Raw genomic sequence first — 57,671 nt, forward strand, 5'->3', positions numbered from 1 at the left:
CAGCTGCCATCATCGTGATATTTTCATTATGAATTCTCTTTTTAAATTCTTTCACATTATGTTTAATAGCATCTAAATTGACTTCAACAATTGTATTTCTTCCATATCTCGAACTCATTGGTCTAAACTCCTAACTCAATAATTGCTTTCGATTCTATTTCTCGTTTCATACGACCTTTTACAATATAATACTTTTCATTTTCCTAGTCAAACTACTAGAATCTTCAGAATTTTAAGTATGATATAATACTCTCAGAAAACTATTATATACGGAGATGAGAAGAATTACAATGTTTGTTCAAGCTGCTTTACATCAATTAAAAATTGCGATTCATACATCTATCAAAATGCTGAATCCACTCACTGAATCGGATTTAAACATAAAACCAATTCAACATAAGCGATCGTTATTTGAAATGTACGCTCACCTTTCTCTTATTTGTCATGCAGATTTACTCATTTTAAATGAGACTCCACAAGAGGAATTACATACTTTTTATCGTAAACATACACCAAAAACCATTCATGAAATACAGCAAACGATGCTTCAGGGATATGATCTTCTTTCTGAAACGTTTCTATCTTATTCACACGAAGAGTTGGCTCATATAACAACTGCATATTGGGGTGTTTCTTATTCTCGATTCGAATGGTTACTTGAAATCATTGCACACGTTTATCATCATCGGGCTCAAATTCACATGTTAGTAACCGAGCATATTCAAGATTCTTCAGTTGCTTTGTTCGAGTAAATTTCCTACTCGTATAAAGCAACTATAGAATCTTTTTCCTATTCTTATCAAGCTCTTATTTCTAGATGACTTGTATCATTCATAAAGTGAACCATTCTTTGCTTTCCTGTCAATTCAAGCAAACTGATTCCCGTATCCCCCATTTTAAAGTAATACTCTTTATTTATTGGCATTTGAAAAAAAGCACTCAATATACAAGTGATTACTCCACCATGGGCTACAATCGCAATTCTTTCATGGTTATTTTCCGTTATAATCTTTGAAAATATCGCCTCAATTCTCATGCGAAACTCTATAAAAGATTCTCCATTTTCAAAGCGATCATAAAGATATTTTGGCTCTGGATATTTTTTTGCTTCTTCAAAAGACATACCAGCCTGTCCACCGTTATTAAACTCCATTAATTCTTCTTCAAATTTCACTGGACATCCAACTGCTTCTGCCAAAGTTTCCGCGGTTTCCTTAGCTCTTTTCAATGTACTAGCCCATATGTAATCTGGAGGAAATTCACTTTTTACTTTTTGGACTAACTTTGCAACTTGCTCTCTTCCTTTCTCCGTTAGTTCAAAGTCTGCTCGTCCCTCATGTACATGTAAAATATCTGCTTCTGATTCCCCATGCCGTATTAATAGTATTTGCATCATGATCCCATCCTTTTTTCAATATTTCCAAAATAAAACTCTACCATGTTTACTCTTTCACTTCAAACCAAAAAAGAGAAATGGAAATCCATTTCTCTTTCTTCTTATTATTGCTCTTTTGGCGCGTCAGAAGAAGGCAATGTCTTTGCTTGTTTTTCTTTAAAGATTTCTCCGATTGCCCCAAGAGTTCCAAGTGTTTCAATTGCATTTGAAGGGATAAATACTTTATTAGCTGGTCCTTTTGCTACTTCAGCTAATGATTCAAACGATTTATACGCAAGGATACGTTCATCTAGATTAGCTTCTCGTATGAATTGAATTCGATTTTGTTCCGCTTTTGCGATGATTTCAATCGCTTTCGCTTCCCCTTGCGCCTCTAGTTCTTTCGCTTCTCTTACGCCTTCCGCTTCTCGAATCCGCGCTTCCTTATCCCCTTCAGCCATTAATATTTTACTTTGTTTTTCCCCTTCTGCTCGAAGTACTTTATCTTGTCTCGCAGCTTCTGCTTCTAAAATAATAGCACGCTTATTACGCTCTGCTTTCATTTGTTTTTCCATTGCTGCTTGCACATCTTTTGGAGGGTTAATATCAACTACCTCTACACGTTCGATACGGACGCCCCATTTTTCTGTTGCTTCATCAAGAGCTAGGCGAATTTCTGTTGAAATTTTCTCACGTCCTGATAAGGTTTCATCCAGTTCCATTTTCCCAATGATTTGACGCATTGTTGCAGATGTAATATTGCGAACACCGTATTCATAATTTGAAATACCATATGTTGCAAGTTCTGGTTCAACAATTTGATAAAAGATAATCGTATCGATTTCTACTTGTACGTTATCACGTGTAATTACTTTTTGCGGCGGTACATTCGTTTGTTGAATACGTAAATCATGATAAACACGAACACGATCAACAATTGGAATGATAAGGTTTAATCCAGGATTTAGAACACACCGGAATTTACCAAATCTTTCAACGACTCCAACCTTTTGCTGCGGAATAATTTTAATTGTTAACGCGATAAATATAATGACAATTAATGCAAAAATAATCGTTAATGTTAATGCTACCATTCTTATTCACTCTCCTTTTTCACATGTAAAACTGTACTATTCCTCTTTATAACAATGACTTTCTCCCCAATTGAAATAGGCACATCAGAAATAGCAGTCCAAGTGTCTCCATCTACTTTCACAATTCCATTCTCTTCATTTGTAATCGCCTTCGTAATAATCCCCTTTTTCCCCTCAAGTTTATCAACAGTATCAGTAAATCCTTTTGCTTCTCGAAAATTTTTAGAAATTCTCTTTGTAAAGAAAGTCAATGTCAAACTTACCATTGCCCCTACAACAACTTGTAGAAATAATGCTTCTGGAGCAAACAGTGCAATAAGACCTCCAACAACCGCTCCTATCCCAATCCAAAGCATATAAAAAGTAATGGATAACATCTCAGCGATAAATAAAATTCCAGCTATAATAAACCAAACAACCCATGCGGCCATATACAACCCTCGCCTTCTATTCTATTTTCTATATGTATATGAAAAAAAGAATGGTTTATCCTCTATTCACAGGCAGTAATTCTCATTCCTAAATATTCAAGAAAAATAAATCATTTCTTCCATTCATAATGCTCCATACTGAATATAAACAACCATTAGCTGATAGCTATTATACTATTCACTGTTACAATAAGTTATCATTAAAATGTTATATTAATATATTCTTCATTATACATGAAAAATCCTTGTATAAAAGTTACAAAAAATATAATTCTTTCGAAATTTTCGTTTACAAATTAAAATGAATATAAAAATAATTATTTATAGGAGGTTACCCCATTGTGTAAGCAGCCATCGCCCTTTTATTGGATATCTAAAATGTGCATGACCCTGGCTGATGTTGTTTATATTATGATTCTAACTACTCATTTGTATATAACAACAAAATCTGCTACTATCACAGCCCTATTTCCATTACTACAAGTTATTGTAAACTTGATTGCAAATGCTTCTGCACCACTTCTCATCAATCGTTTCTCATCTTACTCTCTGCTCTTTAGATTCCAATGGATAAAAACGGTCTTTCTCATTCTCTTAACACTTCTATTCCCAATTATATCATCAAATATTATTGCTCTTTTGGCATTTATTACTTTTATTTCGTTTTGTACAGGATGGAGTTCTCCTCTGCTATACACTGTTATTCCACGATTAACACAGCAAGAAAGACTAGTAAAAGTAAATAGTATCTTTTCTTTTTCAACACAAATTGTACAAGCAGCAGCTTATTCTTTTACAAGTATGATTGTCCTTATCATCGGAGCAACGCCTACACTAATAATTAACAATATGTTCATGATTTGTGGATGTATTACACTGTATTTTTCTTTGCACTCTATACAAATTGAAAAAACTGCTAAAAATTCCAGCGCTCATTCTATCTCTGCATTACTTGAAGGATGGAAACTTTTATTTCAACATCCATCTCTTCGCACAATTACATATATGGATTTAATCGAAACATTGGCTGGAACCGTTTGGATGGGAGCTATTACAATGGCCTATGTAACAACTGTTCTTCATAAAGGCGAAGAATGGTGGGGATATATTAATACAAGCTATTATATTGGAACATTATTAGGCGGCCTCTTAGCATGGCGAATCAGTTCCTATATTCAGCTTCATTTAATACGCTCAATGGCTATTGGATCTCTTATATTCAGTGTACTTACTTTCTTATATGGCATAACAAGCCATGGATTTATCGCACTAGCTCTCTGCCTTCTCATGGGACCTGCCTATCAAATTCGCGATATTTCTCAAATGACCGTTCTACAATCAAGTGTACCTTCAGCCTTATTATCCAAAATTTATACAGCTCATGGCACACTCATTTCTAGTGCTTCTGGACTTTCCATACTAAGTGTCGGAATCATTACGGATATGTTTGGGGTTCGGACAATCTATATCCTAGCGGCTTTCCTTATTTTATGTTCTGCTTGCCTTTCTTTTATATTATTAAAGTATATAAAAATACGTGAAAAGGATCTTTCTTTTCAATCCGACCTTTAAACTTTTCAAAATAAATAAAAAACCGCCTTAGATGAATACACTTCACCTAAGGCGGTTTTCATTTTACATACATCCCTTCAAGCAAGCGATAAATAAATTCATCTTGCTTTCCTATTAATGCAGGACATCTTCCGATATCAACCCATTCATAGCAAAATGTTATGTTTTCGTTTTCTTTAATTACTATATGTTCCCATATATCCTTCACTCCCGTTAACAATGACATATGAAAAAAGTGATGTTTTTCGTACTCCTGGTTTTCCTTCACATAGATCATATAGTCATCGATAAAACGCTCAATATACAAATGACGTAGTCCTGTTTCTTCCATTACTTTACGTAATATAGCAGCTTCCAAACTTTCTTCCGGCCTTACTATACCACCAGGAATTTGTATCCTCTCTTTTGGCATATCACGATGTTTAGAAACAAGCAACTGCATAACTCCTTCTTTTTCCCTTGTAATATATGCATATACTTTCTTCTTATATAGCATGGCCATTTCATCTTCTCCCCTCACTATATTACTTCATCGCTTCTTCTAAGGTGAGGTTATTTTCATATAAATATGTAGCTTGCGGGTTTCCTACATACCGTACATGCCAAGGTTCATAACGATACCCTGTAATTCCTTCTTTTTCTTTTGTATATCTAATAACAAACCCAAATTTATGGGCATTTTTAGCGAGCCATTTCCCCTCTTTTGTTTCTCCGAAGACAGATTCTAACTGAAATTTTGCAGATTGCGATGTAATATCCATTGCAAGACCTGTTTGGTGCTCACTCGTTCCTGGAACTGCACTAGACATCGCCGTTTTCGCTTCTCCATCTTGTATTTTATACATTGTATTTAACGCCTTTTGTCGATCAAACGATCTAAATCCAGAAGCTGCAAATAGAAATATCCGCTCCTTGTCTCCTTGCTGAAACATTTTCTCCAGCGCTACAGCTGCTTCTTTCCGCATCTTTTTTTTCTCTTGATTTCCTTCACTTAAGAAACGTACTTTCGGAATAACTAAATCTTGCGGCTTATAGTGATCTGGTAACCGCCTACTCTTATTTACAAGTACAAGGATAGAATTCGCATTATTGACAACTGCGATATTTCCTTCCACCTTTGAAATTGTTTCTTCAGATTTCGGAAACATTACAGTCGCATTAACTTCTTGCGCTTGCCTTTTTTTATACATTTTGTAATTGATACCCGATACTCCAACGATAACTACAACTACTATAACACCTAGTAGGATCCATCTTTTTTTCATAAAACGACCTCTTATTTTAATAATTTAGCCATGCAATACTCATCGACACACTTTCCATTAATAATAAGAGAAGCTTTTTTTAATCCTTCCTGTTCAAATCCTACTTTCTTATAAAGTGCCTTTGCTCTTGTATTGTGGGCCATTACTGTTAGCTCTAAACGCCATACATCATGTAATCTTGCCCATTTTTCTATCTCTTTAAACAAAGCTGTTCCTATACCGCCATAAAATCCCACTGACAATTGTTGCGACATGCTTTTTTCGTTGGACATCCATACCATTCACTACAATGAAGCCTATTATTTATTCTTCATGCGTCGCTACAAGTATTGTAGAATTGTTATTGTTTATAAATCGTTCGATCATTTTTTGTTGCTGCATTATTGTCATCTTCCGTTCTCCTGGTTCAAATAGCATAAAAGCAGTTTCTTCATCTAACTTCTTCCCCAACTGTAAAAACGATGCTGCATCTTCTACTCGGATTTCTCGAATCATCTCTATCATCCCGTTCATTTTATTCTGCAAAAAAAAACGTTTATAGAGAAAATTTCGATATTTCATAAAGAAATTCCTGTCTGTTTCCTTTTGAAGAAAGAGACAAATTTCGATATTAATATAGTGAAATTTACGTCGATTTGATGAACTTCTTATTTATTTCTAAAAGAAAAAAGACGCGAGACTGTATGCTCCCGTCTATCCATTTACCTTCTCTGCTTGCCAAAAATATTCGCTAAATGCCTTCGCAAGCGCATCAATAGAACGATTTAATTCGTCAGCTGTATTATCTACACCACCTACTTCAATTAAAAGCGCCTGTCCCGATAAATCTTGATTGTAGACACCATTCCCTGTTTGAAATCCTTTTTGAATAACGCCTCGACTTACTCCTGGATATTTTTTATTAATGGCCTCATGCAGTGCAGTCGCTAATTGTAAATTTTTTGCGTAATTTTTATTTCCTTTTCCGATAACAAAAGCAAGCTTTGCATACGATTTATCTCCAATCGCCTTTGTCGTTACGTTTTTCCGAGCACTGTCTCGGTGCAAGTCAAAAAAGTATTGCAATTCTTTATTACGTGCCATCGCTTCCTGTACAATTTCACGTGATTCTTTATATGAACTATTGCTATTTAGACCTTTACTAATTAGTCTTTTCCCGACATCTGTTTTATCCTCAATTGCTCCTATTCCCTCGTTTTCTAATTGCTCACGAAGCCGTTCACCTAGTATTGAAATATTTGTAACCGAACTTGTCGCCTTATCTGGATTTGGATCATTTGTTAAATTTAGTAACGGTAAAAATGATTCCCAGCTATGCGTATGATATATAAAAGCAACCTTTCGTTCTCCCGTTGTTTGATCCGGTTGTTTCTTTTCTGCATTTGAATCTTTCTTCTGAACTTGTCCTGCTTCACCAGTCCGTTCTTTCACAACTTCTTCAAGCGGAACACTCGACTCGATTGGAAGATTAGAATAGTTTGTTCCTTCCCCTGCAATAACAATTTCTGTATCATACTTTCCAAAACCCGGAAGTTCTTTCCCAACAAAGCTTCGGACATCGTCGAATCGAATATTGGTGGCTACAGAAAATAAAAATGATGAAATAGAAAAATCTTGATTTAAATTACGATACTCCTGTGTAAAGTAATGATTTTCCTTTCCAATTACATACATATATCCGTTCATTGACAGCTCATTTAACCAATTATATAAATAGGTTGACTTTGTTTCTTTCAACAAAGTAACTACCATTCCGATTAGAAAAAAAGTCGCCAACAGTGTACTAATCGTAAATAAAATTAGCTTTCGAACACTTGTGAAATTCACATAAAAAAAGCCTCGATTCATAATATCACCCTCTCTATTTCAACTTATGTACAAGCTTTATAGAATAGACCGCCTAAATTTGGGCAATATTGTATGAGAGGTGAAATGAATTGAAGTTAATTATCGGTATAGTTCCCATTGTTTTGTCAGGTGTGTTTTTATTATTTGCAGCACACCCTAAAGTCCGTGTTTTCTTAGATATTTGTGCATACCTTTCATTATATATACTTGGTATACTAACCGCTTTTAACATTTATGATGTTGTACTGCACGACTTAGTATTTATGACAACCATTCACGGGATCTTGTTGAATCCACTCTTTCTCATCACCGGAGCTTATATTGGAGTGTATTCTTTATATCTCCTTATTTATAAACTAGTAACCAATTTAAGAAGGACATAATACTTATGTTTAATGGAGTGTAAAAAAAGCGACCAACTTTTATATGTCATAAATGCCCGAAAAAAATCGTCAGAAAGCAAGATCTTCTTACCACAATGCTCTACGTACGCATCTACTTCTTTCACAATACTTGTTTTAGCCAACAATTTTTCTTTTCTCGTTTTATCCCTATAAATACGGTATTAGGATTATATTTCACTTGGTATACCCTCGCTGTAGGGATTATTTTAACCATAACTGAGCCATCAGTTATTTGGATCTTCTTTTTAGTACCTACTCTATCCCGTTTCATGTCTTACTATTATATTGAACGTCACTTTTTGAGATAACGATTAGACTGTTTCTTTGGAATACTTAAACACTCCCACTCTTTTTCTTTCAGCAATTTTCCAACATAAATCATTTGTCCGATATGTGATGAATAATGAACAATCTGTCTCTCAATCGCTTGCATAACACTATGCGCTTCCCCCCGAATATGCACAACCTTTAAAAGGTCTTGCGGAGTTAATAATTGCAGCGCTTGAAAAACATACTCCCATCCTACTTTCCACGCTATTAGTGCTTCTGCTTTTGAAGCATAGCCCCCTTCGAATTCACCATCACGATTTCGATCTAACTTTTCACCATCTGTCGTTAAAAAATCTGTCCATCTTGAGCGCATATTTCCATGTAAATGTTTGATTATAGTCGCAATACTATTTGCCTCTTCATGAGGTTTCCAACTTATTTGTTCATATGATAACTGTGAGAGCGTCTGGTCTCCTTGCTTTTGCATTGCCTTAAAGTTTTGAATTGCACATTTTAAATAGCCTTTTCCAACATCCATTCTTAGTCCTCTCCCCTATTAACGAATTGGTGTTCCATTAGGGATGTCTATATCTGGCTACAGTAAGGTTCTATCTCCTTGCTCTAGTACTCCAGCACAAGCACTTCTGCTTTTTTTATCGTTCCCACACGTACATTTCATTGTAAAAAATCCAAAACCAACTGTTTTTTCACTTCTTCCAACCTAATATTTAGACAAAATATATGAATTTCCTCTAAAAAAAGAAAGATGCCTAGGCACCTTTCTTTTGTAACTTATTTGATTCGTTTGGTCTATATAAAAAGTAACCAATAATTCCACCAATACATGATGGCAGTAACCAACCAATTCCTTCCTTATATAAAGGGAGCATTTCTAGCACATTTGTTACGGCCTCAAACTTAATATTTGCACTTTCTAAACCGTTAAATAGACTAATAACGAGTGCCCCTAAAATTGCACCGATATATATTGTATTTCGCTGTCCAATCCATTTATGAAAATAAGACAGTACAATTAGTACGATTGCGACAGGATAAATAATCATCAATACTGGTAATGTTACAGCAATAAGCTGTGTTAGCCCTAAATTTGATACAACTAAACTAAACACACATACCATTGTTACAATCATTCTATGTGATAATTTTGGGAATAATTTTGTAAAAAATCCCGCACACGCTGATGTAAGTCCAACTGAAGTTGTTAAACAAGCCAGTGTAATAACAAGGCCTAATAGTATTTTGCCACTCGTTCCATATAACTCATTTACAACTTTCGTTAAAATAAGACCTCCATTATCAGAAACGCCAAGTGATGTACTTGTCGAACCAAGATAAGCAAGAGATAAATAAATTAACGTTAAACCGAATACAGCAATAATTCCAGAAGTAATCGTTGTTTTTGCAATTTGATTACTTTCTGTTACCCCTTTTGAACGTATAACTTGCACCACAACAATTCCAAATACAAGTGCACTAATAGCATCCATCGTTAAATAACCTTGAATAAATCCACCAAAAAATGCATGATCTTTATATACATCTAATGGTGCAGTGAGTTCCCCAATCGGATCAATAATCGCTTTACCAACAATAACAGCAACAATAAGCACCAATAGTGGCGTAAGAAATCTTCCAAACCAATCAATCAATTTCGATGGATTCAAAGATAAATACCAAGTTGCCCCAAAGAAAACGGCTGTATAAAGAAATAAAATATACCACTCTGATACAAGACCTTCTGTTAGAAAGGGCTTCATTCCCATTTCAAAGGAAACGGCCCCTGTGCGAGGAATTGCAAAAAATGGCCCAATTGCCAAATAACTAACTAGCGGAAAAATAAAAGCAAATATAGGGTGCACTCTAGAGGATAACGCTTTCAAGTCCCCCCCTACAAAAGCTACAGCGGTTACTGCTAATAGAGGAAGGCCGACTCCTGTCACTAGGAATCCAATTGTAGCAACCCAAACATTTTCTCCAGCTTGTTGACCTAACACGGGTGGAAAAATTAAATTTCCTGCTCCTAAAAATAATGCGAATAGCATTAAACCAATCGCTACTGTATCTCCTGACCTTAATCTTCCCTTCATCTCTTTCATTTGCATAGCATCTTTTATTGTTTTTTTCTCTTTCACAAATATGCTACGCATCCTCCTCTCTGCTCGTGATGATAATAAACTTTACCTCTTTATAGAACAATGTCTTTCTGTAATTTCCCCACTTTTCCTTTTTATTACTCCCATTAATAAAGTGAGACTTTAATCAGTGAGTTTTTTTCATCCCCACTAATTATGAACTCTCACCAATCGGACTGTTACTGCTCTAAAACAGCGGTATAATTTTGATTTTTTAGAATTTTTTAACCATTATGACGTTATAAAAAAAGAAATAAGTCAGACCTCTTTATATTTACCACACATATAGTAACATATTTAGTCGAAAAATAGAAATATATTTTTATAAAGAATTTTAAAAATAAAAAAATAATATATACAACTTTTTTATTCATTCTTCCACAAAAGGATTTAGCAAACGAGGTCCCTTTTCCACTTATTTCATAAAACAATTATGCAAAATAAATATATACTCTCCAAAATATTTTTCCATCAAAAAGAAAAGTTGAGAAAGCTCCACCTTCCCTTCGTTTAGAGGAGAGACCTTCTCAGTTAAGGTAATCAAACAACTATCTGTAGTACTATTCAATGATCTCGACTTCATGTGGATTATTCATTTTCTCTACATATACAACACGAAATCCGTAATCTTCTAGGTCCTTTAATAAAGGATTTAGTTCTTCTGCCTGAAATTCTTCACCAAGTGTAAACATAATTCTACGGACTAATAACGCATTATTATCAAATGTCATTAAACTTTGAATGCCACTATATTTTTTTAAGACGGTAGATAGTTTCTGAATTGCACCGTTATAGTCTTGTGTTCCTATCATGATAGAATATTTGCTAGAATGAATTCCCCAAGCATCTTCTAACAGTTCAAATACTTTTTTATGCGTTAAAATTCCTAGGAATGTCCCTTTTTCATCAATCACTGATAAGAATGGCAGCTTCTTAATTGAAAAAAATACTTGAAAGAAAGAAGAATCTTCTTTTACGTATCCATCTTTGTCGTTTAATAATTCTGATAATTTATTTTCTAACGATCCTTTGTATTCTAAAATATCGACTTTATATATATTTCCTAAAAATTTTTCCTTCTTTTCATCTAAAACCGGGACACAACGATAGCCCGTTTTATTTAAGTGATCTAACGCTTCACCTATTGTAAATGAAATCGTACAATATAAAACCTCTTTTTTCGGTACATAATTTCCTTTTATTCTCATAAAAAGCCTCCTTATGCTAAAATACTTTCTGTGTCATAACTATATTATATTTTTAGAAAAAAAGAAATTATTTATTTTATTTTTCTGAAAATTATTCACATTTCTGTCATAATTTCTTCATAAAATCAATTATCAATCTTTTACATGTTGCTCCTACCTCCTTTATTTCTCTCTGAATCTTACTGCCTAAAAATAGCAGGATAAACTTATAGATTATACCCATATGTAAAGAAAAAGATATTGTAACTTCTTCAAAAAAGCGCTAAAATAACAATAAGAATTTTCTGAATTTTCAAAGAGTAGGTGAATTTTATGACTTCTTTAGTCCGATCTTACATGTTTCGCTTTTTGATTGGATTTCTTATCGTTCTTATGATAAGTCCGCTCCCCACGTTATTATTAACTCATGAAAGTTCTTATTTTAAAAGCTTATTTATGATTTTTTATCATTTTGTCCATTTCCCTTCGATTTCTATCCCTATGATTGACTGGATGCATGAATCCATTCTTTTTTCACCTCAGCTAATTATGAATGCAGAAACTACATTGTATACTTCAGAGCACTCTACACCTTTGTTTCCTTACATATGGAAAGTGTATTTTTTCTCACTGACGCACTTTATATTTACGTTAGCAATCGGTTTTTCAATTAGTTTCATAATAGGTTGTATCTTTTTAAAAATTCCAAAATCGATTAAAAAATATGCCTCATTATTATACTGGATACCTTATTCGTTGAGCGTTGTTATATTACAATGTATAGTGATTTTATTTTCACTCTACATGGCAAAATATATAACAATCCCTTTCTTCTCTTCTATACTAATTGTTCTTAGTACAGCTATGATTATTGTTATGCAAGCAATAAAAAAATGGATTCCTTTTTTAAGTCATGCAGAAACACATGAAATTCACACCTCTTCCTTTCTTATGAATACATTATTTACCGCTCTTATTTCTAATCATAAATCAATTTTAAGCTCTATTATTGTTTCATTTTGTTTCATGGAGTGTATTTTTCATACAAATGGTTTATTACAATTTATGATTCAATTTGGAGGAGCTTCACCAACTATAGTTGCAATTTGTCTGCTCCTTCTTTATATTCCGTATATTATTCTTTCTTTTCTCCAATCTCTTTGGAGAACAAAGGATACAAAACATACAACATCCCCTGTAACTAGAACAATGTTAAAATAATGTGAAGCTTTAATCAGCGGGGATTTTCTTCATCACCTACTGATTATGTCCCCTCACCAATCGGACTGTTATTGCCCTAAAATAGCGGAATAAAATGAAACAATCAGGTTTCATCTACAAACAGCGAAAACAGCTCCTTTCTCCTTCCATTTTCAAACATGCAAATGGAAGGTTATTCTCTATAAATTAGGATAAAATAACAAAAAATGATTAACGATTAGCAAAACATGTCAATTTTTGCGTATTTTCTTTGACTATTATTTTCGTTTCGATTTATTATAAAAGTATAACATACTTGCAGGAGGTGACATCTTTATTCCATTTCGGAGTAAGGAACACACTTGGACATATTAAATATTTTTCTCGTTATTTTACTTATTCTCATCTCAGGCTTTTTCGTTGCCTCTGAATTCGCAGTTGTAAAAGTACGAAAAAGCCGAATTGATCAACTTGCAAACGAAGGAAATAAACAAGCCTTAGCTGCTAGAAGCGTTGTTTCAAATTTAGATGTATATTTATCAGCCTGTCAGCTTGGCATCACGATCACTTCTTTAGGACTTGGTTGGCTTGGTGAACCAACTGTAGAGCATTTACTGCATCCTGTATTTGAAAAAATAAATATTACTGGTCCAATGGCTAATACACTATCTTTTATTATGGCCTTTAGTATTATCACCTTTTTTCATGTTGTATTGGGTGAACTTGTACCAAAATCTTTCGCTATTCAAAAAGCCGAAACAATTACTTTAATGTTTGCTAAACCACTTATTTGGTTTGACAAAATTATGTACCCTTTCATTTGGCTATTAAATCGTACAGCCTTATTTTTCACAAAACTATTTGGCTTACAACCGGCAAAAGAAAATGAGCTTGCTCATTCTGAAGAAGAATTACGACTTATTTTAGGCGAAAGCTTTAAAAGTGGAGAAATTAATCAAACGGAATATAAATATGTAAATAATATTTTTGAATTTGATGATCGTGTTGCAAAAGAAATCATGGTTCCACGAACAGAAATGGTTTGTCTCTCTACTGAAAATACATTAGAAGAAAATATGGAGACTGTTGCCTCCGAGAAGTATACACGCTATCCAATTATTGAAAAAGATAAAGATGATATCATCGGAATGATTAATACAAAAGAAATTTTCCATGATCAAACAAAGGGGATTCATAAGCCTTTAGAATCCTATATCCATCCTGTGTTAACAGTCTTTGAAACGGTTCCAATCCGCAAAACATTAATTCATCTTCAAAAAAATCGTGTGCAAATGGCCATTGTAATGGATGAATATGGTGGAACAGCTGGATTGTTAACAATGGAAGATATTATTGAAGAGATTATTGGAGAAATACAAGATGAATTTGATGATGATGAATCACCAATGATTGAGAAAAGAACCCCTAAACTCACTGTTTTAGATGGAAAAGTTCTCATTTCTGAAGTGAATGACATGTTTGGCTTACATATTGATGATAGCGATTTGGATACAATCGGTGGTTGGTTGCTTTCTCAAGCAGTTGATTTAAATATTGAACCTGGATATTCAGTTGAATATGATGGATTTCAATTTAAAGCTTTAGATCTTGACGGCCATCAAATTAAAAAAATTGCTGTACATAAATTAGATACTATAAAGGAGCAGTAAAGTGACTGTTATATTAACTCTTTGTATCATTGCATGTTTCATCATTTCATTTATTGCGTTTATCTATCCGATTATTCCAGGCATACTTGCTTTATGGGCTGGATATTTTATTTATTATTTTGGGATAAATGGTGGTGAGTTAACCACTTCCTTTTGGGCCATTCAAATTGTATTTACGATTATCATTTTCATTGCTGACTTTATTGCTAATGGATATTTCTTAAAAAAATACGGAAGCACGAAGTGGAGCGAACGTGTTGGCATGGTGTCTATCATCGTAGGTTCTTTTTTCTTCCCGCCGTTTGGTCTTATTATCATCCCATTTCTATCGGTATTTATAACGGAACTAATCCATAAAAAGACGCCAAAGGAAGCTTTCATGGTTGGAATTGCAACCGTTATTGGTTTTTTAAGTAGTACAGTAGCAAAAGCTATTTTACAAATCATTATGATCATCATATTCATTTGTTATATTCTTTTCTAACCATCTCTTTTTAGAGATGGTTTTTTATATGCAACACCAACGTAGCTATTTTCATATCTTTTCTGTTATTTTTTAATTAAAAAAGCTTCCCTATAAATAGAGGAAGCTCTACTATATAAATCAGACAAACTTATTTCTTTTCTTTTGAATCTGAAGATTGTGTACCTCCACTCGTTTCCTTATCTTTCTTTTCATCTTGTTGTGTTGTTGTTTCCTCATCTTTCTTTTTTTCTTCCCCATTACTACAACCTACCATAAATAAAGAGCTCGCAAGTGCCATAGCAGTTAAAGATTTAACCCATTTATTCATTTGCTTATCCTCCTTTTGATAGAATATGTACAATCTCATATTACTTCCTATTTTTAAAGCTAATATTAGAAAACAGTAAATATATAGTAAATGTTTGTAAATTTTAAAATAAAAAAGCGAATATTTTTTCTTTTGAAATACTTTCCTCTATAATGAAGGTATTATAAGCAAAGAAAGGTGGATACAGATGGAACTTGGATTATCTGGTAAAACAGCATTGGTTGTAGCTTCTAGTCAAGGCTTAGGAAGAGCAATTAGTACAGCGCTTGTAAAAGAAGGAACAAATGTTATGTTGCTCAGCCGTAATAAAGAAAGTTTAATCTCATTGCAAAAAGAATTAACTGCTCTTAACAGAGGAAAAGTTATGTATACAGTTTGTGATATTACAAACAAAGAAAATATTAAAGAAGCGGTAAAGTATACAGGAGACACTTTTGGTACAATTGATATTTTAGTCAACAATGCTGGTGGTCCTAAACCTGGTACATTTGAGCAACTAACCGATGAGGACTGGTACCATTCATTTGAGCTAAACTTATTAAGCTATGTACGCATGATTCGTGAAGTTCTTCCATATATGAAAGAACGTGGTGGAAAAATTATTAATATCGCATCTTCTTCTATAAAAGAACCGATTCCTGGATTATTGCTGTCAAATACGTTCCGTACTGGTATTACAGGGCTGTCAAAAACTTTAGCCGCAGAACTTGCTCCCTATCATATTTTAATTAATACAATTGCCCCAGGTCGTATTGCTACCGATCGCGTTGCTTCTTTAGATGAAATCGCTGCTGAAAAGCGCGGCATTACAGTGGAAGAAGTTCAAAAACAGTATGAATCTATTATTCCTCTCGGAAGATATGGTCAACCTGTAGAATTTGCTACGTTTGCTACATTCCTTGTCTCTGAGGCAAATTCATATATGACAGGACAATCTTTTCTCGTTGATGGTGGCATGGTGAAAAGTTTATAAGGTGGAAGGGGTTTTATTGCAAAAAGACGGTGTGAGCCGTCTTTTTATGCAAACTTCTCATTCATAAATACCTGCCCAATGCTATACTCTTGCTTCACTACATATTGCCAAACACAAAATGCATAACGATTCATTTTCACAAAGCATTTTTCTAAAAAAGCACGAAACTCAGGATTAGCAACCTCTACAGCTACTTGCGCAAAACATAATGCTAATTTTTTCAAATGCAAAATATATGAAATCGCAATTCCTATATCTCCTGTACTAATCCTTTCTATCTCTATATGATTTTGGATACGCGGAGATATTAATTGCTCACAAATCATCTGCTGCACATTCTCTCCTTCTTGAAAATTCACCTGTTCATTATACGCTTGTAACATATACGGTAAATGTTGCTGAAGTATATCTTTTAATTCTTCATCTTGGATTTCATTCATGTACTCTCCCATATTATATATAAGGGAATAGCTATAACTCATTAGCTCCTCTATACAATTCATTGAATCGCTCCCTTCGCTTTTATATACTATAAATATGGCGCAAAAACATTCGCTATTCTTGCTATAAACCAATCCCAACTACTAATTTTCTCAAAATCCTTCTCATGAAGACGTTTTGAGCTATGAAAGTCTTCATCAAGTTTCCTCTTTACTTTATCAACAACAGCTTTATCATATATAAAACATTCCGACTCCGTATTGAGATAAAAACTTCGATTATCAAAGTTAGCTGTCCCGACATCAACACTCATATCATCAACAATTGTCACTTTTCCATGAAAAAAACCATTTTGATACTGATAAATTTCTGCTCCCTCATCAAATATCTTCTTTAAATATGGATAGGCAGCTTGTTTAAGAAAAAGAGCATCGCTTTTTAAAGGAACGAGAATCTTCACTTTCACTCCTCGATTTAATGCTTCTTGTAATCCTTTCATCATTTCCTTACTCGGAATAAAATACGGGGTTGCAATTACTAATGATTTCTTAGCACGTCCAATAAATGTACCATATTCATTCCATAACCCTTTTCCATCTGAAAATACATATTGATATGGTGCGTTACTTTCTATTTTCGGTCCTTTATATAAAGAAAGCTCTTCACCAGTATCAGCTTGCCAGTCTTTTGCAAACTGTTTCTCCATATCAACTGCCCCATCTCCTTCAATACGCATCTGATAATCACGCCAATTTCCAAACTTAGGGTTTTGACCGAGATATTCCTTTCCTATATTAAATCCTCCAATATAAGCTACATTTCCATCTATCGCAACAATACGCCGATGATTTCGTTGATGGAGAGTGAAAAAGAAATGTTTAAATGTAGGTCTTTTACTAAAAGTAAATTTGACCCCTTTTTTTCGTAAGTGTTCGATTACTTTTTTCTTCATTTTATAGCCACCAATACGATCTACCGACAGCTTCACATCTACACCATTTTCAGCTTTTCTCTCTAACAGATGTAAAAATTTTTGACTTATTTTATCTTTGCCCACAATATAAAAGTGAATATATACATACTTTTCTGCACGCTCTATATCATCAAATAATTTTTGATATAAATCATTTCCATTTGTATATACTTGAAAATTACCGTAATGTATGTTTGATATTTTATGTTCAGTAATCATTTTTTTCCCCATTTCTACATCGATATTCATCCATACACCTATGAGACATAATATAAAAAATATAAAGTGCTTCACGGATAAAGTCCTTTCTTCATAAAATGAAACTTGAATCATGAGTGATTATGAGCCCTCACCAATCGGACTGTTACAGACAGGAAGGCTTCCACCTATTTTCCTTGCTTCTCTCTGAATCTTGAGGCAGAGTCTTCCTGCCCTAAAAGAGCGGGATAAACTTTCCTGCTTATATCTTTCCTTTTTCAGCTCATTAACATACAACAAAAAAAATCTTTTCCTATATGATATATGTCCCTGTCAAATAAATAAAAAATGACATATTGTATGTTGTACCTTAAAATAAAGGAGGAAGTAACAATGGGTTTTGCATGTGGTAATGGCTTTGCGTTACTAGTCGTATTATTTATCCTCTTAATTATCGTCGGCGCTGCTTGTTTCTGCTAATGAGCACCTCACGATACGCAGATGAAAAAACTATAAAAGCGGGCACCTAAAATAGGTGTCCGCTTTTCATTTCGTACATATATGTGTTATAAGTTTAATAATGTCGCAATTTTTTTACTCTCAGCTTTGCGAATATGACGCTGATTTGCACGTAAAACAGCAATTTCATACAGTTTTTTCTCCGCCTCTGTCTCTGGAATCACGCGAGGGACAGGAACCGGCTTATTCTCTTTTCCAAGTGCAACAAATGTAACAAATGATGTTGCCGCGATACGCTGATTACCCGAAATTAAATCTTCCGCTACAACTTTCACAAACACTTCCATCGAGGTGCGCCCTGTCCAAATAACAAATGATTCATAACTTACACAATCTGTAGAACGGACTGGATGTAAAAAATCTACCCAATCCATCGATGCAGTTACACATTCCATCCTTGAATGCCTTGTTGCTGAAATGGATGCAATCATATCCATTTCAGCTAATATTTTACCTCCAAACAACGTATTATGATCATTTAAATCCGTTGGAAATACCCGGCTCGTTTTAAAAACTCTTGATTCATTCACTGTTTTTCCCTTTACTTCTCCCATTTCCTTCACCTCTTTAATCATTGGTTTACATAAAAATAGTAATCTTTCTATTTTTTCTAATATGATAGATATTACACTAGGTGAACTACATATTATATATTAACAATTTTTAGAACTTTATGTCTATTAAAAAAGAACCGATTGTTATCAATCGGCTCCTCTAAATACATATTGTTCTTTTGGCTGTTCCACTTTATTCCACTTCGTTACCTCTAATACTGGAATATTCGCACGGAATGGTTGATAAAATTCAGTTGAAATTGTTCCCTCAACTTGAATCCAATCATCATTTTTCCATTCTACTCCTTCTGGCTTTTTAACTAACATACCATACACACCGGAATCAGCAACACAATGAATAATTCCAAATCGGAATAAGAAATATTGTTCTTTCTTTGAAGAATCATCACGGAACACAAATCCTTTAAATGAAAGAGTCTTATCTGTAAATTCACCTGGATAATTATAAATTGTTTCCATTCCTTTTAAGAAATCCTCATCCTTTAAAGTAATATGATTTTTTGTAACATATTCTTTTTTCCCTTTCTCCATTACACCACGATATCCTTCTTTTCCGTAGTAAATGCTCGTATCAGGCTTTAAAAATTGCCTTGTCATAAATGGATCTTTACTATCAGCTTGTACAACAGGAAAATGAAATCCTTTCGTTTTAACAATATCTGAATCTAATGTTGCAATTGGAAAAAAGAGCCCTGAAATAATAGGAAAACAAAATAATGTATATGAAAACATTCGTTTCCACCATGTATTTTCATCTTTCGAATGGTCATGTCCGCAGTGGCTATGATTACAACTACAATCATGCTGTTGTTTTTCTTTTTGATGTTCTTTTTGAAACGTAACCACAATTTGCACAAATGTTAAAAAACCAAAAATAATAGCTGCTGTTGTAGATAAATACGCGTACTTCATATTAATATACTTTGTTATATTACCTGAAATATGAAGCTGTGCAATTAAAATTGTAAATCCAAGTAAAATATACGCTCGAAACATAAACTACCACCCCATCGCATAAATGAGTAGTGAGCTTGCATAAACGACAAGTGTAACTGTAGCTATCACAACAATTACAAATTTTGTTTTAAATGTCGCAAGCATCATAAACATATTTTTAATATCTACCATCGGTCCATAAACGAGGAACGCGACAAGTGATGCTGTTGAAAATGTACTTTGAAACGAAGATGCAATAAAAGCATCGGCTTCTGAACAAAGCGATAAAATATACGCTAACCCCATCATAACAGCCGATGAAGAAAATGGCCCTTGTCCAATCGCTAGTAACGTTGATGTTTGTACAAACGTTTGAACTGCAGCAGCAATGAGCGCCCCAATGACTAAATATTTTCCCATTGAGAAAAATTCTTCAACAGCATGTGTACATACATCCCACATTTTCTTACGTAAAGGGCGCTTATGATTGATTTCCGGAAAATGATTATCGCGTAGCTGATGGTTTTTAAACATAAATGATAATATAAGCCCAACAATAATCGCTACTACAATTGCGACAATGGAACGATACCATACCATTTGCATATTACTTCCAAATGCAACATATGTTGCAAATAATACAACTGGGTTAATAATCGGCCCTGTTAACATAAATGCAATTCCAGCATATGGGGGGACACCTTTTCCAATTAAACGTCTTACAATGGGAACAATCCCGCATTCACATCCTGGAAACATCATGCCAAGAAAAGTCGCTAAAAGGACTGATAAAAATCGGTTTTTCGGCATCCATTTTGCTACCATGTCCTCTGTTACAAACATTTGAATAAGTCCTGAAATAAATACACCAATTAGCACAAATGGTAGTGCTTCAATTAAAATTGAGATAAAAATTGTATTCATTTGCAGGAATGCTTTTGGTAATTGAAACAATTCCATGATGTATTTCCTCCACTTTTTCATTAACAATATGTAATTTTAACCCTTATTCATAAACCGAACAACCTTTATATAATTTCGAAATTTATGAAAATATTTTTTTTATATAGACAGCTAGAGCGTGATAATAACGAAAAAAGCTGTTCTAGCTTCATTTTCATACTAAGCTAGAACAGCTTTCTTGACTATTAAAAATAACGTTTCTTCCAAAAAATAAAGGCTAAACTGCAAGATAATACCGTACAAATAATCATAACAATTAGAAAACCATTCGGATTATTTTCAAGCGGAATCGCTACATTCATTCCAAAAAAACTTGAAACCATTGTTGGCAAAGATAAAATAATTGTAATGGAAGTTAATAATTTCATCACACTGTTCAAGTTATTTGAAATCACGGAACTAAATGTATTCATCATCCCACTCAAAATATTGCTATATATTTCAGCCATTTCAATAGCCTGTTTATTCTCAATTAATACATCCTCTAACAAATCTTGATCATCTTCATACATTTTAATAAACGTATTATTGCGCATTAATTTTTGAATTACAATTTTATTTGCTTTTAAAGATGTTGTGAAATATACTAAACTTTTCTCAAGACCTAATAAGGTGAAAATTTCTTTATTTTTCATCGACTTATTTAATTGATGTTCTAAGTCGACTGTTTTCCGGTTAATTTGTTTTAAGTATCTTAAATAATACGTAGAAATCGTATATAAAAGTTGCAGTGCAAAGCGCGTCTTTTTAAACGTATAAAACTCCTTAATACGCTGATTAATAAAACGCTCAAAAATTGGATTTTCCTCTAAACAAATGGTAACAAAACATTCTGGCATAACAATCATACCAATTGGGATCGTATCATATATTGAATTCCCTTCTTCATCATGCCTTACGGTAGGTATATCGACAATAATCAGTGCATTATCATCTTCTTTTTCAATACGCGAACGTTCTTCGTCATCCAAAGGGTCTTTAATAAAGTCCAATTCTACATTCAATGTTTGTACGAGAAATTGAATTTCCTCTTCTGTCGGATGGAGCACATTAATCCAACAACCTTTTTGAATTTCGTCAATTTCTTGTAATTTTCCGTTTCGGTCTGTTAAATAAATATTTAACATACTATCACCCCGATTCTTTTTACATGTACATGTGGGAATCTACCTCACTTAAATAACAGTTTTTAAACCACCATTTTCAGCATATGAAACAAACGTTGAAATTTCAATAGAAAAATTATTTTGAAAACGCTTTTTCGCAAATCTTTTCAAATAGAAAAAGACAGAGTTGACCCTGCCCCTTAGAAAGCTTATGTTGCCTTTATAACATATTTAGAAAGCATCCACAAGTTAAATAAAACTGAAATCGTGTATCCAGCATATGTTGCAATAATAAAACTGACATAATCTAAGTATGGCAACAACATAATGTTTAGACTAACTTTCACCGCAACTCCAATCAATAAACCTAGCACTGTTTTTTGCTGTTGATTGATTCCTTGAAGCATCGCGGCAGTCACTGTAAATAACGAAAATAAAATACATGCAGGTGCATAGTACTGTAAAACACTACTTCCCATATCGGGATCATTCCCCATTCCAAATAAAAACGTGTACACTGGTTTCGCTAACACCATCATTCCAATTGCTGCTGGAAAGGTTATGCCAACTACTAATACATTTGTTTTTGTAAAATGTTTATACAATCGTTGTGTATTACCTGCTGTATAAGCTTTTGTCATTTCTGGAACAAGAGACATGCTAAAGGCTGTCGCAACAGAAACTGGAATGAGTACAACCATTTGCACAAGACCGATGATTGCATTAATCTTCTCAGCCTCTCCCTGTCCATACCCAACTTGTATTAATAGCTTATTAATCGTGAATGTATCAATCGTCTGGTAGAGCGGAATTGCTAAACTGACTACAACAAATGGAATCGAGTAAGTAAAAAGTTCTTTATATAATGAGAAAAAAGATTTTGTTGTTTTTGGAACACTGGTTAATTCTTTTTTCTTCAAATACTTTCGCCTTCTCATATAATAAGCACTTAAAACGCTTAATCCAGCTACTGCTCCCATAAACGCTCCAAAAGTTGAAACACCAACCGCTAACGAAATAGAAGCTTTACATATATACAAAACAACAAAACTTCCTATTAAAATTGTTAAAACGCGAAATATTTGCTCAATCACAACACTTGCTGCTGAAGGTCCCATAGATTGAAACCCTTGAAAAAAACCGCGTAGCAAACTCATCACAGGTACAATTAATAAAGCAAAGCTTACAATCTGAATGTTATACGTAACAGCACTTATGCTATTTCCAGTTTGATCATTTCCATCAATTACAATTTTAGCAAGGTACGGTGCTAACATAAACAATAATAGAAACGAAATCATTCCCATAAGTATCATAAAGATGACTCCACTTTTCAGAACTCTTTTAACCGTATGGTAATCATTTAATTGATCATATTTTGAAACCATTTTTGAAACAGCAAGAGGCAACCCCATTGTTGCGATGCTTAACATAATCGTATACGGTCGATACGCATAGGTGTAAAGTACATATCCACTCGTTCCCACCATAGCTGTAAACGGAATTACATATATAAAACCTAACATTTTTGATATCATTGTTGCTGACGTTAAAAATACTGTTCCACGTACAAACGGCGATCCTTTCATTTCATTCCCCCGCTACGCTTTATTATTACACATTATGGACAACTTCTTCCCTTTAGAACAACAATATAAAAAAGCCAATGAAACCATTGGCTTTAACGAACTGTTTTTCTCTTTTTTAAAACTTTCAATCCAAAATATACAGCAATAAACAATACTGCTCCAATAATGATATAATGCGTATAATCAGCGGCGTATTCTTTTATATGACGCCAATTTCCTCCGAGCTTTTCCCCTAAATAAATAAAGAGAATGGACCAAGGTATAATCGCTACAACTGTATAAAGAGTGAAAAGTTTTAACGGCATTTTAGCTAACCCTGCTGGAATAGAAATCGCATGGCGCACTACAGGTATAAATCTAGCAGAGAAAATGACACCAGCGCCGTAGCGCTTAAACCAATTTTCAGCTATATCTAAATGATGCTTATTAATCAGTAAATATTTCCCGTACTTTTCAACTACTGGACGACCTCCGTAATAACCTAACCAATATAAAAAGATTTGTGCTAATGTCCCACCAATTGTACCTGCAATTACTGCACCTACAAAGCTAATCTTCCCTTGTGCAACTAAAAAACCAGCATACGAGAGAACAATCTCACTTGGGATAATCTCAATCATTAATCCTAGGGCAACACCAAAATATCCTAGACTTGCGAAAAATTGCAATAATTGCTCTATTAAATTCGCTAACATGTCCTTACCTATCTCCTTTTCTGTTCACATACCCTCCTATTATCCCATAAAGATTTGTCCATGCCAATATATTCATGATTCTCTTTTGAACGTATGCATCATAATTCAGCAATAGACCACATCAAACCATTCTTTCTCATCTCTTTATTCAATCTAGCATTGGTTCTTTATGTTTATCTTTCATAAATGTAAACATTTCTTTAATTTGCCATTCTGTATTTCTAGCAACAGATAATTCTTGTATTTCATTCTCTCCAAAAAACTTCACATCTTCTGTTTCTATGCTCGTTTGCTTTTTGCCCCCAACAATTTCACAGCCAATAAATATCTTATATATGTGTGTTGCCGATGGTGATGGCTGATGTTTTTCTTTATCCAATATTGCTAATAACCGAAAATGATCCACTTCATATCCAGTTTCTTCATGAACTTCCTTTGCAGCAACCTCTGTTGGTGTGTAGCCGATATCTGCCCAGCCACCTGGTAACGCCCATTTTCCATCACTTTTTTCCTTTACAAATAATAACTTCTCATCTTGAAATACGACAGCTCGAACATCTACTTTTGGCGTTTGATATCCCGTCTCACTTGCAAATAACTTTTTGACCACTTCCCAATCTGTCTCTGTATAATGAGACATAATTGAGATGGATAAATCACGCAATTGTTGAAATCGTTCAATATCATATACATCTTTTGAATACGTTAACCCAGCTTGGGCAATAGCCTGTATTTGTTTGACCCAATTCACCCATTTCCCTTCCATTTTCATATCACCTGCTTCTTATTTCATCTTTGATTATTTCAACACTTTTCTTATGTTATATTTCACGAAGTTCTATTTCCATTATATAACAAAAAGAGATTGATAGTGAACTCAATCTCTTTTTTTGTCATCCCAATTCATGAAGATGCTCATATATATACTGCCTTCGATTTATGATATACTGAAAAATCATCTCAGCTTCTTGATCAAATGTTTCTATCTTTTCTTTCATATATGGATCTTGCATCATAAAGGGACGAATCGATTTACACAATTCTTCTACTTTTGGTCTCATAAAAGAAACTGTAAATTTTTCTTCTAAAATCTCTTCTAAAATACTTCGATATTGTTTACGAAAAGCTGGTATATCCAGAAGTCTTGCACTTAATGTATTATATCCTTGAATACGAATATATTCGTGATTAAGAGGTCTTCCTTCTACGTCTCGCCCCCAAGTTGCATCATAATCCCATGGTATAACTTCAAATAAATTTGTTTCATCATTATGATACAATGCGTAGTTATGCACAAATCCATCAAAATTTTGAGTAAGAATTACACCTGCCAGCCAGCGCAAATATTTTTCAACATGAAGATATTTTACAATTTCCTTTTCATATTTTTCACGAGGAATCATATTTGCTTGATAAACAAACTCGCTGAGTTGTTCTTCACTATTTTCATTCGCACACTTAAATTCGTATCCTGAAAAAAGTTCTGTTTTCACATCTTGATTTCGTTCACTTATTAAAGAAAAATTCGCATCATCATCAATCGCATAAAAAATAGATCCACTTGGTAATCCTCTGCTCTTCAAAAAGTTTTCATCAACTGATTCTAATTGTAAATATACTCCTTGCACTTGACCATTTATTTTCACAAACACATGTTGTGATTTTGGAGAAAGTACTCCTATCTCATCAAAAAAATCCAGCGACAACTTGTTTCGAATAAGAGATGGATCTTTGAACTCAGAATTCAAATGAAATTCTTTTACCCCATGAAAGTACTTTGGTTTATAAAACATGACATGATACGATTTCTTCTCAAATTCACGAATATGCGCCCCACGGTAAACAATATCAATATCATATTTTCTCTTACCATACGTTAGTTTTGCTGGAACTGGACTATCTGACCAAATATCCTTCTTTAGCTCTACCAAATACATTGGATGAATAAAAAAATCGTAAGAAGGCAACATTCCTTTTTCCCCCTCTTCTCGTTTCTCTTCATTCAATGTATGCTGATTGTTTTGTCCCTACATCCGCTATCTATCTATTTCTCTAAAATTTACACTCTTGTCCCATTCACGAAGTACCTTCCTCTCATATTATGATTACTGATAAGAAAATACAAATATATTTACACCTTACTAAGGAGGGCTTTCTATGAAAAGGGATATAAGAAAAGCTGTCGAAGAAATCAAAAGTGCGGGTATGGAGGAATTTTTGCACCAAGATCCATCTACTTTTGAATATGATGACTATTCGAGTCAAAAGTGTGACAAGCATTCTCGTGGTCATCAATGTCGTACAAAATGTCGTTGTCCTCGTACAAAATGCACGCGCGTAAAGAAATGCACGTTTGTCTCAAAATGCACACGTGTCAAACACTGTACATTTGTTACAAAACGCACACGTGTCCGCGTAAAAAAATGGACATTTGTTACAAAATGTACACGCGTTAAAGATTGTAAATTCGTTACAAAGCGTACACGCGTAAAGAAATGCACGTTTGTTACAAAATGCGTTCGTTATGAGAAAAAACATTATTGGACAAAACGATGCTATTGTAAAAAATGCGTGTTCTATCCAAACAATCACGGACATCATCAAGATCACTCATCACATCATCATGATGACTGTCATGACCAAAACTCTAATCGTAAAAAGAAAAAATATGATTATTGGTGGTATCGAAAACGTCATCAAGATCATTGTGATGAGCACGAAAAATAAAAAAAGGCCGCGGATAGCGGCCCTTTTTCATTTTTCTGTTAAATTAGAGTTCTTTCCCTTGTATACGCTTCGCTACATTCCACTCTGTTTCGCCATGACGCGTTACATATACCGTTGTTTTCATCGGTACCCTCCTTACCACCTTAGTTCCAATGCCCTACAATCCATTCGCTTTATCTACTTTGAATTCCTGTAATCACGTCTTCACCCATTTCTTTATAAGTGAACTACCTTGTATACATCCTAATAAAATGTCATATGTGGTTTCGCTTCCTTATAGTATTGTAACCGCTCTTCTAATGTACCTGTATGGAATTCAAACTTATGTCCATCTGGATCAGTAAAATAAATAGATTCACAATCTCTTACATCTCGTTTCCTTCCTTGTAAAATATGAACATCATTTTCTTTTAATCGCTGTAATAATAGCTCAAAATCTTCTTTCTCGATAGAAAAAGCAATATGTGTATAAGATTGATGGATTTCTTTTCTAGGAATATCAGCTTCTTCATTCAGTGCTACCCAAGTTCCACATATACGAAAATAGGCAAGCTTTCTCCCCTTAACTAACAATTCTCCTTCTAATACTTTTTCATAAAATGCAATGGATGTTTCCAAATTCGAAACAGAAAAACAAAAATGATTGATTCCTTTTATCAACGTAATTCCTCCTAATACAAAAAAGATGAGTGAAAATTCACCCATCTTTCATTTTACTATTTTTTTGTTATATATGCCCACTTATAACTAAAATCACCACCAAAAGTATGATTAGCGATTCCTTTTACATATGGCTTTTCTAAATATGCTGTACTTTGTTGATACGCTGGTGAAATCGCAGCATCTTTACCAATTAATATTTTCTCAGCCTCAGCAAGCGCCTTCCAGCGGGTTGCATCATCTTTCAAAAGTTCACCTTTTGATTTCGCTATAAGCTCATCATATTCCGGATTCGAATAAGCCATTTCGTTAAATGAACTTTCTGTTATAAACATATCTAAATACGTCATTGGATCTGGATAATCTGGGCTCCAAGCTGAAAGTGAAAATTCATATTGTAATTTTTTCTCTAAATCTAACTTTTGCTTATATGGCTGTTGTTTTAAGTTTACTTTTAAACCTGGTAAGTTTTTCTCTAGCTCTTCTTTAATAAAGTCTCCCACTTTCTTACGGCTACCGTTATCATCATTTAACAATTCTACTGTTATTGTCTCTTGACCGAGTTCTTTCTTCGCTTCCGCCCATAGTTTTTTTGCTTTTTCGACGTTATCTTTTTTATCGCGGAAATTTTTATTCACAGTGCGGAAATCCTTTCCATCAGGTCCTGTTGTGAATTTTTCCGGCACTAAGAAATACGCGGGTAAAGAGCCATCATTTAAAATAATATTTGCAATCCCCTTTTTATCATATGCTAAGTCAATCGCTTCTCGAACTTTTTGATTTTTAAACGTTGGATTTTGTTGATTAAATCGTAAGAAATACATGCGTGGGTCTAATTTCGTCTTAAACTCATCTGGTTTATTTTTTTTATATTTATCAACAAATTCAGAGCTTAAAATAACGCGATCTGCTTGATCACTGTCATATAGGTTTACACCCGTGCTCGTTTCTTTTACAACACTTACGTTAATTTCCTCTAACTTCACGGTATCTTTATCCCAATAATTTGGATTTTTCTTTAATTGATAACTTTGTTCATGTTTCCATTGTGACAATGTAAATGGTCCATTATATAAAATGTTATCCGCTTCTAATGCGTACTTATCACCTTGTTCCTTTACAAACTTCTCATTTAAAGGGAAAAAGGTTGGGAACGAAGTCAGTTCAAGAAAATATGGTGCGGGTTGCTCTAATTCGACTACTAATGTTTTATCATCCTTTGCTTTGACCCCAAGTTGATCAAGCGAGAGTTCCCCTTGATTTACTTTTTGTGCATTTTTTACATCAAATAAAATAAAAGCATATTCAGCAGCCGTCGCTTTATCAAGCGCACGCTGCCAAGCATATACAAAATCTTGAGCGCGAACCGGTTCCCCATTAGACCATTTTGCATCGCGTAATTCAAATGTATATATCTTCTTATCTTCACTAATCTTTACACCTTTTGCCATACCTGGAGTCGGTTTATTATCCTTATCTAATCGATATAATCCTTCCATTGCATTTACAAATACTCGAAACGACACAGAATCTGTTGATTTCGACGTATCCATCGAAGGAATTTCTGCTGTTTCTAGTAAGTTAAGCACTTGTTTATCAGCTATTTCTTTATTTGATTCCTTCTTCGTTGTTGATGCCTTCTCCCCATTTCCACACCCTACAACAAACATACTAGTTGATAACGCAAGTACAGCAAGTGTTGAAACTTTTTTCTTCATTGGTCCTTCCCCCCATTCTGTATGTATACAATAAAGCATGTATGATCATATTATACAAAAAATTCTGATTTTTTAAAATAATTTGTTTGAATAATCTAAAAAAACGCATAGGAAACGATATTCCCATACGCTTTTTACAGTATCTTTTTCGAATCATCCCATTGCAATTCATCATCTAACTCAAATGGATTTTGAATTTGAAATACATCTTCCATCATTTTCAAAAACTCTTTTTCTCCTTGAGGCTGTCCATTTATCGAAAGAGAATACGGTTCAACCTCATGCAATTGATAATCAACAACGAACTGAATCATAATTTTTCGTCTTGGCATATCTTGAGTATATCCACGAAATTCAACCAACTCTAAACCATCAGTTCCCCGATAATAATCCCATTGTGATTGCTGAAAATACAAGTCAAATGATTCACCAATCGTAAAGAATGGATACTCATAAAGTGAACTTGTTCGTACCTTTCGGATTACATCTTGATCAGTCGGAAAGAAAAAATGACTTAAAAATATACTAGCGGCTGTTAAAACAGTAACCATTACTGCTCCTATTTTGCTTGTTCCACCACTATCACGAATCAAATAACTTTCGATCGCTTTATCTTTAATTTCTTTCGCCTTTATTCGATATATTTTTCTCTCAGCAAATCGATAATATAGGCCATTTGCAAAGAGCCCGACTCCTATCATCATGAAAATGAGCAACAAAAATGTAAGCGGAACTATATTAATAATAGGAAGCGCTACATTAAAACCCATATAGTAAGAAAACGCATCGCATGCTACTAACGAAATTACAAATAAAAAGGCTGGCCAATAATACTTACGATACCCAAACCATCCAACAGTAAAAATAGCTGCCCAGCCGTTCCAACTCCATCTTGCAATTCTTTTATTCTCTTGATCCCATTTCTTTCTATAATATGGATAATGCACTCCAACAAATTGTTCGATAGCTGTTTCGAGCGGAGAAATTCCTCCGTTTGATTCATTATGCAATATTCGCTGACAATCATTACAATTCCACTGATTATCAGCACAAGGATTTCCACAATTTATACACTGCAAAACGATCCCTCTTTCCATCACTTTACCCTATTTACCAACTTACAGATATAGTAAATAGAAGATTTCTCCTCCGTTCACTCCACGACTTTTTCCATAGAGAATCTATTTTTATTTCAAAATCCCCTCATGCTTTAGTAACCATTCTTTCCTCCATAATCCACCTGCATAACCAACAAGCTTTCCACTTTTTCCAATTATACGATGACAAGGAACAATGATTGAAATTGGATTTCGACTATTCGCCCCACCTATTGCTCGCACAGCTTTTTGGTTCCCAATTTTTTTTGCAATATCTAAATATGAAGCGCTCGTTCCGTATGGAATGGTATAAAGAGCTTCCCAAACTTTTTTTTGAAATGCTGTTCCCTCTGCTGATAATGGAACAGAAAACACGGTTCTCTTCTGATTAAAATATTCATCTAATTCTGCAATACACTGCTCGACAACAACATTTGGATTCTCTTCCCCTTGTTCTTCAACAAATAGAATAGATGTAATCCCTTTTTCATTTGCTGTAACTTCAAGTAATCCTACTTCACTTTTATAATAAGCTCGATACATACTCTATCCCCCAGTATATTTCATATTTGTAATTGTAACATAAACTACAACTTTAATCAGTGAAGAACCCCTTTCCGTTCTTTTTCAACAAGCGTTTTATTATGGAAATAAAGATGATAATGATACAATGGTAAAAACGTCTGCAAGGGGGAATAAATGTGAATACGCAACTTTTCTCACCATTTACGATTCAAAATGTTACATTAAAAAATCGTATTGTCATGTCACCAATGTGTATGTACTCATCTGAAAATGAAGATGGCAAAGTAACGAATTTTCACCTCATCCATTACGGAACAAGAGCTATCGGCCAAGTCGGCCTTGTCATGCTTGAAGCAACAGCTGTTGCCGCCGAAGGACGCATTTCGAATAAAGATTTAGGCATTTGGAATGATGAACATATTGAAGGATTACGGAAAACCGTATCACTTATCAAAGAAAATGGTTCAAAAGCTGCTATTCAATTGGCTCATGCTGGACGAAAAGCCGAACTACATACAGATCCAGTTGCTCCTTCAGCTATCTCTTTTAACGATAAAATGAAAGTTCCAGTCGCAATGAATAAGGAACAAATTCAAGATACAATTTCAGCCTTTCAAAAAGCAGCAATCCGCTCAAAGCAAGCTGGGTTTGATGTAATTGAATTACATGGCGCACATGGTTACCTCATTAACGAATTTCTTTCTCCACTATCCAATAAACGAACAGATGAATATGGAGGAACGGCAGAAAATCGCTATCGTTTTTTACGTGAAATCATTCGTGCTGTAAAAGAAGTTTGGGAGGGACCTTTATTCGTTCGTATTTCCGCTGATGATTATCATCCTGAAGGATTGACAGTAGATGACTATGTTCAATTTGCAAAATGGATGAAAGAGCAAGGCGTCGACCTGATTGATTGCAGTTCTGGTGCAGTCGTTCCTGCTCATATCGATGTTTATCCTGGCTACCAAGTCAAATATGCGAAACACTTAAAAGAACATGCTCAAATCGCAACCGGAGCAGTTGGGCTTATTACAAGCGGCGTACAAGCAGAACAAATTTTAGTAAACAATGAAGCCGATTTAATTTTTGTTGGTCGTGAGTTACTGCGCAATCCATATTTTCCAAGAACAGCTGCGAATGAACTTGGCTTTGAACTAAAAGATCCTCATCAATACAGCCGTGCTCCTGGTAAAATTGCAAATACAGCCAAATAAAAAAACGAGAAGGCTTTTTTCTTCTCGTTTTTTTCTCCTCTATTTATGGACAACACGTTCTCACTAATAGAAATTTTCATTTATTCCATTACGGTAATTTCTTTTGAATTATAAATATGAATACCAGCCTCTTCACGAAGCGCTGCAATATACATGCCTCTAGCAACTTGTTCGGCAGAAATGGGTTTATACTTTTTTAACGTACCTTTAAATATGAATGGTAACAGGCCAGAAATTTTTTCTGCCATTCTTTCACCAAAACGAAATTCTTCTCGCTCTCCTAATAATAACGATGGCCTAAAAATATGAATACCTTCGATTACTAACTTTTGCAATTCTTCTTCCATTTTCCCTTTTACTTGTGAATAGAAAAAAATGGACTTTGAGTTTGCATTCATAGAAGAAATAACAAGAAAATTTTGTACGCCTTGTTTTTCAGACAAACAAGCTGCACGCAATGTATATTCATAGTCTACTTTTTTAAAATTAGCTTTCGTTCTTGCTTTCTTAATCGTTGTTCCTAAGCAGCTAAATACATCATCAACAGCAAAAAACTCTTTATACTCTTCCAATATCGAAAAATCCACTTGTTTTTGTTGTAATTTTTCATGCTTTAGTTGCAGCGGTTTTCTCACAAAAATAGTAACCGAATCATAGTAATCAGAATCAAGCAATAGCTGCGTTACTTCTTGTCCAACTAAACCACTTGCGCCGAGTACTAATGCTGTTCGTTTATTCATTTACATTTATACCTCTTTATCTACTTTTATCCCGCTTAAGCGGAAAACATGTCTCCTAATTTATCCAACTATTTATAAGCAGTAAGACTCCCACCTCACAATTTTAACAAAAGCTTCGGAGAGAGTCTGCTACCTATAAAAAACTTCGCTTTATAGGAGTTTCCTCTTTACCATTTTATCATAAGTACTAAACGATGAGTTATTTAAACGTCCTGCTCTTTCTCTTTTTCTACTTCTGTTGGCAATTTTGTTACCAATGTAGAATCACCTAAATGATGAATGACTGCCTTTAAAAAAATTAATACCCAAACTAACGGTACTACGACTGCTAATATGAATAAAATTGCTAATGCCGTGTAACTCAATCGCTCATCCCCTTTTTCTTTCTCTCTCCCTCAATATATGAAAACAATGTTGTCACATATGCACGTTCCCTAACATTTAATACTATTCTTTTTGACAAATTTATAACAAAAAACAAATCGTAATCATTATTATTTATTGCAACTTTTCTAAAGATGTATTATACTAAGTTCGCAACTTAAAACGTAATTATTCCGTTTTATAACAAAAAAATGATTTTCTTCATTTATTGGGAAAGAATAATCTTGTAAAAAAGCGAAAAGAGGAGAATTCCATGAGTAAAAGATTAACCTTATTTTCATTCCTATTAGTTTTCACATTAATCTTTGCTGGCTGTTCCGCTAAAAAGAATAGTGTTTCAAAAAAAGATGGTAAACTTTCTGTGTATACAACTATTTTTCCACTTGCCGATTTTACTAAAAAAATTGGTGGCGATTATGTAAATGTCGAAATGATTTATCCACCAGGTGCTGATTCTCATACATATGAGCCTAGCCAAAAGCAAACTGTTCAAATTGCAAAAGCAGACTTATTTGTATATAACGGCGCTGATTTAGAACCATTTGCGGAAAAGATGGAAAAAACATTGAAACAGGAAAACGTACAAACTGTAAATGCATCCCAAGGTATTGATCTGCATGCTTCATCTGAAGATGAGCATCATGAACAAGAAAGCGACCATAAAGAACATGCTCATCATCATGATCAAGATCCACACGTTTGGTTAGACCCAACTCTTGCGATGAAACAGGCAGAAAAAATTAAAGATGCCCTTGTAAAGCTACAACCTGAACATAAAAAAGAATTTGAAAAAAACTTTGCAGCTCTACAAACAAAATTTACTGATTTAGACGATCATTTTAAATCTGTAGTTACCAATGCAAAAACAAAAGAAGTTTTAGTTTCTCACGCGGCATATGGATACTGGGAACATCGTTACGGCTTAAAACAAATTCCAATCGCTGGCATTTCATCTTCGGAGGAACCATCTCAAAAAGAATTAGCTACGATTACAAAAACAGCGAAAGAACATGGTTTAAAATATATTTTATTTGAAACATTTTCTACCCCAAAAGTTGCTGAAGTGATTCAAAAAGAAACTGGTACAAAAATTTTGCGTTTAAATCATCTTGCTACAATATCTGAAGATGACGCAAAGAAAAATAAAGATTACTTTACGTTAATGGAAGAAAACGTGAACGCTTTAAAAGAAGCTACAAATTAAATTTTTCAAAGGCAGCTGATGATTCAGCTGTCTTTTTATGCTTAATACAACTTGACTTACATAAAATAACAAGTACAATTATCCATATTATGAAAGATCTCATTCAGAAAGTGAGTTGGAACTATGAATCTTCACATTTGTGAAGTAACGGCAAATAATTGGCGTTCCGTCGCTGCTTTACATGTAGCAAGCGAACAACAACAATTCATTGAAAGTAATGCGTTTTCTTTAGCAGAATCATTATATGAAGGAAACGGAACATCAATAGGCTTATATGATGGAGAAACGCTTGTCGGGTACGCCATGTATGGCTGGTATTCTAAAGAAAATGATAGCGTATGGCTAGATCGCTTCATGATTGATTACCATTTTCAAGGACAGGGATATGCCAAACGTTTTCTTCACTTACTCATACCTTATTTGCAAGAAAAATTTCAATGTAAAAAAGTGTATTTAAGTCTTCATCCAGACAATAACATAGCAATGAAACTATATGAATCATTCGGTTTTCGCTTAACTGGTGATATCGATGACAGCGGTCCTGTTGTAGGTGTTGTGATGGAATTGCTTCTACATAAGAGATTCAGCCTATGAAAATAGGCTGTTTTTTTATTGATTCCTAATACATTTTCTATTTCTAATTTCTTTCCCCTATATTTCTCGGTCTTACAATCTCATATCATTTCTATAAAAAATAAACCTGCAAAAAATCTGCAGGCTTATTTCATACATTCTTTAAAATGTTCCTGAAACCACTCTTTATTAAGGTCTTTCCCTATGAAAACGACTTCGCTTATTCGTTTTTCTCCTTCTTGCCATTCTCGATCATAGGAAGCAGCAAATAGGGTATGTACACCTTGGAATACAATTCGTCGATTTACCCCATCAATAGACAAAATTCCTTTATAACGATATAAATACTCCCCTAGCTCCTGAACAACAGCTGACATCCATTCGTTTAACTTTTGTAAATCAAGGGGTTGTTCTTCACGTAATACAAATGATTTTATCCCTTCTAAATGATGGTGCTCTGTATGAGGATAAATTTCTAATGTATCACGCGTTTTAAACGTTTGAATTTCGAGTAAAGCTGGAATATCCACTTCACAATTTGTCGTTGGGATTAATTTTGCTGTTGGATTCATCCCTTGTAATTCAATAAGAAGTGCTTCTTTTTCTGCTTCTCCAATTAAATCTAATTTATTCACTAATACAACATCTGCAAAGGCAATTTGTTCTTTTGCTTCCAGTCCTTTTTCAAAATGTTTATGAATATGATAACTATCGATCACTGTCACAACACCATCAACTTTATATGATGATTGAATGACTGGGTCTAAAAAGAACGTTTGAATAATAGGACCTGGATTTGCAAGCCCAGTTGTTTCAATCACTAAACCATCAAAATCCATTTTTCCTTCTGCTTTTACATCCAATAGTTGTTTTAATGCGACAAGCAAATCTTCACGAACTGTACAACATAAACAACCATTTGTCATTTCCATAATTTCTTCTTCAACATTCATAACCAATTGATTATCGATGCCAATTTGTCCTATTTCATTTACAATAACCGCTAATTTTTTCCCATGGTCTTCCAATAGGATTCTATTTAGCAATGTCGTTTTCCCGGAACCAAGAAAACCAGTTAAAATTGTTACAGGAATCATTACTTACATCTCCTTATAGCTGTCTCTATATACATTATACTATACAGAAAAAATATATATTGTATATAAAATCCTTATATACAGAGTAGCGTACCATATCCCACTTTTATGCTACAATCTATATCATAAGGAGGTGAGATTTTGAACAAACAAAAGAATGATTATTTATGGAAATTATTCAAAATTTGGTTGTCCATTCCTCGTAGTGCTCGTCTTGCATTTTTATGGGCAATTATTTTAGGTTTTTCCTATTTAGGATGGGTGAAAATCATAAGACAAATTTTTTAAAACGATATTCAACTGGTTTCATTTTCTTATAAATAAAAGAAGGTCTGTGACTCTATCACTTTTCTTTCTCATATCTATTTCTCGTCATCGCAAACACACATGTATCCCTTAATCCATTTCCATCTACTGCTACACTACTATTTTCTAAAATCCCTTCTAATTTAAAGCCTAGCTTCTCAGGTATCGCTCTACTTTTCCTATTTGTGGGATCACAACGAATTTCTAACCTGTTTGCTTTCAGTTCAGAAAAAGCATAATCGGTAATTCCTTTTACCGCCTCGGCCATATAACCTTTCCCACTCAAACGTGTATCAATCCAATATCCAATTTCAAACTGTGGTATTTCCCACTTAATCCGGTGCAATCCAGTAGAAGCAACAAATTCACCAGTTTCTCTTAAAAAGACTAACAATCTTAAATCTTCTCGCTGTAAAAATTGAATATGTGATTTTCTTATACTAGCCTCTACTTCTTCTCTCGTTTGTTCCTTTTGTGCAAAAACCATCCAAGATTTTAACTCTTGTATTGATGCTTGAATTGCTTCATAGACCACTGCCCCGTCTCCAGGTTTAGGCATTCGAATAAATAATCTATCTGTATAAAATTCCGAGGGAAAATCAAGTAACAATGGATTCATTTTCAACACTCCTTAGCATTTATTTTATATATAATAATATTCATTCTAAATATAAGCAAATATTTTTCTCATTTTAAATATTTTTCAAATAATTCTAAATTATTTTCATGCAATATATATACACATAAGAAGATTCACAAAAAATACAAACAGCATTGCTCTCAATCCTTTTATTTCCACATATAATAAAGGTGTAGGATAGGAATGTAAGGAAAGGATTGATAAAAAATGAAACATACTTACGACTATCATGCAACGAAAAAACAATTAGAACTAAAAAAACAGCAGTTATGTAGACAGCTTACAAGTGTAAGACTAACAGAAGAAGAACGAAATCAAATAAAAATGGAAATCGATAACTACGATTACATTTTAAACTTAGTAGAAATGAACCATTATGAACGTGGAATTTCTCATTAAAAGCAGAGAACATCATTTCAAGTGATGTTCTTTTTCCTTTTCTATCATAGAAAAGATTACAATACGCAGAAAAAATAGTTTTAAAACAAAAAAAGACAACAATGTATATATTGTTGTTTTCAACTTACACAATCTTCTTTTTATCCGGTTTACTGGAAACTAAATAATGTTTCTCTGATATATATAAATCCCTTTTTAATATACGATCTAAATATGGTGCTAATTTTATGCCACATATAAGACGTTCTTCATTGTCTTCTACAATAGGGAATGTTTCTTTCTCTGTTACATATTGATCCACTGCTTTTTGTACCAGATCAATCTCTTTTACAAGTTCTAAATTTTCGTCTGTATGTTCAAATACCTCTAGCGTTTCCTTTGTAATAAGAAACTTATTTGTTGGAAAAGCTTGTAAATAGGGCTTTAATAAATCATAATTCACTGTATAGTCATCATTAACTAATACTGTGTACACAATATTTGTATTAGTCTCTAAAAACTTTGCCATCGCTTGTTCTAGCTCGTCTTTTGTAATTGGCCTCTCCTCTTTTCCACTTTTGAAAAAGCGAAACATTGCATCGCCTCCTTTTTACTATATTATACCATAAAGAGAAATCGGAAAAATTAAAAAAACCTATTGAAAGATTTTTTCAATAGGTTTTTTGTGAGGGTAAATCATAATTTAATTACTATATCTTATTTTAAGAACGCACTCAACATCCAAACATGTTGTTCTAATGTTGTATGAATTGCTAATAACATGTCAGCAGATGTTTCATCTCCAGCTTGTTCTGCCACTTCCATACCTTCTTTTAACTCTTGAATAATAGCAGAGAAATCATTTACTAATACTTGTACCATTTCTTCCGCTGCTTCTTTACTTGTTCCTTCATGTACTGTTGATGTTTCTAAATATTCTTTCATTGTTGCTAACGGTTTTCCACCTAATGCTAAAATACGTTCTGCTAATTCATCAATATATGTAGCAGCTTCTGTATAAAGCTCTTCAAATTTCTCATGTAATGTAAAGAAGTGTGGTCCTGTCACATACCAGTGGTAATTATGAAGTTTCACATATAATACATTCCAGTTTGCTACTTGTTTGTTCAATACTTCGACAACATTTGCTTTCGTACTCATCCAATCCACTCCTCTTACAATTTTAGAATTATTCTCTCTTAATAATCCTCTTTTATTGTACCATACTTTTCCTTTCCTTCCAAATCATAAGCTGATATGTAACAAATTTTTAACAACTTTCATAGTGCACCAAACCGATAAAGTGAAACTTTAATCAGTGGGGGATCCTCTTCCCCCTCACCAATTAGGCTGTTACGGGCAATAAAGTTTCCCTCTCTAAATTTTGAGGTAGGAGTCTTATTGCCTAAAATTTATGTGCTCTTTCTATCACTTCGCATGTCTAATTGTCCGAGCACTTACATATGCATAGTAATAAGATACGTTCATCATAGTAGAAAGAGGGATGACATGAATAATCAGCAATGGCAAGTAGCAAAAAAAGTGGCTGCTACTTATATTGGGACTGTCGTCGGAGCCGGTTTTGCAACTGGAAGAGAGATTGTCGAGTTTTTTACCGTCAATGGAATATATGGAACAATTGGAATATGTATAAGTGGATTTTTCTTTATTTGGCTAGGGACAAAAATGATGTTACTTTCCTCGCAAATTGGTGCATTTTCTGCACAAGAATTTAATAAATACTTATTTGGGGATGTATTTGGGAATGTTGTAAATACATTATTGCTACTTGTACTATTTGGAGTTACAAGTGTTATGCTATCAGGCGCAGGGGCCGTATTTGAAGAACAACTCCGCCTTCCAAGACAACTTGGTATTTTTATTACAGTGATCGCCTGCCTCATTATCGGTAGCCGTGGGCTACAAGGGGTTTTCGAAGTAAATACTCTAGTCGTACCCATTATGATGATTTTTATTATTGGACTTGCTATCACCACTTTGCTCCATGGTGCAACACCTATCTATAACGCTGTTCCTGCGGAAAATTGGAATATAAAATGGGTTACAAGCCCTATTACATATGTTGCCCTCAACCTTTCACTCGCCCAAAGTGTTCTCGTACCATTAGCAAGTGAAGTAAAAGAGCGTAAAGCAATTATATGGGGGGGAATCCTAGGTGGAGCAGGACTTTGCTTTATCCTACTATGTAGTCATTTAGCCATTTTATCTGTTGAACAGTTTTATCAATACAATATTCCAATGGCAGAAGTTGTCCGACGCTTTAATGCAACCTTCCACTTTTTCTTCGTTCTCATTATTTTTGGTGAAGTATTTACGACTTTAGTTGGAAACATCTTTGGAATGACAAAACAAATGCAATCGATCACAGGATGGAAAAGCAATTATATTGTCTACTTTATTTTGCTAATTAGCTACTCTTTCAGCTATATTGGATACAGTGAACTTCTGCACATTTTATATCCAATTATCGGATGGGTTAGCATCATAATACTTCCAATTATTGCATGTAAACAACTTCAAAAAACATAGAAAGAAGTATCCTTATACGGATACTTCTTTTCATTCACAATCTTCACACACTTCCCAATACGGTCCCATCTCTATCGCTAAATATGGGCATAACTGCAAACGAATCATACGGCTTGACATACGCTCTAATACGAATTGAATCGCATCTTTATCTTCTTCTATTTCTATTTTTACAATTGCTATTCGTTGCATTGTTGCTATAGAATTTCCATCTTTATATAAAGTCAGCCTTATTTCATCATATTCATTAAAATATAATTCCACACTCATATGTGCTGCTGTAGTATCATTACCAATTAAATATTTTCCATTTTGTTCTTGGATTATATATTTCCAGCCACCTTTTTTCTCTTCTATTGGAGCAACTTGAAATAATCCAACTAAATCCTCGTATAGCATAAGATAACCCCTCTCTTACTAAACAACATGAGTATTATATTATACCCTTTCTATCTACTATATTCATTGTATCATATATCGACTCTATTCCTGCATTCATTTGCTTTGTACAACGTTGTTCTCATATACAAAAATATCCTCTGCATTCACTTAACCTTGAAGTAGAGATCTTGCTAAAATAAACCAGCAATATAAAAAGCAGGAATGCTCACATTCCTGCTTTTTACTAAAATACTTTTCCTGTCGCCGCTAAAGCTAACACCGCGATCAAACTTGCAAACAATAAAGAAACAATAAAGCTAATAATCGGTAACGTTTTCTTTTCATTTTTCTTAAATAACAATCTTAAACTAAGAATCACATTTAGTGGTACGCCAATAAAATAAAAATACTTCACAATTTTCACTATGCTATTCGAACTATTAAAAAGTGTTTGAAATATAAACACTTCAACTAAAAAAATAAGAAAAAATGAAATACTTAACCAAAACGAAACATAGCTAAGCCAAGAATGCCTTTTCGTTCCCCAATACATTCCCATAATGTTCTCCTTTATATGTAGTCTACTTTATAATATTTATACAAGCATATAACAAATCCCTTTATCTTTCGACAAATAAAACAAAACTTTCATAGATATTTTTCTTATTTCACTGTCAACCTTAACATGGAGAGTTCGATAAAGTGAAATTTTAATCAGTGAGGGTTTTCTTCTTCCCTCACTGATTATGAGCCCTCACCAAACGGGATATTACTGCCCTAAAATAGCGGAATACATATAAAGGAGCTGCCTTCGTAACAATTCGGTTACCCTACAGACAGTCTCCTTGCGATTTATATCTTAAATTTTTCAATTAAAACTTGTAATTCTTCAGCCATTTGTGACAATGTCCCAGCAGCCGATCCGATTTCTTCCATAGAAGCTAATTGCTCTTCAGTGGATGCAGCAATATTTTGTGTACTTGTTGCATTATTTTGTGCTGTCCTTGCAATTTCACCAACTGAAATAGAAACTTCATTTGCACCTTTTGACATTTCATTTGCCGTTTCTACCATACTCTCGATTTGCTTAGCAATTTCATTTGTAGAATACAATATTTCTGCAAAATTTTGTTTTGTCTCATTCGCAACTACAAGACCTAACTGAACTTCTTCATTCACATGATTCATCGATTTGACTGTCTTGCTCATATCTTCTTGTATTTCACTTACTAGCTTTCCAATTTCGTTTGATGATATGCTAGATTGCTCTGCAAGTTTCCTTACTTCATCTGCAACAATGGCAAATCCCTTGCCATGCTCCCCTGCTCGCGCAGCTTCAATAGCAGCATTTAAAGCTAATAAATTTGTTTGATCCGCGATATTTTGTATCACTTCTAATATTTCACCAATTTGTTTTGATTTATCATTTAATAATTGAATAACAGCATCTGATTGAGAGACAGATTTTACTATCGAATTCATTTGATTTACTGTTTTTCCAACTAACTCCCCGCCATTTTCTGCTTTTTCACGAGTATAAGAAGACGAGTTAGCGATTGCCGATGAGCTATTTGCCACATGCTGAATCCCTTCTGTTACATTATGTAATAATACCGCACCACTTTCAACGCTAGACGTTTGCTCTCTTGCCCCACTTGAAACTTGCTCCATTGCCGTCGTGATCTGTTCTGTTGCCTCACTAGCCTGCCTTACACTTGCAGTCAATTCTTCAGATGCTGCAGCAACGTGCCCTGCTGAAGTATTAATTCGACTAATTAATGTACGCAATGATTGTGTCATGTTATTAAAACCTTTTGCAAGTTGACCAATTTCATCTTGCGAATAAATTTCAATCGTTTGCGTTAAGTCTCCCTCACTAATTTGATGTGCAGTAGTCACTAACCTTTTTAAAGGTTTTGTGATAGAAAGGGTTACAAAATAAATGATTGTACCTCCTAAAAGTAAGGAAATTACCATAATAAGTAACGTATTATAAAATACAGGTTGAGCTGCTTCAATTATTTCACTGCTATACATTGTTCCACCAATTTTCCAACCTGTTTTTAAATTTGTAGCAAATACCATTTTCTTTTCACTATTTCCATAAGAGTAAGTAAACGTACCATGGTTTTCTTGATATAGTCGTTTCGCCCAAGAATCTGCAGCTTTTTTACCTGATTTCTCCTCTGGATGAGCGATGATTTTTTGATTGCGATCTAAAATAAAAGCATATCCTTTTTTTCCAATGTTAATTAATTTTGTTGTTTTTAATAAATTGTCAAGACTTAAATCTAAAGCAACGACGCCATTTTTATCATCCATTTGTTTTGCGATTGTTACTACAATATGACCATTTCCCTTTGCTTTATATGGCTCGGTTATAAGTACGCCACCATTTTTACTGATTGCATCCTTATACCAAGGCCGCGTTGTCGGATCATAATCTGCCGGCATTTGCATAACAGGTTCCTGCACAAATGTCTTGTCAGCCCCTGCAATATATATCTTTTCAACTTCCGGATTTAGCACTACATATTGAGATAACATTTTCTTTAATTCATCATGATTTTCCCCTGTGTAAAAGTCACTTTTCGTGATTCTTGCAAAACTATTTACATCATTAAACTTTTTTTCAATCACTTGATTAATGAGATTATCTAATATCCGAATATTTTCATTTGCACCATTCATAATTTGCGATTCAAAGTTTTTCTTCGCAGTTTGATATGACATCCCACCAATAATTGAAATAGCAGCAATTAATATAATAAAAAATGAAATCATTATTTTTTTTGCCACTTTCATATTTTGAAACCATCTTATAAACTGATTCATAATACCATCCCCTATTATATGAATATTTAAACATTAAGATTAAAAACTAAAAAAGTAAATCATTTGAATCACTACCTTTATGACAGATGCAAACACGTTGTAAATTTTAAACAAATAGTTTCTCTTTGTCTATATATAAGGATACTTATTATTATAAAATTTACAATCAAAAAAACCAAAGAATTCCCTTTGGTTTTTTATATTTTTTTATGTTTTTTTGTAGCTTTTTTCCACTTCATACGTTCAGCTCGAGCAAGTACTACATTTTGTTTTCTCATCGTATAGGCAATTTCTCTTTGCAATTTCTTATAGTTTCGCAAGCGTTCTTCATGAATAAATCCTTCATCAATCGCCCTTTGCACCGCGCACCCTGGTTCAGTTTCATGTTTACAATTACGGAAACGACAACCTTGCGCAATCTCTTCTACATCTGAAAAAGTAACATGAACAGATTCACTCCCTTCCCAAAGCTGAAGTTCTCTCATACCAGGAGTATCGATTACTAAACCGCCACTTGGTAATTGAAATAACTCGCGATGAGTAGTTGTATGTCTCCCCTTACTATCTTCTTTGCGAATGTCACCTATTTTTGCAACATTCATCCCCATGAGTGCATTTAATAACGTGGATTTCCCTACACCTGAAGAGCCTACTAAAGCAATTGTTTTTCCGGGTTTTATAAATTGTTTTAACAACTCCATCCCCACATATTTCATACTATCTACTGCAAAGATGGGAACCCCGATCGCGACCGCTTCTGTTTCTATTATTTTTTGTTCTACATCTGCGCATAAATCACTCTTTGTCAATACAATAACAGGTGTCGCTCCACTTTCATAAGCAAGTAATAAATAGCGTTCGATTCTTCGTACATTAAAGTCATGATTGAGCGCATTCACCAAGAAAAGATAATCAACATTAGCTGCTATAACTTGTTCAACCGTTCGATTGCCAGCTTCTTGTCTAACGAAAGAGCTTTTTCTTTCAAAAACTCGGTGAATGATAGCCTTTTTCTCATCTTCTAGTTTCTTCACATACACCCAATCACCAACTGTTGGATAATCTCCTGTGGATCTCGTTTCATGTCGAAACTTCCCAGATAACTCTGCAATATATTCCCCATCGCTACAAATAATGCGATAAATATGCTTATGTTCCAGTAAAATTCGGCCTACCTCGTAATCTTCTTTAAGTTGATTTTCAAAAAAAGAATCCCATCCAAATAGTTGTAACCAATTTTGATCCAAATGATAATCCTCCCTGTTTTCCTAACGGAAGGATTGCACGATATTTTATTTCACTATGTTTACATTATGAAGAAGGTTGATGAAATGTTTATACATCAAACTATAAAATACCGTTCTTTCCCTCCACCTTTGTATTTGCGTTTACATTTCCCTTTATAATCATCGCCATAATACATCACCCCGTTCTTATTTTCATTATCTTTATTATATGTATTTCTTTTTAAAAAAGCTACTTAAATTAACATAATTTTCTGATATCATTTTAAAATATTTGTAATGAAAAACGAATTCGTATAATAGATTTTTCATTACAACTGAACAAATGTATAATCAAAACAAATTTTCTCAATATGCTTATATAAAATTGAAAAAGGTATCCGCATATAAAAACCGAATCTTATTCACTAAAAGGAGTGGATTTGATGGAAATGTATCAATGGCTAACTGCTCTTCTCATTGGTGGCATAACTGGCTTCGTTTCCCATCTAATCAATAACCAAGGTAAGTTATTGCTTCCACGCCGTTTAAAAACCTTTTTTCATCTTGGATTTTTCACTGATATATTAGCCGGCAGTCTTGCTGCGCTTCTTGGACTTGTATTATTTGATGCAACTACAATAAAAGAAATTATTAAAGTAGCCATTGTCACTGCTATTTCAGGACAAACCTTTTTACTTCATCAAGCACTAGGTGGGGAACAAGCGAAGAATATGCAAATTAGTAAAGCTGATGAGAAAATTCAAGAAATTGACAAATTATTACGACGATAATCTATACTTCCGATAAAGATTACTGTTATAATATGTAATAAATATTTATAAACTGAACTGTCTGTCAGAAGAAAGGGTGTTTCTTATGCCAAAAAAGAAAGTAGAAGATTTCTTAACAGACTCCGAAAAAGAGGAACTAATAGAAAACTATAAATGTTTACGAGAAGCCCGCACAAAACGCGAAGCTGACCATTTTGGCGAAGTAGTAAATCACCTATTAAATAAAGCAAAAAAACGAATTATTGAAGACGCCGGAATTCCCGATGAAAATGCTGCAACTATTCAAACAAAGCGAAAAGCGCTGTTTTAACATTTTGTTAAAGCAGCGCTTTTTGTTTACATAATATAATTATTATTTATTATGTGATGTAGCTTTTTGTTTCTCATTCTCTTCTTTTATTAAATCTATCAATCCATTCCCTTCGGATGTTCGCTCATATCCTAATGGCACTGTGCGCTTAATAAGCTGTGCATAAATTTCTGGTTCTGAAAGCCTTCTTCCATATTCCCTTTCACATTGCTTAATTAGAAGTGCTAATGCTCCGGAAATGTGTGGAGTCGCCATAGATGTCCCGCTCAATACAGCATACTTTCCTCCTGGATACGTAGAAAGAATTTCTTCACCTGGTGCTACTAAGTCAATTTCTTGATTCGAATTACTGAAGCAAGCTAACTTTCTTTCTAAATTCACTGCTCCTACTTCGATCACTTCTGAATAAGCACCTGGAAAATCCAACTCTTCTGTTTCGTCATTGCAATCACCATTATTTCCAGCGGCACATACAACTAGCACGTCTTGTTTGACAGCCTTTTGAATCACTTCATGTAATTCTGGTACATCTTCTGGTCCACCAAGTGACATGGAAATAATTCTTACTCGTTCTTGATTCGGCCCTCTCCAGCTTACAGCATAGTCAATCGCATCGATAATATGTTGATAGTTTCCTGATCCGTCCCCTGCCAATACTTTTAATACTAATAATTTAGCCAGTGGTGCAACGCCTAAAACTCCAATATCATTTTCTGTTGCTGCAATTGTTCCAGCAACATGGGTACCATGCCCATTATTATCAAGATAATTATTTGGATCATTTCCATAATCCTCTGTAAAGTTTCTTCCGCCAATAATTCTATCCTTTAAATCTACATGGTTGACATCACAACCTGTATCTAATACTGCTACAACAATATCGTTTCCTTTTTCACTTTTTTCCCAAATCTCAGGAGCGTGAATCAGTTGTACACCTGGTGGAATTTCGTTTGCTTGTTCAACCACCTTGTTTACTGTAAATGGAATTAATCGAATTCCTTTTTGCTTATTCGCTGTACTACTGCTCATCTGAATCCCTCCTAAAAGTGTATGATGTCCCTAGCAAATATGCTTACACTTATAGATAAAAATTCTTGCTCCTATTTAAAAATTCCTGCTTCAAAATATTTCTCAAGTACAAAACAACTGCTACTTCATCTTTTGCGGCCATAAGCTCCATTTCTTTAAGATAAGCATAATTGCCGGAACAAGTAGTGTCCGCACAAGAAATGTATCAATAATAACTCCAAGTGCCACAACAAATCCAAACATAAATAGTTCTAATAATGGCTGGGTCGTTAATACGGCAAACGTTGCTGCTAATATGATACCAGCAGAAGAAATAACACCGCCTGTTGCAGTTAATCCATTCTCAATTGCAACCGGCAGAGGATGTTTTGCAGCTTCTTCTTTAATGCGAGAAACGAGCATAATATTATAATCCACTCCAAGTGCCACAAGGAATACAAACGTATACAATGGAATGCGATAACTCATGTCCTTGTATCCAAATATATGTTCAAACAGGAACATACTCAGGCCTAATGCCGCACAATATGAGAGTAGAATTGTTCCAATCATATAGATTGGCGCAATCAATGATTTGGTTTGCATACCTAGCAAAATCAATATCAATATAGATATAAGCACAACAATGCATGTTGTATCGTGATTATTAATCTGGTACAAATCAGCTTGCTTCGCCGTTTCACCAGAAAAGTAAACATGACCATTCTTCACAAACTCATTTTCCTTCTGTTGCAGAAATTGAATGGTATCCATGGCCTGTAGTGAATATGGTTGATCTTTTAAAATCAGTTGCACTTTAGCTGCTTTTCCATCTTTAGATCGCAATTGATTTGTATTCTTTTGAATCGCCTCAAGAGAAGGATTTACCCCTTCTACTCCTTTTTGTACCGTTAATTTTCTCACAAACTGTACAATTTCCTCATCAGTTACCTTTTCTTCCTTCGACATTACAACCGTAATAGGAGCTAACTGACCAGGAGAATATTTCTGTTCAATTAACTCATATCCTTGTCTTGATTGTAAATTTTCCGGAAAGGACTTTAATAAGTTAAAAGAGTACTGAATTTGAAATAGATTCAATGAACATACGACTAAAAAAAGAGCAACTGCTCCTCCAACTATGTACGGCTTTCTTACTACAATATGGCTCACTTTTCTCCAAATGACATGTTTTTCTTTCTGCTGTCCAACCTTTGGTATAAAAGGCCAAAACGCTCCCCTTCCAAATAATGCAAACAAAGCAGGAAGTAATGTAATTCCGCCTAAAATAATGACAACAAGTGCAACAGAAAATAGTGGTGCAAAGTTACGGTAACCGTTATATACGGCAAAAAAGAGCATGAACATGGAAGCAAGCACAGTACTCCCACTAAAGAAGATTGGTTCCCCTACTTTTCGCATCGCTTGTTTCATACTTTCATATTTATCTTCTCGTTTTTGCAATTCTTCCTTATAACGTGCAAAAATAAATAGAGCATAATCTGTTAATGCGGCAAATAATAAGATTGACATAATAGACAATGATTGCGATTTGATTTCAAGTCCCCATTTACCAAATAAACCGAGACTTCGGTCAATCACTTGGTATACAATAATTGCTGCAATCAGCGGAATAATTGCTAAAAGAGGAGAACGGTAAATAACAATTAATAATACAAAAATTAATCCAATTGTCGAGAACAACAGAATCATATCGGCGTTTTTAAAAATTTCTAATGTATCCGCAGCAATCCCCGCAGGTCCTGTTATTTTTGCTTCCATATTAGTAGGAAGTTCCTGCTTTAATACATTTTTCATTTCTTTTACTGTATTATGAATCTCTTCTACTTCTAAATTACTTGTCAGCGTTACTGGAAGAATAAAACTTGTTTTATCCTCAGATACAAAGCCGTTTAACATTTGAACTGGCATTTCACTAATCGGAATCATTTTTTCAACATGTTCGATTTTTTTAGCCTGTAATTGCTTTGTTATCTTTTGAATGCTATGTAACTGTTCTTCTTTCATTTCTTCTTTTTGATGAAAGATAATAATAGCTGGTAATCCTTCGTCATTTGGAAAATATTTTTCTACTTGTTTTTCAGCTTGTATAGATGCTGCACTTTCAGGAATCCCATCACCACTCACATTATTTGCATATTTCTTCGCTGGTTTTGAAATTCCTGTTAAGACAAGCATAGCCACAATCCACGATATAACAATTACTTTGGCACCTTTTTTACTACTTGCAAAGTCTGTTATACGCTGTAACCATTTCCACATACAATCCCTCCTTATATCATATTCAATAAAGCGAATTAATAACTTTGTTAAATATACACATTACTTTTTCGCAAACAAATAAAGTGTAGGACAAATATATAGGAAAAACAAGATTGTTCACAAAAACTACAAACACTATTTGTATATACAGATAAACACTTGTTTTTAAAACCAAAAAGAGTATCTGGTTATACTTTGAAGCATTCTGTATCTTTCACTTCATAGCCATGTTTATATGTTAGAAAAGCAATCACTCTATATAGGTTCAAACTTTATATATTTCACGAAAATAATGAAATTGTTATCGATCCTTACGTAAAAAACTCCTAACATCATCTGTTAAGAGCTTTTTACTGAGCAAATTTTGAACAGTGAAGTCTTCATCGCTTCCTTATCTAACTTCTAGATTGAATATTTATCAAAAGTGAACTCCATTACCTCATTCCTAACCTTTCTTTCAATTGCTTTATATAACGAGAGCGTATCATCATAAAATATACAATTTGAATTCCTACAAATATACTTAAGACGATTATATTTTCTTTTAGCAAAGAATAGTCAAACATTTGCCCTAAAGCCGTTAATGCAACACCACCATGTAACGCTGCTACACCAATCGGAACAAAGAATAATAAAGCCAATCGAATTGTGACGACTTGAGATAACTCTCCACTCGTTAACCCTATTTTTCGAATGGATTCAAATAAACGATAATCATCATCTAGGTCAGAGAATAGTCGAAAATATAGAAAACTACCTGCACAAACAAAAAATACAATTCCAATAAAAAATCCTACAAACAAAATTGGACCTGCAAATTGTAACGCTTGCTTGTTGTTATATTCTGCTGCATGAAACTGTGAATACTTTTGGTACTGTTTTATATGCTCCATTATTTCTTTGCCCGCTTCAAATTCATTTTTCGTTTCTTTTGTTTCATACATATAATCTTTCATTTCTTTAAATCCACTTTGTAATGCATTATATTGCACATCTGAAATGACATAGACATCACGAAGAAGTACTTTACTAAGAGTAGATGTCTTCACTTTTTTTACTGTCAATACTTGTGCTTCGTTCGATAATTGTATCGTTTTTCTTTCTTTTTTCGGTGGTCCTGGCATTTCATTTGATAAGAACAGTGCTGTATTTTGCTTGAAAACAACTTTCTGTTCACCTGTAAGTTTCGCATACACCTTATAATCAGACTTTTTTATAAAGGACGCACTGCGCATCGATTGAACTTCACTTCGTTTCGAAGCTATCACGATTTTGCTAGTAGATATATTATATTTCTTTAATATTTTCTCAATCAATTGTATATGCTCTGTTTCATTTTCGTTTCCTGTTCCAGAATGATATTGAAAGGCAATTGGTTTTTCCATCATTTCTCTAGTCATAGAAGTAAAACCAACTAAAGTACCAATCGCCGAGAAAGCTACAGTCGAAATAATTGTAACAATAAAAAACATGCGCGCATTATCTCTCATCCGATATGCTAAATCTGAAAGCGTTATGATGTTTGTTCGTGTCCAATATAAACGTTTGTTCTTCTTACATCTTCGGATTATGAATACACTCAGCTGCTTATACATAAAATATGTACCAATTGTAACAACCGTCGTAACAGGAACTAACATAATAAAAACCATAGCTCCATGTGAAGATAACGCCCCTATATATCCTACACTAAGTAACAATATGGCTAAAAATGAAGCAATGATAGACGCTTTCGGTTCGGGTTTCGCTTTTACCGAACCTCTAAATAACTTCATAATTTGATTTTTACGAATCAACCCAGCACTAAAAAATGAAATAATAATAAATAAAATGAAAAACATCAAACTTGTTACACCAATAGCCTGTATTGGTACATAATATGACAAGGACAAGTCTAACTTAAGTAATAGCGGCGCTACGAAAATAAGCAAACCTGAAAATAGCATTCCGCAAAGAATACCGGTAATAATCGCGGCAATCCCAAGCATAACATTTTCAAAAAAGATAAGTCGTCTTAATTCAAACTTCGTCATACCGAGCATCATCAATATTCCTAATTCTCGTTTTCTCGTTTTCAAAAACATTCCCATAGAGTACAAGATAAAGAAAAATGTAAAAACATAAATAATAAATTGTGCAAATGACATACTGAAAAATACATATTCCCCTAATTGGCTAGCGCTTAGTGCAGGATGAAATGCAAAAAATGAATAAACAAAAAAAGCCATAATAGCAAATGCACTACTTAAAAAATAAGCCGAGTAGGTCCTTCTATTACGTGTTACATTTCGAAATGCTAATTCCCTAATGTTCATCTTATTTCTCCGCCCTTTCGATTACTATACTGCTATCATACATAAAGCAAAGAATTGAATTCCATCGATTCAAATGACAAAAACATTACATTGTTGAAAGGTTGCAGAAAAATTGATTAAATCAAAGAGTTTATTTATAATAGCTACATTCCTATTCATACATTGTCCTATTGTATATTCGGCAGTTTTACTAAATAATAAGAGTGGAGACATATGAATTGAATTTATACATAACAATTTATCGATCATAGGAGGATATATCATGACTTTACAAGAGCAAATTATGAAAACATTACATGTTCAATCTGTAATTGATCCAAAAACAGAAATTCGAAAACGAATTGATTTCTTAAAAGATTATATGAGAAAAACAGGTGCAAAAGGGTTCGTACTTGGTATTAGTGGTGGTCAAGATTCGACACTAGCAGGTCGATTAGCACAGCTTGCAGTAGAAGAAATTCGTAACGAAGGAGGAAGTGCAAAGTTTATCGCTGTACGCCTTCCATATAAAGTGCAAAAAGATGAGGATGATGCACAACTTGCCCTTCAATTTATTAAACCAGATCACTCTGTTTCTTTTGATATCGCTCCAGCTGTTGATGCATTTTCAAATCAATATAAAGACTTATTAGGAGAATCACTAACAGACTTTAATAAAGGCAATGTAAAAGCTCGTATCCGTATGGTGACACAATACGCAATTGGTGGTCAACAAGGTTTGCTTGTAATTGGAACAGATCATGCAGCTGAGGCTGTTACCGGCTTCTTCACAAAATATGGTGACGGAGGGGCGGATCTTTTACCGCTAACAGGCTTAACAAAACGTCAAGGTCGTGCTTTACTACAAGAATTAGAAGCTGACAAACGACTTTACTTAAAAATGCCGACAGCAGACTTATTAGATGAAAAACCAGGTCAAGCTGATGAAACAGAATTAGGAATTACGTATGATCAATTGGATGATTACTTAGAGGGAAAAGCAGTTCCTCAAGATGTAGCAGAAAAAATTGAAAAGCGTTATCTTGCAAGTGAACATAAAAGACAAGTACCTGCATCTATGTTTGATGATTGGTGGAAATAAGTATTCTAAAAAACGAAGCTAATATGATTTAGCTTCGTTTTTTATCGAAATGCTCCTATTTTCTTTTCTAAAAGATTATGTTGTTGATGAAATAACAGAAAGAACTGTAAATGTATTCATACGCTTTTCCTCACCAATCGGGCTGTTACGGGCAGTGAGGCTCCCACCTATCCCCCTTACTTTTCTCCGAAATCTTAAGATAGGAGTCTTACTCCCCCTTAAATAACAGGATAAAAAGAGCACCTTTTTAGATGCTCTTCGTTCATTAATATGTAAATGTAATGGTTGCTAATGAATATCCCGCCATCGCACTATATGGCGCAACTTGATAAGAAACGTGCTTTGCACCTTTCGGCCAGGAAATTTCATTTAATGCTCGGTTAATATCTTGCATTGTTCCATCCATTGATTGTTTATAGCGCAGTTCTACTTTTTGAGGCTTCGCTGCAAATTCTTTCTGTAATTTTTGCTTTAATTCATTATAATTATTAGCCCCGTATTGTGTAGATAAATACACTAAATTCGTATCTTTTAGCATTTGATTATATACAGCCGTTTTTGCACTACCTGCTTTTATTTTATTTGTTAATTCATTATAGTAGTTTGTAGTTGCTGCTGGATACTTGCTACGATCCCATTCATGATCTTTGCTCATTTGCTCATCTGTCATATTATAATATGAGTATGTTACGCGTCCTTCTTTATCAGGAACTGGATCATCAAACGTAGTATCTAAATGATACCATTTCCCCTCAATCTTTACTAAATTCCAGGCATGAGCTTGTCCGTTTCCTTTGCCAGTGACAAAACGTGTTTGAATACCCGCTTGCTGCATGAGTTGATACGTTAATAGTGTATATCCTTGGCAAACAGCTGAACGATTTACTAAAGCTTCATATGCTGTATATGCTTGATAAGAAGTATCATAAGAAACATGTTTCACCACATAATCATGAATCGCTTTCACCTTTTCATGTTCATCCATGCCAGCCTTAATAATTGTGTTAACAATTGCTTTTGCTTGCGTCTTTACATATTGTGTTTGTTCCTTTGACTCACGATAAGAGATATGTAATGTAAACGTATAATTTCCTGGTAATCCACGTATAGAGTATCTTGTACTTGCAATATTGTATTTTACATACTCATCTGCATCTACTATTTTATTATATTCTTGATAAAGCATATTCATTACAGATCGAGCATCGCTTTCTTTCGTATTATATTTTAATGTAATATTTTCTTCTTGATGATCAATCTTCTGTTTTAACTCTCTTTTAAAATCTTCCAACAACTTGACCTCTGCTGATGGAGCTACAATGGATTGATTTGATGCTGCATAAGATATCGAAGGGGCTTGTAAACCACCAATCATAATTGTTGAACAAAGTGCAGCAGCTGTTATATATTTATTTGTCTTTTTCATTTTTGCTAATCCTCCTCATGTAAAAATATACAACAAATCTTTCATATATTTATAGAGTATACAATAGTTTACGAAAAATAAAATATGAGATTATGCATATTTATTAATTGCTATTTTAATATTATCAAAAAGAGTTCCCTCAATGCTTCATGAAAATAAAAAAGCAATAGTATACTTTAACAAAGTAAACTACTGCTTTTTTAACTAACATGTTTGTAATATGCAACACGCATTTTCAAAACGACGATGTTTTAAATCTTCATTTCCAATGCAGAAATAGAGCATTCCTAAATCTCCCCACATCATATTACAATTGTTGTAATCCGAATCTACTTGGAATAAAAGGACCATATCATGTCGGTTTACCCCAATATACTCTCCAGCTTCTTGAAGGACATCATTTTGTACAGAGAAAGGTTCACCAAACACTTGATGATTATCATAATGATCTGGAATTAATTCTTCAAGTAGCTGTAAAAATCGATCGGAATCCCCTTCATCTTCAATAAATAACTCCGGTAACTTATAGGTCGATTCAAATGATATTTCACATTGTGTAAATCGCTCTTCTATATGCTCCATTCTTTTCAGTTGATCAACTGAAACATCATAATAAAGGACACGTCCCGCTCCTTGGAAATCTCCCTCTTCCATAAAATGATTTTCATAACGAAAGAAATAGAGCATTCCTGTTTGAGGTAGATTATACTTGAAATCTATATTTTTTAAATCTGTTACATGAAACTGTGCAATAAATTGCAACGGCTCTCCTTTATAAGTTGGATATTCAAATGAAACAGGTACGTCTGGAACTCCTCCCATTTTAGACTGCCCAATTTCCAACTTATCTTTTTGTTTCGGTACTACTTTTATACAAGGAAATATCGTATCCATTAATTCCTGTTTTAAATGCGTTAATTCATACTTTTCAATTAATGATTCAATTTTCGTCTTCATAAATTCTCCTTAAGTCGTGTACTTATTCGTATCATAGCACATATATCGTAGTAAATTCATCTTCAAAAATAACATGTCATAAAAAACGGGCTTGCCTCCTATACGCGAACAAGTTTTCCAAAGCATAGTATACAGTGTTCCTACAAACACGACACCTCATCATTTCTCTAAGAGACGTTTATTTATTTTGATTTTTAAAAGGAGGCTTTCCACATGGGTTACGGATATGGCGGTGGCTATGGTTGCGGATATGGCGGCTTCGCTTTATTAATCGTTTTATTTATCCTTCTAATCATCATTGGAGCTAGCTGTTGGGGCGGCTTCGTTGGTTGCTAAGTAATTTGCAAAAACTATTGTAAAAAAGCACGTAAAGCACGTGCTTTTTTGCTACCCCAAATCTTTACATGGAAAGGAATTATTTTTTCATGAAAATTGATGGTGTGTTTGAAGGTGGAGGGGTTCGTGGAATCGCACATGTAGGTGCCATTTGCGCATTGAATGAGCGCGGCTACTATTTCGAACGTGTTGCTGGCACGTCAGCAGGTGCCATTATCGCCGCTCTGCTAGCAGCTGGTTACTCCTGTACAGAATTAAAAGATATTATAAGTACTTTAGATTATTATCAATTTACAAAAAAAACGTTACTTGATAAAATCCCAATTATCGGAAAAGGGTTAAGTGCATGGACTCGATTAGGAATTTACTCCAATATTTTTTTAGAAGAATGGTTAGACGATTTATTACGTAAAAAAGGGATTTATTTTTTTAGCGATTTATCTAATCTGAAAAATTTAAAAATTATCGCTTCAGATATAAGCAACGGGAAAATGGTTATCTTTCCTGATGATCTACCAAACTATGGCTTTCCAAATTATCGTTTTCCAATTGCGAAAGCGGTCAGAATGAGCGGAACCATCCCTTTCTTTTTCGAGCCTATAAAGTGGAAAACACCAAAATGGAAAAAACCTTGTTACATGGTGGATGGCGGGATTTTAAGCAATTATCCGATTTGGATTTTCGATTCACCAACGCTTCCTCGCTGGCCTACCTTTGGATTTCACTTTGTAAAAGATGAAATTCAAGCAGAACCCGTTCATTACAAAGAACCCCTTTCCATGTTCAAAGGACTATTTAAAACAATGATGCAGGCTCATGATTTACGCCATTTAGATAAAGAAGCAAAAGCAAGAACAATTAAAATTCCAACCGGCATGATTACAAGTACGAACTTTCAATTAACTATCGCTGAAAAAGACTGGCTGTATCAATCTGGATTCGATGCTGCCACTACGTTTTTACAAACTTGGAACTTTAAAAGATACATTAACCAATATCGAAGGGAAAATCAAAAAAGAAAAACATATCATTCACAAAACAAATTAGATTTATAATCTTTGTTCATGTTAATAAGCCTAATACACACTCATTATATTAGGCTTATTTACAATCAACTATTTTTTCAATAAAGCATCCTGCTATCACTTCTAAATTAAGGGTATTCCAATCCTTCTGCTTCTTTAGCTGGAATTACTACATATCGCTCTCCTGTTTTCAATCCTAATAGCTCCGCTTTTTCAATTGCCTCTTGCTTTGTCTCTGCATACGCTGCTAAATATTTTGTCCCGGCAATTACTTGACAAATAACAAATTGTTTCATACTTTTCTCCTTTATTAATATATAAGCTTCTTCCTATAAGGAGTATGTATTATACTGCCGACCTTCTCTTGGCTAACAACACCCCTTTATATCTTTTATTGTATATGGGATAGATTATTTAGAAAAGCGGCAACCTAAAAGCGTTACATAACAAACAAGCAATTTCCTAAAAAAATAAATCTTTTTCGCTATTTAACCCACATGCCATTTTGGCTACAATCGGTGTGATAGGAACAAACTCCATTCAATATGAAGGGACAGAAAAATAAATTTTTCCATTTTTATTTATTGGGTTTGGTTTATCGGGCTCGCTCTTGCGGGGAGACTATTAAAACGAATGGATTCATCAGGAAAAATAAAGTTTCGAGAATTATTATATGGGGCGTTTCTCTTTATATGGTAAAACAGCTCATCTTTTCGCTACTTCTAAATGTAAAGTCTTCTTTCCATATAATACCCCTGATAAAAAAGCTTTTATCAGGGGTATTATACCTTATTTACTTTTAACGTACATAACAAAAGAAATTGGATAACCATTTAGCATTACTCCTATTCTGCCAATTCTTATACTAAGATATCCATACCATTTAATGGAAATTGTATGTCTTACATCCCAAAAAAAGAAAGGAAGATTTCTTCCTTTCTCCTTTGACGCTCCACTTTTAGCGATTGTATCCTCCACCAAGTTGCTGTTCTGCCATAGCTACAAGACGTTTTGTAATTTCACCACCTACAGAACCATTTGCACGTGAAGAAGTATCAGCTCCAAGTTGTACGCCAAATTCTTGTGCAATTTCATATTTCATTTGATCAAGAGCTGCTTGAGCTCCATTTGAAACTAATTGATTAGAATTACGATTTCTAGCCATTACCGTCACCTCCTTTATATATTAAAATGCAAAGAATCAAGATTTTTTATTCACATTATTTTCAGCATTTTTTACCATTTAGAATCAATTCATATACAAACATAAAAATTTGAACTACATACAATCAAAAAGTTAAAAATAGATTTTCTTACAATAAAGTTAAATTTTCATAAAGATCTCTAATATTCCTCCAACAATATGCCGCCTCTTCTACACCCCATTCCTCTATCAATTTTGTATCCACGCGCTCTGGCTTAAATTTTTCATAAAAAAGTTTTGAAGGATTATTTGCTACAACCCACACTAGTACGGAATGTACGTCATGTTTAATGAATTCGGAAATCATTGTTTGAAATAATCGTTGTCCAATTTTATGTCCTTGATATTCTTTTATTAAATAAATTGCATATAATTCACCATCACAATTATAGTTTCCAGTTCTTTCTATTCCTCCATCGATGAATCCTACAATTTCCCCTTCAGTT

The 57,671-nt window shown here is 34.0% G+C and carries 63 protein-coding genes and 5 pseudogenes (2 of these 68 cut by a window edge); 22 read left to right on the forward strand and 46 right to left on the reverse strand.

What is annotated here, in order from left to right; genetic code table 11:
- Positions 1 to 118, reverse strand: partial view of an alanine racemase gene (alr, locus tag MR063_RS09795; RefSeq protein WP_242197059.1) — the start only. 1,061 nt of this gene lie to the left of the window's left edge; only the first 118 of its 1,179 coding nucleotides appear in the window; the start codon lies at positions 116 to 118; its stop codon lies off the left edge, out of view.
- 172 nt (positions 119 to 290) lie between these two features.
- Between alr and MR063_RS09800 the strand changes: the two genes are divergently transcribed.
- Positions 291 to 752, forward strand: coding sequence for a DinB family protein (locus MR063_RS09800; protein ID WP_242197062.1), 462 nt, complete (start codon positions 291 to 293; stop codon positions 750 to 752).
- A gap of 47 nt (positions 753 to 799) precedes the next feature.
- Here the strand turns inward: MR063_RS09800 and MR063_RS09805 are convergent, their stop codons facing one another.
- The 3 genes from MR063_RS09805 to MR063_RS09815 all read right to left on the reverse strand — a co-directional run bounded on the left by MR063_RS09805 (position 800) and on the right by MR063_RS09815 (position 2,900).
- Positions 800 to 1,393: a histidine phosphatase family protein gene (locus MR063_RS09805; RefSeq protein WP_242197065.1), complete on the reverse strand. Its 594-nt coding sequence runs from the start codon at positions 1,391 to 1,393 to the stop codon at positions 800 to 802.
- 107 nt (positions 1,394 to 1,500) lie between these two features.
- Positions 1,501 to 2,469, reverse strand: coding sequence for an SPFH domain-containing protein (locus MR063_RS09810; protein WP_242197068.1), 969 nt, complete (start codon positions 2,467 to 2,469; stop codon positions 1,501 to 1,503).
- A gap of 2 nt (positions 2,470 to 2,471) precedes the next feature.
- Positions 2,472 to 2,900 (reverse strand): NfeD family protein, encoded by a 429-nt coding sequence (locus MR063_RS09815; protein WP_242197071.1) that lies wholly within the window; start codon positions 2,898 to 2,900, stop codon positions 2,472 to 2,474.
- 378 nt (positions 2,901 to 3,278) lie between these two features.
- Between MR063_RS09815 and MR063_RS09820 the strand changes: the two genes are divergently transcribed.
- Positions 3,279 to 4,472: an MFS transporter gene (locus MR063_RS09820; protein ID WP_242197385.1), complete on the forward strand. Its 1,194-nt coding sequence runs from the start codon at positions 3,279 to 3,281 to the stop codon at positions 4,470 to 4,472.
- 58 nt (positions 4,473 to 4,530) lie between these two features.
- On the opposite strand, the gene MR063_RS09825 is transcribed toward MR063_RS09820, so the two are convergent.
- The 4 genes and pseudogenes from MR063_RS09825 to spoIIP form a co-directional block, all read right to left on the reverse strand.
- A complete protein-coding gene (locus MR063_RS09825) occupies positions 4,531 to 4,974 on the reverse strand; it encodes an NUDIX domain-containing protein (RefSeq protein WP_242197074.1) in 444 nt (147 codons plus the stop codon).
- 22 nt (positions 4,975 to 4,996) lie between these two features.
- The gene (locus MR063_RS09830) at positions 4,997 to 5,737 is read right to left on the reverse strand and encodes a M15 family metallopeptidase (RefSeq protein ID WP_242197079.1); all 741 of its coding nucleotides are present in this window, start codon (positions 5,735 to 5,737) and stop codon (positions 4,997 to 4,999) included.
- An 11-nt stretch (positions 5,738 to 5,748) separates the two neighbouring features.
- Positions 5,749 to 6,232 (reverse strand): annotated as a pseudogene (locus MR063_RS09835) (GNAT family N-acetyltransferase).
- A gap of 198 nt (positions 6,233 to 6,430) precedes the next feature.
- Positions 6,431 to 7,585 carry a stage II sporulation protein P gene (gene spoIIP, locus MR063_RS09840; protein ID WP_242197082.1) on the reverse strand — a complete coding sequence of 385 codons (1,155 nt, stop codon included), beginning with the start codon at positions 7,583 to 7,585 and terminating at the stop codon, positions 6,431 to 6,433.
- Positions 7,586 to 7,674: 89 nt separating this feature from the next.
- On the opposite strand from spoIIP, the gene MR063_RS09845 reads away from it, so the two are divergent.
- Together MR063_RS09845 and MR063_RS09850 are read left to right on the forward strand one after the other, a co-directional pair.
- Positions 7,675 to 7,968, forward strand: coding sequence for a hypothetical protein (locus MR063_RS09845; RefSeq protein WP_242197085.1), 294 nt, complete (start codon positions 7,675 to 7,677; stop codon positions 7,966 to 7,968).
- 41 nt (positions 7,969 to 8,009) lie between these two features.
- Positions 8,010 to 8,297 carry a permease gene (locus MR063_RS09850; protein WP_242197388.1) on the forward strand — a complete coding sequence of 96 codons (288 nt, stop codon included), beginning with the start codon at positions 8,010 to 8,012 and terminating at the stop codon, positions 8,295 to 8,297.
- Here the strand turns inward: MR063_RS09850 and MR063_RS09855 are convergent.
- The 3 genes from MR063_RS09855 to cbpA form a co-directional block, all read right to left on the reverse strand.
- Entirely contained in the window at positions 8,282 to 8,797 is a 516-nt protein-coding gene (locus MR063_RS09855) for a DUF1572 family protein (RefSeq protein ID WP_242197088.1), read from the reverse strand. The genes MR063_RS09850 and MR063_RS09855 overlap by 16 nt on opposite strands.
- A 232-nt stretch (positions 8,798 to 9,029) precedes the next feature.
- A complete protein-coding gene (gene brnQ4, locus MR063_RS09860; protein WP_396021831.1) occupies positions 9,030 to 10,367 on the reverse strand; it encodes a branched-chain amino acid transport system II carrier protein BrnQ4 in 1,338 nt (445 codons plus the stop codon).
- A gap of 605 nt (positions 10,368 to 10,972) precedes the next feature.
- Entirely contained in the window at positions 10,973 to 11,620 is a 648-nt protein-coding gene (gene cbpA, locus MR063_RS09865; RefSeq protein ID WP_242197093.1) for a cyclic di-AMP binding protein CbpA, read from the reverse strand.
- A 312-nt stretch (positions 11,621 to 11,932) separates the two neighbouring features.
- Between cbpA and MR063_RS09870 the strand changes: the two genes are divergently transcribed.
- The 3 genes from MR063_RS09870 (at position 11,933) to MR063_RS09880 (ending at position 14,953) form a co-directional block, all read left to right on the forward strand.
- On the forward strand, positions 11,933 to 12,820 hold the full coding sequence (locus MR063_RS09870) for a hypothetical protein (RefSeq protein ID WP_242197096.1): 888 nt from the start codon (positions 11,933 to 11,935) through the stop codon (positions 12,818 to 12,820).
- 341 nt (positions 12,821 to 13,161) lie between these two features.
- A complete protein-coding gene (locus tag MR063_RS09875; RefSeq protein WP_242197099.1) occupies positions 13,162 to 14,469 on the forward strand; it encodes a hemolysin family protein in 1,308 nt (435 codons plus the stop codon).
- A 1-nt stretch (position 14,470) separates the two neighbouring features.
- A complete protein-coding gene (locus MR063_RS09880) occupies positions 14,471 to 14,953 on the forward strand; it encodes a DUF456 domain-containing protein (RefSeq protein ID WP_242197101.1) in 483 nt (160 codons plus the stop codon).
- A 130-nt stretch (positions 14,954 to 15,083) separates the two neighbouring features.
- Here MR063_RS09880 and MR063_RS09885 read toward each other — a convergent pair whose 3' ends face one another.
- Positions 15,084 to 15,263 (reverse strand): hypothetical protein, encoded by a 180-nt coding sequence (locus MR063_RS09885; RefSeq protein WP_242197103.1) that lies wholly within the window; start codon positions 15,261 to 15,263, stop codon positions 15,084 to 15,086.
- A gap of 187 nt (positions 15,264 to 15,450) precedes the next feature.
- On the opposite strand from MR063_RS09885, the gene MR063_RS09890 reads away from it, so the two are divergent.
- Positions 15,451 to 16,236 (forward strand): SDR family oxidoreductase, encoded by a 786-nt coding sequence (locus MR063_RS09890; RefSeq protein WP_242197106.1) that lies wholly within the window; start codon positions 15,451 to 15,453, stop codon positions 16,234 to 16,236.
- 44 nt (positions 16,237 to 16,280) lie between these two features.
- Here MR063_RS09890 and MR063_RS09895 read toward each other — a convergent pair whose 3' ends face one another.
- Both MR063_RS09895 and cls read right to left on the reverse strand, forming a co-directional pair.
- Positions 16,281 to 16,739, reverse strand: a complete 459-nt coding sequence (locus tag MR063_RS09895) for a spore coat protein (RefSeq protein WP_242197109.1) — start codon at positions 16,737 to 16,739, stop codon at positions 16,281 to 16,283.
- Positions 16,740 to 16,765: 26 nt separating this feature from the next.
- Positions 16,766 to 17,944: a cardiolipin synthase gene (gene cls / locus MR063_RS09900; RefSeq protein WP_242197394.1), complete on the reverse strand. Its 1,179-nt coding sequence runs from the start codon at positions 17,942 to 17,944 to the stop codon at positions 16,766 to 16,768.
- Positions 17,945 to 18,241: 297 nt separating this feature from the next.
- Between cls and MR063_RS09905 the strand changes: the two genes are divergently transcribed.
- A complete protein-coding gene (locus MR063_RS09905; protein ID WP_081428364.1) occupies positions 18,242 to 18,328 on the forward strand; it encodes a YjcZ family sporulation protein in 87 nt (28 codons plus the stop codon).
- 86 nt (positions 18,329 to 18,414) lie between these two features.
- On the opposite strand, the gene MR063_RS09910 is transcribed toward MR063_RS09905, so the two are convergent.
- The 8 genes from MR063_RS09910 to cotH all read right to left on the reverse strand — a co-directional run bounded on the left by MR063_RS09910 (position 18,415) and on the right by cotH (position 26,201).
- Positions 18,415 to 18,921 (reverse strand): acyl-CoA thioesterase, encoded by a 507-nt coding sequence (locus MR063_RS09910; RefSeq protein ID WP_242197112.1) that lies wholly within the window; start codon positions 18,919 to 18,921, stop codon positions 18,415 to 18,417.
- Between the two features lie 147 nt (positions 18,922 to 19,068).
- Positions 19,069 to 19,938: a TIGR03943 family putative permease subunit gene (locus tag MR063_RS09915; RefSeq protein WP_242197116.1), complete on the reverse strand. Its 870-nt coding sequence runs from the start codon at positions 19,936 to 19,938 to the stop codon at positions 19,069 to 19,071.
- A 3-nt stretch (positions 19,939 to 19,941) separates the two neighbouring features.
- On the reverse strand, positions 19,942 to 20,838 hold the full coding sequence (locus MR063_RS09920) for a permease (protein ID WP_242144709.1): 897 nt from the start codon (positions 20,836 to 20,838) through the stop codon (positions 19,942 to 19,944).
- A gap of 188 nt (positions 20,839 to 21,026) precedes the next feature.
- The gene (locus MR063_RS09925) at positions 21,027 to 21,968 is read right to left on the reverse strand and encodes a magnesium transporter CorA family protein (RefSeq protein ID WP_242144708.1); all 942 of its coding nucleotides are present in this window, start codon (positions 21,966 to 21,968) and stop codon (positions 21,027 to 21,029) included.
- A gap of 188 nt (positions 21,969 to 22,156) precedes the next feature.
- The gene (locus tag MR063_RS09930) at positions 22,157 to 23,536 is read right to left on the reverse strand and encodes a putative polysaccharide biosynthesis protein (RefSeq protein WP_242197119.1); all 1,380 of its coding nucleotides are present in this window, start codon (positions 23,534 to 23,536) and stop codon (positions 22,157 to 22,159) included.
- 92 nt (positions 23,537 to 23,628) lie between these two features.
- The gene (uptA, locus tag MR063_RS09935; protein WP_242197121.1) at positions 23,629 to 24,231 is read right to left on the reverse strand and encodes an undecaprenyl phosphate transporter UptA; all 603 of its coding nucleotides are present in this window, start codon (positions 24,229 to 24,231) and stop codon (positions 23,629 to 23,631) included.
- Positions 24,232 to 24,379: 148 nt separating this feature from the next.
- On the reverse strand, positions 24,380 to 24,997 hold the full coding sequence (locus MR063_RS09940) for an NUDIX hydrolase (RefSeq protein ID WP_242197124.1): 618 nt from the start codon (positions 24,995 to 24,997) through the stop codon (positions 24,380 to 24,382).
- Positions 24,998 to 25,124: 127 nt separating this feature from the next.
- Positions 25,125 to 26,201: a spore coat protein CotH gene (gene cotH / locus MR063_RS09945; protein WP_242197127.1), complete on the reverse strand. Its 1,077-nt coding sequence runs from the start codon at positions 26,199 to 26,201 to the stop codon at positions 25,125 to 25,127.
- 187 nt (positions 26,202 to 26,388) lie between these two features.
- On the opposite strand from cotH, the gene exsB reads away from it, so the two are divergent.
- Positions 26,389 to 26,958 (forward strand): exosporium protein ExsB, encoded by a 570-nt coding sequence (exsB, locus tag MR063_RS09950; protein WP_242197130.1) that lies wholly within the window; start codon positions 26,389 to 26,391, stop codon positions 26,956 to 26,958.
- A gap of 33 nt (positions 26,959 to 26,991) precedes the next feature.
- Here exsB and MR063_RS09955 read toward each other — a convergent pair.
- From MR063_RS09955 to MR063_RS09975, 5 genes and pseudogenes are all read right to left on the reverse strand, one after another.
- A pseudogene (locus MR063_RS09955) lies at positions 26,992 to 27,082 on the reverse strand (histidine phosphatase family protein); the annotation flags it as partial.
- A 119-nt stretch (positions 27,083 to 27,201) separates the two neighbouring features.
- Complete coding sequence (gene fosB, locus MR063_RS09960; protein ID WP_242197131.1) at positions 27,202 to 27,618, reverse strand: FosB/FosD family fosfomycin resistance bacillithiol transferase; 417 nt, start codon at positions 27,616 to 27,618, stop codon at positions 27,202 to 27,204.
- A gap of 56 nt (positions 27,619 to 27,674) precedes the next feature.
- Positions 27,675 to 29,336: a peptide ABC transporter substrate-binding protein gene (locus tag MR063_RS09965; protein ID WP_242197134.1), complete on the reverse strand. Its 1,662-nt coding sequence runs from the start codon at positions 29,334 to 29,336 to the stop codon at positions 27,675 to 27,677.
- A gap of 134 nt (positions 29,337 to 29,470) precedes the next feature.
- A complete protein-coding gene (locus MR063_RS09970; protein ID WP_242197137.1) occupies positions 29,471 to 30,433 on the reverse strand; it encodes a DUF2628 domain-containing protein in 963 nt (320 codons plus the stop codon).
- Between the two features lie 90 nt (positions 30,434 to 30,523).
- On the reverse strand, positions 30,524 to 30,976 hold the full coding sequence (locus MR063_RS09975) for a methylated-DNA--[protein]-cysteine S-methyltransferase (protein ID WP_242197140.1): 453 nt from the start codon (positions 30,974 to 30,976) through the stop codon (positions 30,524 to 30,526).
- A gap of 158 nt (positions 30,977 to 31,134) precedes the next feature.
- Between MR063_RS09975 and namA the strand changes: the two genes are divergently transcribed.
- The gene (gene namA, locus MR063_RS09980; protein WP_242197142.1) at positions 31,135 to 32,175 is read left to right on the forward strand and encodes an NADPH dehydrogenase NamA; all 1,041 of its coding nucleotides are present in this window, start codon (positions 31,135 to 31,137) and stop codon (positions 32,173 to 32,175) included.
- An 80-nt stretch (positions 32,176 to 32,255) separates the two neighbouring features.
- Here the strand turns inward: namA and MR063_RS09985 are convergent, their stop codons facing one another.
- Both MR063_RS09985 and MR063_RS09990 read right to left on the reverse strand, forming a co-directional pair.
- Entirely contained in the window at positions 32,256 to 32,915 is a 660-nt protein-coding gene (locus tag MR063_RS09985) for an oxidoreductase (RefSeq protein WP_242144697.1), read from the reverse strand.
- 203 nt (positions 32,916 to 33,118) lie between these two features.
- Entirely contained in the window at positions 33,119 to 33,280 is a 162-nt protein-coding gene (locus tag MR063_RS09990) for a hypothetical protein (protein WP_242144696.1), read from the reverse strand.
- Positions 33,281 to 33,552: 272 nt separating this feature from the next.
- Between MR063_RS09990 and MR063_RS09995 the strand changes: the two genes are divergently transcribed.
- Positions 33,553 to 34,503 (forward strand): metal ABC transporter substrate-binding protein, encoded by a 951-nt coding sequence (locus tag MR063_RS09995; protein WP_242197145.1) that lies wholly within the window; start codon positions 33,553 to 33,555, stop codon positions 34,501 to 34,503.
- Between the two features lie 123 nt (positions 34,504 to 34,626).
- Positions 34,627 to 35,097: a GNAT family N-acetyltransferase gene (locus MR063_RS10000; protein ID WP_242197148.1), complete on the forward strand. Its 471-nt coding sequence runs from the start codon at positions 34,627 to 34,629 to the stop codon at positions 35,095 to 35,097.
- A 125-nt stretch (positions 35,098 to 35,222) separates the two neighbouring features.
- On the opposite strand, the gene MR063_RS10005 is transcribed toward MR063_RS10000, so the two are convergent.
- The gene (locus tag MR063_RS10005) at positions 35,223 to 36,173 is read right to left on the reverse strand and encodes a CobW family GTP-binding protein (RefSeq protein WP_242197153.1); all 951 of its coding nucleotides are present in this window, start codon (positions 36,171 to 36,173) and stop codon (positions 35,223 to 35,225) included.
- 141 nt (positions 36,174 to 36,314) lie between these two features.
- Here MR063_RS10005 and MR063_RS10010 point away from each other — a divergent pair, with 141 nt between their 5' ends.
- The gene (locus tag MR063_RS10010) at positions 36,315 to 36,461 is read left to right on the forward strand and encodes a hypothetical protein (RefSeq protein WP_242197155.1); all 147 of its coding nucleotides are present in this window, start codon (positions 36,315 to 36,317) and stop codon (positions 36,459 to 36,461) included.
- Positions 36,462 to 36,516: 55 nt separating this feature from the next.
- Here MR063_RS10010 and MR063_RS10015 read toward each other — a convergent pair whose 3' ends face one another.
- A complete protein-coding gene (locus MR063_RS10015; RefSeq protein WP_242197158.1) occupies positions 36,517 to 37,098 on the reverse strand; it encodes a GNAT family N-acetyltransferase in 582 nt (193 codons plus the stop codon).
- Positions 37,099 to 37,326: 228 nt separating this feature from the next.
- Between MR063_RS10015 and MR063_RS10020 the strand changes: the two genes are divergently transcribed.
- The gene (locus MR063_RS10020; protein WP_242144677.1) at positions 37,327 to 37,518 is read left to right on the forward strand and encodes a DUF3896 family protein; all 192 of its coding nucleotides are present in this window, start codon (positions 37,327 to 37,329) and stop codon (positions 37,516 to 37,518) included.
- A 124-nt stretch (positions 37,519 to 37,642) separates the two neighbouring features.
- On the opposite strand, the gene MR063_RS10025 is transcribed toward MR063_RS10020, so the two are convergent.
- Both MR063_RS10025 and MR063_RS10030 read right to left on the reverse strand, forming a co-directional pair.
- Positions 37,643 to 38,092 carry a DUF3939 domain-containing protein gene (locus MR063_RS10025; protein WP_242197161.1) on the reverse strand — a complete coding sequence of 150 codons (450 nt, stop codon included), beginning with the start codon at positions 38,090 to 38,092 and terminating at the stop codon, positions 37,643 to 37,645.
- A 122-nt stretch (positions 38,093 to 38,214) separates the two neighbouring features.
- Complete coding sequence (locus tag MR063_RS10030; RefSeq protein ID WP_242144675.1) at positions 38,215 to 38,658, reverse strand: Dps family protein; 444 nt, start codon at positions 38,656 to 38,658, stop codon at positions 38,215 to 38,217.
- Positions 38,659 to 39,006: 348 nt separating this feature from the next.
- On the opposite strand from MR063_RS10030, the gene MR063_RS10035 reads away from it, so the two are divergent.
- Positions 39,007 to 40,047: a YkvI family membrane protein gene (locus MR063_RS10035; RefSeq protein WP_242197164.1), complete on the forward strand. Its 1,041-nt coding sequence runs from the start codon at positions 39,007 to 39,009 to the stop codon at positions 40,045 to 40,047.
- Positions 40,048 to 40,077: 30 nt separating this feature from the next.
- Here MR063_RS10035 and MR063_RS10040 read toward each other — a convergent pair whose 3' ends face one another.
- From MR063_RS10040 to rsgA, 5 genes and pseudogenes are all read right to left on the reverse strand, one after another.
- Positions 40,078 to 40,446 (reverse strand): DUF3979 family protein, encoded by a 369-nt coding sequence (locus MR063_RS10040; protein WP_242197167.1) that lies wholly within the window; start codon positions 40,444 to 40,446, stop codon positions 40,078 to 40,080.
- 226 nt (positions 40,447 to 40,672) lie between these two features.
- A complete protein-coding gene (locus tag MR063_RS10045) occupies positions 40,673 to 40,987 on the reverse strand; it encodes a hypothetical protein (protein WP_242144672.1) in 315 nt (104 codons plus the stop codon).
- 293 nt (positions 40,988 to 41,280) lie between these two features.
- Complete coding sequence (locus MR063_RS22110) at positions 41,281 to 42,228, reverse strand: methyl-accepting chemotaxis protein (RefSeq protein ID WP_396021832.1); 948 nt, start codon at positions 42,226 to 42,228, stop codon at positions 41,281 to 41,283.
- Positions 42,223 to 43,263: pseudogene (locus tag MR063_RS22115) on the reverse strand (HAMP domain-containing protein); the annotation flags it as partial. The gene MR063_RS22110 and the pseudogene MR063_RS22115, both read right to left, overlap by 6 nt.
- A 197-nt stretch (positions 43,264 to 43,460) precedes the next feature.
- Complete coding sequence (rsgA, locus tag MR063_RS10055; protein WP_242197173.1) at positions 43,461 to 44,510, reverse strand: ribosome small subunit-dependent GTPase A; 1,050 nt, start codon at positions 44,508 to 44,510, stop codon at positions 43,461 to 43,463.
- 422 nt (positions 44,511 to 44,932) lie between these two features.
- Between rsgA and MR063_RS10060 the strand changes: the two genes are divergently transcribed.
- Entirely contained in the window at positions 44,933 to 45,280 is a 348-nt protein-coding gene (locus MR063_RS10060; RefSeq protein ID WP_242144670.1) for a DUF4257 domain-containing protein, read from the forward strand.
- A gap of 85 nt (positions 45,281 to 45,365) precedes the next feature.
- Positions 45,366 to 45,590 (forward strand): hypothetical protein, encoded by a 225-nt coding sequence (locus MR063_RS10065; RefSeq protein ID WP_242144669.1) that lies wholly within the window; start codon positions 45,366 to 45,368, stop codon positions 45,588 to 45,590.
- Positions 45,591 to 45,632: 42 nt separating this feature from the next.
- Here MR063_RS10065 and MR063_RS10070 read toward each other — a convergent pair whose 3' ends face one another.
- From MR063_RS10070 to MR063_RS10080, 3 genes are all read right to left on the reverse strand, one after another.
- The gene (locus tag MR063_RS10070) at positions 45,633 to 46,619 is read right to left on the reverse strand and encodes a S8 family peptidase (RefSeq protein WP_242197176.1); all 987 of its coding nucleotides are present in this window, start codon (positions 46,617 to 46,619) and stop codon (positions 45,633 to 45,635) included.
- A gap of 120 nt (positions 46,620 to 46,739) precedes the next feature.
- Positions 46,740 to 48,881: an MMPL family transporter gene (locus MR063_RS10075; protein ID WP_242197179.1), complete on the reverse strand. Its 2,142-nt coding sequence runs from the start codon at positions 48,879 to 48,881 to the stop codon at positions 46,740 to 46,742.
- Between the two features lie 434 nt (positions 48,882 to 49,315).
- A complete protein-coding gene (locus tag MR063_RS10080; protein WP_242197182.1) occupies positions 49,316 to 51,196 on the reverse strand; it encodes an FtsX-like permease family protein in 1,881 nt (626 codons plus the stop codon).
- Between the two features lie 262 nt (positions 51,197 to 51,458).
- Here MR063_RS10080 and nadE point away from each other — a divergent pair, with 262 nt between their 5' ends.
- Positions 51,459 to 52,277, forward strand: a complete 819-nt coding sequence (gene nadE / locus MR063_RS10085) for an ammonia-dependent NAD(+) synthetase (protein ID WP_242197185.1) — start codon at positions 51,459 to 51,461, stop codon at positions 52,275 to 52,277.
- Positions 52,278 to 52,542: 265 nt separating this feature from the next.
- Here the strand turns inward: nadE and MR063_RS10090 are convergent, their stop codons facing one another.
- Both MR063_RS10090 and MR063_RS10095 read right to left on the reverse strand, forming a co-directional pair.
- Positions 52,543 to 53,703, reverse strand: a complete 1,161-nt coding sequence (locus MR063_RS10090; RefSeq protein WP_242197188.1) for a transglutaminase domain-containing protein — start codon at positions 53,701 to 53,703, stop codon at positions 52,543 to 52,545.
- A 204-nt stretch (positions 53,704 to 53,907) separates the two neighbouring features.
- A complete protein-coding gene (locus tag MR063_RS10095) occupies positions 53,908 to 54,660 on the reverse strand; it encodes a YwqG family protein (RefSeq protein ID WP_242197191.1) in 753 nt (250 codons plus the stop codon).
- A 213-nt stretch (positions 54,661 to 54,873) separates the two neighbouring features.
- On the opposite strand from MR063_RS10095, the gene MR063_RS10100 reads away from it, so the two are divergent.
- Positions 54,874 to 54,996 carry a YjcZ family sporulation protein gene (locus tag MR063_RS10100; RefSeq protein ID WP_041809642.1) on the forward strand — a complete coding sequence of 41 codons (123 nt, stop codon included), beginning with the start codon at positions 54,874 to 54,876 and terminating at the stop codon, positions 54,994 to 54,996.
- An 89-nt stretch (positions 54,997 to 55,085) separates the two neighbouring features.
- Positions 55,086 to 56,051: a patatin-like phospholipase family protein gene (locus MR063_RS10105; protein WP_242197194.1), complete on the forward strand. Its 966-nt coding sequence runs from the start codon at positions 55,086 to 55,088 to the stop codon at positions 56,049 to 56,051.
- A 98-nt stretch (positions 56,052 to 56,149) separates the two neighbouring features.
- Here MR063_RS10105 and MR063_RS10110 read toward each other — a convergent pair whose 3' ends face one another.
- Entirely contained in the window at positions 56,150 to 56,317 is a 168-nt protein-coding gene (locus MR063_RS10110) for a DUF3933 family protein (RefSeq protein ID WP_242144661.1), read from the reverse strand.
- Positions 56,318 to 56,496: 179 nt separating this feature from the next.
- On the opposite strand from MR063_RS10110, the pseudogene MR063_RS22120 reads away from it, so the two are divergent.
- Positions 56,497 to 56,737, forward strand: a pseudogene (locus tag MR063_RS22120) (LysE/ArgO family amino acid transporter); the annotation flags it as partial.
- A 242-nt stretch (positions 56,738 to 56,979) separates the two neighbouring features.
- Here MR063_RS22120 and MR063_RS10115 read toward each other — a convergent pair.
- The gene (locus tag MR063_RS10115) at positions 56,980 to 57,186 is read right to left on the reverse strand and encodes an alpha/beta-type small acid-soluble spore protein (protein WP_242144660.1); all 207 of its coding nucleotides are present in this window, start codon (positions 57,184 to 57,186) and stop codon (positions 56,980 to 56,982) included.
- Between the two features lie 148 nt (positions 57,187 to 57,334).
- Positions 57,335 to 57,671 (reverse strand): annotated as a pseudogene (locus MR063_RS10120) (GNAT family N-acetyltransferase); it runs 199 nt beyond the window's last position.

The organism is Bacillus cereus group sp. BfR-BA-01492, from assembly GCF_022662815.1.
In the GTDB taxonomy this organism is placed as follows: Bacteria; Bacillota; Bacilli; order Bacillales; family Bacillaceae_G; genus Bacillus_A; species Bacillus_A cereus_BD.

Coding starts and splice junctions, on each gene's coding strand:
- MR063_RS09885 (WP_242197103.1), bottom strand. CDS start 15,263: ATGAATAAATGGGTTAAATCTTTAACTGCTATGGCACTTGCGAGCTCT.
- spoIIP (WP_242197082.1), bottom strand. CDS start 7,585: ATGAATCGAGGCTTTTTTTATGTGAATTTCACAAGTGTTCGAAAGCTA.
- MR063_RS10105 (WP_242197194.1), top strand. CDS start 55,086: ATGAAAATTGATGGTGTGTTTGAAGGTGGAGGGGTTCGTGGAATCGCA.
- nadE (WP_242197185.1), top strand. CDS start 51,459: ATGACTTTACAAGAGCAAATTATGAAAACATTACATGTTCAATCTGTA.
- MR063_RS10030 (WP_242144675.1), bottom strand. CDS start 38,658: ATGAGTACGAAAGCAAATGTTGTCGAAGTATTGAACAAACAAGTAGCA.
- MR063_RS09890 (WP_242197106.1), top strand. CDS start 15,451: ATGGAACTTGGATTATCTGGTAAAACAGCATTGGTTGTAGCTTCTAGT.
- MR063_RS10080 (WP_242197182.1), bottom strand. CDS start 51,196: ATGAACATTAGGGAATTAGCATTTCGAAATGTAACACGTAATAGAAGG.
- MR063_RS10060 (WP_242144670.1), top strand. CDS start 44,933: ATGGAAATGTATCAATGGCTAACTGCTCTTCTCATTGGTGGCATAACT.
- MR063_RS09855 (WP_242197088.1), bottom strand. CDS start 8,797: ATGGATGTTGGAAAAGGCTATTTAAAATGTGCAATTCAAAACTTTAAG.
- MR063_RS10045 (WP_242144672.1), bottom strand. CDS start 40,987: ATGGGAATGTATTGGGGAACGAAAAGGCATTCTTGGCTTAGCTATGTT.
- MR063_RS10025 (WP_242197161.1), bottom strand. CDS start 38,092: ATGTTTCGCTTTTTCAAAAGTGGAAAAGAGGAGAGGCCAATTACAAAA.
- MR063_RS22110 (WP_396021832.1), bottom strand. CDS start 42,228: ATGACACAATCATTGCGTACATTAATTAGTCGAATTAATACTTCAGCA.
- MR063_RS10110 (WP_242144661.1), bottom strand. CDS start 56,317: ATGAAACAATTTGTTATTTGTCAAGTAATTGCCGGGACAAAATATTTA.
- MR063_RS09820 (WP_242197385.1), top strand. CDS start 3,279: ATGTGCATGACCCTGGCTGATGTTGTTTATATTATGATTCTAACTACT.
- MR063_RS10100 (WP_041809642.1), top strand. CDS start 54,874: ATGGGTTACGGATATGGCGGTGGCTATGGTTGCGGATATGGCGGCTTC.
- MR063_RS10090 (WP_242197188.1), bottom strand. CDS start 53,703: ATGAAAAAGACAAATAAATATATAACAGCTGCTGCACTTTGTTCAACA.
- MR063_RS09830 (WP_242197079.1), bottom strand. CDS start 5,737: ATGAAAAAAAGATGGATCCTACTAGGTGTTATAGTAGTTGTAGTTATC.
- MR063_RS09975 (WP_242197140.1), bottom strand. CDS start 30,976: ATGTATCGAGCTTATTATAAAAGTGAAGTAGGATTACTTGAAGTTACA.
- MR063_RS09825 (WP_242197074.1), bottom strand. CDS start 4,974: ATGGCCATGCTATATAAGAAGAAAGTATATGCATATATTACAAGGGAA.
- brnQ4 (WP_396021831.1), bottom strand. CDS start 10,367: ATGAAGGGAAGATTAAGGTCAGGAGATACAGTAGCGATTGGTTTAATG.
- MR063_RS10035 (WP_242197164.1), top strand. CDS start 39,007: ATGAATAATCAGCAATGGCAAGTAGCAAAAAAAGTGGCTGCTACTTAT.
- MR063_RS10095 (WP_242197191.1), bottom strand. CDS start 54,660: ATGAAGACGAAAATTGAATCATTAATTGAAAAGTATGAATTAACGCAT.
- MR063_RS09815 (WP_242197071.1), bottom strand. CDS start 2,900: ATGGCCGCATGGGTTGTTTGGTTTATTATAGCTGGAATTTTATTTATC.
- MR063_RS09995 (WP_242197145.1), top strand. CDS start 33,553: ATGAGTAAAAGATTAACCTTATTTTCATTCCTATTAGTTTTCACATTA.
- MR063_RS10065 (WP_242144669.1), top strand. CDS start 45,366: ATGCCAAAAAAGAAAGTAGAAGATTTCTTAACAGACTCCGAAAAAGAG.
- MR063_RS09965 (WP_242197134.1), bottom strand. CDS start 29,336: ATGAAGAAAAAAGTTTCAACACTTGCTGTACTTGCGTTATCAACTAGT.
- MR063_RS09930 (WP_242197119.1), bottom strand. CDS start 23,536: ATGAAAGGATCGCCGTTTGTACGTGGAACAGTATTTTTAACGTCAGCA.
- MR063_RS09970 (WP_242197137.1), bottom strand. CDS start 30,433: ATGGAAAGAGGGATCGTTTTGCAGTGTATAAATTGTGGAAATCCTTGT.
- MR063_RS10005 (WP_242197153.1), bottom strand. CDS start 36,173: ATGATTCCTGTAACAATTTTAACTGGTTTTCTTGGTTCCGGGAAAACG.
- MR063_RS10075 (WP_242197179.1), bottom strand. CDS start 48,881: ATGTGGAAATGGTTACAGCGTATAACAGACTTTGCAAGTAGTAAAAAA.
- MR063_RS09905 (WP_081428364.1), top strand. CDS start 18,242: ATGGGTTTTGCATGTGGTAATGGCTTTGCGTTACTAGTCGTATTATTT.
- MR063_RS10070 (WP_242197176.1), bottom strand. CDS start 46,619: ATGAGCAGTAGTACAGCGAATAAGCAAAAAGGAATTCGATTAATTCCA.
- MR063_RS09985 (WP_242144697.1), bottom strand. CDS start 32,915: ATGAATAAACGAACAGCATTAGTACTCGGCGCAAGTGGTTTAGTTGGA.
- exsB (WP_242197130.1), top strand. CDS start 26,389: ATGAAAAGGGATATAAGAAAAGCTGTCGAAGAAATCAAAAGTGCGGGT.
- cotH (WP_242197127.1), bottom strand. CDS start 26,201: ATGTTGCCTTCTTACGATTTTTTTATTCATCCAATGTATTTGGTAGAG.
- MR063_RS09810 (WP_242197068.1), bottom strand. CDS start 2,469: ATGGTAGCATTAACATTAACGATTATTTTTGCATTAATTGTCATTATA.
- MR063_RS09910 (WP_242197112.1), bottom strand. CDS start 18,921: ATGGGAGAAGTAAAGGGAAAAACAGTGAATGAATCAAGAGTTTTTAAA.
- MR063_RS09805 (WP_242197065.1), bottom strand. CDS start 1,393: ATGCAAATACTATTAATACGGCATGGGGAATCAGAAGCAGATATTTTA.
- MR063_RS09800 (WP_242197062.1), top strand. CDS start 291: ATGTTTGTTCAAGCTGCTTTACATCAATTAAAAATTGCGATTCATACA.
- MR063_RS10015 (WP_242197158.1), bottom strand. CDS start 37,098: ATGAATCCATTGTTACTTGATTTTCCCTCGGAATTTTATACAGATAGA.
- MR063_RS09870 (WP_242197096.1), top strand. CDS start 11,933: ATGACTTCTTTAGTCCGATCTTACATGTTTCGCTTTTTGATTGGATTT.
- MR063_RS10020 (WP_242144677.1), top strand. CDS start 37,327: ATGAAACATACTTACGACTATCATGCAACGAAAAAACAATTAGAACTA.
- MR063_RS09925 (WP_242144708.1), bottom strand. CDS start 21,968: ATGTTAAATATTTATTTAACAGACCGAAACGGAAAATTACAAGAAATT.
- MR063_RS09920 (WP_242144709.1), bottom strand. CDS start 20,838: ATGGAATTGTTTCAATTACCAAAAGCATTCCTGCAAATGAATACAATT.
- MR063_RS09915 (WP_242197116.1), bottom strand. CDS start 19,938: ATGTTTCGAGCGTATATTTTACTTGGATTTACAATTTTAATTGCACAG.
- cbpA (WP_242197093.1), bottom strand. CDS start 11,620: ATGAGAATAAAAGGAAATTATGTACCGAAAAAAGAGGTTTTATATTGT.
- MR063_RS10115 (WP_242144660.1), bottom strand. CDS start 57,186: ATGGCTAGAAATCGTAATTCTAATCAATTAGTTTCAAATGGAGCTCAA.
- MR063_RS09895 (WP_242197109.1), bottom strand. CDS start 16,739: ATGAATTGTATAGAGGAGCTAATGAGTTATAGCTATTCCCTTATATAT.
- uptA (WP_242197121.1), bottom strand. CDS start 24,231: ATGTTAGCGAATTTAATAGAGCAATTATTGCAATTTTTCGCAAGTCTA.
- MR063_RS10040 (WP_242197167.1), bottom strand. CDS start 40,446: ATGCTATACGAGGATTTAGTTGGATTATTTCAAGTTGCTCCAATAGAA.
- MR063_RS09940 (WP_242197124.1), bottom strand. CDS start 24,997: ATGGAAGGGAAATGGGTGAATTGGGTCAAACAAATACAGGCTATTGCC.
- MR063_RS10000 (WP_242197148.1), top strand. CDS start 34,627: ATGAATCTTCACATTTGTGAAGTAACGGCAAATAATTGGCGTTCCGTC.